Annotated in this window: 56 protein-coding genes and 1 pseudogene (2 of these 57 only partly in view); 23 read left to right on the forward strand and 34 right to left on the reverse strand. The window is 71.4% G+C overall.

Annotated features, from left to right (window positions below; genetic code table 11):
* The 3 genes from ACIRSS_RS41925 to mgrA form a co-directional block, all read right to left on the reverse strand.
* Positions 1-234: the 5' portion of a TIGR03564 family F420-dependent LLM class oxidoreductase gene (locus ACIRSS_RS41925; RefSeq protein ID WP_400905416.1), read on the reverse strand. Its footprint begins 627 nt before the window's first position; only the first 234 of its 861 coding nucleotides appear in the window; it begins with the start codon at positions 232-234; the stop codon falls past the left edge of the window.
* Between the two features lie 16 nt (positions 235-250).
* On the reverse strand, positions 251-916 hold the full coding sequence (locus ACIRSS_RS41930; RefSeq protein ID WP_400905419.1) for a TetR/AcrR family transcriptional regulator: 666 nt from the start codon (positions 914-916) through the stop codon (positions 251-253).
* A gap of 86 nt (positions 917-1,002) precedes the next feature.
* Positions 1,003-2,031, reverse strand: coding sequence for an L-glyceraldehyde 3-phosphate reductase (mgrA, locus tag ACIRSS_RS41935; protein WP_400905422.1), 1,029 nt, complete (start codon positions 2,029-2,031; stop codon positions 1,003-1,005).
* 63 nt (positions 2,032-2,094) lie between these two features.
* Here mgrA and ACIRSS_RS41940 point away from each other — a divergent pair, with 63 nt between their 5' ends.
* Both ACIRSS_RS41940 and ACIRSS_RS41945 read left to right on the forward strand, forming a co-directional pair.
* On the forward strand, positions 2,095-2,976 hold the full coding sequence (locus ACIRSS_RS41940; protein WP_400905424.1) for an AAA family ATPase: 882 nt from the start codon (positions 2,095-2,097) through the stop codon (positions 2,974-2,976).
* Entirely contained in the window at positions 2,973-4,340 is a 1,368-nt protein-coding gene (locus ACIRSS_RS41945; RefSeq protein ID WP_400905427.1) for a VWA domain-containing protein, read from the forward strand. Before ACIRSS_RS41940 ends, ACIRSS_RS41945 begins: the two co-directional genes overlap by 4 nt.
* Here ACIRSS_RS41945 and add read toward each other — a convergent pair.
* Positions 4,318-5,283, reverse strand: coding sequence for an adenosine deaminase (gene add, locus ACIRSS_RS41950; protein ID WP_400905430.1), 966 nt, complete (start codon positions 5,281-5,283; stop codon positions 4,318-4,320). The genes ACIRSS_RS41945 and add overlap by 23 nt on opposite strands.
* A 128-nt stretch (positions 5,284-5,411) precedes the next feature.
* Between add and ACIRSS_RS41955 the strand changes: the two genes are divergently transcribed.
* Positions 5,412-5,633 carry an antitoxin gene (locus ACIRSS_RS41955; protein WP_400905432.1) on the forward strand — a complete coding sequence of 74 codons (222 nt, stop codon included), beginning with the start codon at positions 5,412-5,414 and terminating at the stop codon, positions 5,631-5,633.
* A 1-nt stretch (position 5,634) separates the two neighbouring features.
* On the opposite strand, the gene recQ is transcribed toward ACIRSS_RS41955, so the two are convergent.
* A complete protein-coding gene (recQ, locus tag ACIRSS_RS41960) occupies positions 5,635-7,470 on the reverse strand; it encodes a DNA helicase RecQ (RefSeq protein WP_400905434.1) in 1,836 nt (611 codons plus the stop codon).
* A 68-nt stretch (positions 7,471-7,538) separates the two neighbouring features.
* Here recQ and ACIRSS_RS41965 point away from each other — a divergent pair, with 68 nt between their 5' ends.
* Positions 7,539-7,976, forward strand: a complete 438-nt coding sequence (locus ACIRSS_RS41965; RefSeq protein ID WP_400905437.1) for a DUF6314 family protein — start codon at positions 7,539-7,541, stop codon at positions 7,974-7,976.
* Here ACIRSS_RS41965 and ACIRSS_RS41970 read toward each other — a convergent pair.
* Both ACIRSS_RS41970 and ACIRSS_RS41975 read right to left on the reverse strand, forming a co-directional pair.
* On the reverse strand, positions 7,957-8,844 hold the full coding sequence (locus tag ACIRSS_RS41970) for an SDR family oxidoreductase (RefSeq protein ID WP_400905439.1): 888 nt from the start codon (positions 8,842-8,844) through the stop codon (positions 7,957-7,959). The two genes, ACIRSS_RS41965 and ACIRSS_RS41970, sit on opposite strands and share 20 nt — an antisense overlap.
* A gap of 29 nt (positions 8,845-8,873) precedes the next feature.
* The gene (locus ACIRSS_RS41975) at positions 8,874-9,614 is read right to left on the reverse strand and encodes an SDR family oxidoreductase (protein WP_400905441.1); all 741 of its coding nucleotides are present in this window, start codon (positions 9,612-9,614) and stop codon (positions 8,874-8,876) included.
* Positions 9,615-9,853: 239 nt separating this feature from the next.
* Here ACIRSS_RS41975 and ACIRSS_RS41980 point away from each other — a divergent pair, with 239 nt between their 5' ends.
* The 3 genes from ACIRSS_RS41980 to ACIRSS_RS41990 all read left to right on the forward strand — a co-directional run bounded on the left by ACIRSS_RS41980 (position 9,854) and on the right by ACIRSS_RS41990 (position 11,696).
* Positions 9,854-10,543 carry a hypothetical protein gene (locus ACIRSS_RS41980; protein WP_400905444.1) on the forward strand — a complete coding sequence of 230 codons (690 nt, stop codon included), beginning with the start codon at positions 9,854-9,856 and terminating at the stop codon, positions 10,541-10,543.
* 2 nt (positions 10,544-10,545) lie between these two features.
* A complete protein-coding gene (locus ACIRSS_RS41985) occupies positions 10,546-11,115 on the forward strand; it encodes a hypothetical protein (RefSeq protein ID WP_400905447.1) in 570 nt (189 codons plus the stop codon).
* A 71-nt stretch (positions 11,116-11,186) separates the two neighbouring features.
* Positions 11,187-11,696 (forward strand): DUF664 domain-containing protein, encoded by a 510-nt coding sequence (locus ACIRSS_RS41990; RefSeq protein WP_400905450.1) that lies wholly within the window; start codon positions 11,187-11,189, stop codon positions 11,694-11,696.
* On the opposite strand, the gene soxR is transcribed toward ACIRSS_RS41990, so the two are convergent.
* Positions 11,693-12,172, reverse strand: coding sequence for a redox-sensitive transcriptional activator SoxR (soxR, locus tag ACIRSS_RS41995; RefSeq protein ID WP_400905453.1), 480 nt, complete (start codon positions 12,170-12,172; stop codon positions 11,693-11,695). The genes ACIRSS_RS41990 and soxR overlap by 4 nt on opposite strands.
* Before the next feature lie 98 nt (positions 12,173-12,270).
* Between soxR and ACIRSS_RS42000 the strand changes: the two genes are divergently transcribed.
* Positions 12,271-12,864: an NADPH-dependent FMN reductase gene (locus ACIRSS_RS42000; RefSeq protein WP_400905456.1), complete on the forward strand. Its 594-nt coding sequence runs from the start codon at positions 12,271-12,273 to the stop codon at positions 12,862-12,864.
* A gap of 296 nt (positions 12,865-13,160) precedes the next feature.
* Here ACIRSS_RS42000 and ACIRSS_RS42005 read toward each other — a convergent pair whose 3' ends face one another.
* The 3 genes from ACIRSS_RS42005 to ACIRSS_RS42015 all read right to left on the reverse strand — a co-directional run bounded on the left by ACIRSS_RS42005 (position 13,161) and on the right by ACIRSS_RS42015 (position 15,753).
* The gene (locus ACIRSS_RS42005; RefSeq protein WP_400905459.1) at positions 13,161-13,649 is read right to left on the reverse strand and encodes a hypothetical protein; all 489 of its coding nucleotides are present in this window, start codon (positions 13,647-13,649) and stop codon (positions 13,161-13,163) included.
* Positions 13,646-14,998, reverse strand: a complete 1,353-nt coding sequence (locus tag ACIRSS_RS42010; protein ID WP_400905918.1) for an ATP-binding protein — start codon at positions 14,996-14,998, stop codon at positions 13,646-13,648. Before ACIRSS_RS42010 ends, ACIRSS_RS42005 begins: the two co-directional genes overlap by 4 nt.
* Positions 14,999-15,063: 65 nt before the next feature.
* Positions 15,064-15,753: a response regulator gene (locus ACIRSS_RS42015; protein WP_400905462.1), complete on the reverse strand. Its 690-nt coding sequence runs from the start codon at positions 15,751-15,753 to the stop codon at positions 15,064-15,066.
* Positions 15,754-15,863: 110 nt separating this feature from the next.
* Between ACIRSS_RS42015 and ACIRSS_RS42020 the strand changes: the two genes are divergently transcribed.
* Both ACIRSS_RS42020 and ACIRSS_RS42025 read left to right on the forward strand, forming a co-directional pair.
* The gene (locus ACIRSS_RS42020) at positions 15,864-16,760 is read left to right on the forward strand and encodes a phosphatase PAP2 family protein (RefSeq protein WP_400905465.1); all 897 of its coding nucleotides are present in this window, start codon (positions 15,864-15,866) and stop codon (positions 16,758-16,760) included.
* Positions 16,761-16,827: 67 nt separating this feature from the next.
* The gene (locus ACIRSS_RS42025; RefSeq protein ID WP_400905468.1) at positions 16,828-18,204 is read left to right on the forward strand and encodes a pyridoxal phosphate-dependent decarboxylase family protein; all 1,377 of its coding nucleotides are present in this window, start codon (positions 16,828-16,830) and stop codon (positions 18,202-18,204) included.
* Here ACIRSS_RS42025 and ACIRSS_RS42030 read toward each other — a convergent pair.
* Entirely contained in the window at positions 18,201-19,580 is a 1,380-nt protein-coding gene (locus ACIRSS_RS42030) for a thiamine pyrophosphate-dependent enzyme (protein ID WP_400905920.1), read from the reverse strand. The genes ACIRSS_RS42025 and ACIRSS_RS42030 overlap by 4 nt on opposite strands.
* A gap of 40 nt (positions 19,581-19,620) precedes the next feature.
* A pseudogene (locus ACIRSS_RS42035) lies at positions 19,621-19,872 on the reverse strand (thiamine pyrophosphate-binding protein); the annotation flags it as partial.
* A gap of 2 nt (positions 19,873-19,874) precedes the next feature.
* On the opposite strand from ACIRSS_RS42035, the gene ACIRSS_RS42040 reads away from it, so the two are divergent.
* Together ACIRSS_RS42040 and ACIRSS_RS42045 are read left to right on the forward strand one after the other, a co-directional pair.
* Complete coding sequence (locus ACIRSS_RS42040; RefSeq protein WP_400905470.1) at positions 19,875-20,549, forward strand: GntR family transcriptional regulator; 675 nt, start codon at positions 19,875-19,877, stop codon at positions 20,547-20,549.
* A 47-nt stretch (positions 20,550-20,596) separates the two neighbouring features.
* Positions 20,597-21,433, forward strand: coding sequence for an alpha/beta fold hydrolase (locus ACIRSS_RS42045; RefSeq protein ID WP_400905473.1), 837 nt, complete (start codon positions 20,597-20,599; stop codon positions 21,431-21,433).
* On the opposite strand, the gene ACIRSS_RS42050 is transcribed toward ACIRSS_RS42045, so the two are convergent.
* The 3 genes from ACIRSS_RS42050 to ACIRSS_RS42060 form a co-directional block, all read right to left on the reverse strand.
* Positions 21,407-22,411 carry a pirin family protein gene (locus tag ACIRSS_RS42050; RefSeq protein WP_400905476.1) on the reverse strand — a complete coding sequence of 335 codons (1,005 nt, stop codon included), beginning with the start codon at positions 22,409-22,411 and terminating at the stop codon, positions 21,407-21,409. The two genes, ACIRSS_RS42045 and ACIRSS_RS42050, sit on opposite strands and share 27 nt — an antisense overlap.
* A gap of 95 nt (positions 22,412-22,506) precedes the next feature.
* Positions 22,507-22,794 (reverse strand): hypothetical protein, encoded by a 288-nt coding sequence (locus tag ACIRSS_RS42055; protein ID WP_400905479.1) that lies wholly within the window; start codon positions 22,792-22,794, stop codon positions 22,507-22,509.
* A gap of 116 nt (positions 22,795-22,910) precedes the next feature.
* The gene (locus ACIRSS_RS42060; RefSeq protein ID WP_400905481.1) at positions 22,911-23,354 is read right to left on the reverse strand and encodes a single-stranded DNA-binding protein; all 444 of its coding nucleotides are present in this window, start codon (positions 23,352-23,354) and stop codon (positions 22,911-22,913) included.
* A 126-nt stretch (positions 23,355-23,480) separates the two neighbouring features.
* On the opposite strand from ACIRSS_RS42060, the gene ACIRSS_RS42065 reads away from it, so the two are divergent.
* A complete protein-coding gene (locus tag ACIRSS_RS42065; protein ID WP_400905484.1) occupies positions 23,481-24,092 on the forward strand; it encodes a PhoU domain-containing protein in 612 nt (203 codons plus the stop codon).
* 120 nt (positions 24,093-24,212) lie between these two features.
* On the opposite strand, the gene ACIRSS_RS42070 is transcribed toward ACIRSS_RS42065, so the two are convergent.
* A complete protein-coding gene (locus ACIRSS_RS42070) occupies positions 24,213-24,611 on the reverse strand; it encodes a zinc-ribbon domain-containing protein (RefSeq protein ID WP_400905487.1) in 399 nt (132 codons plus the stop codon).
* A gap of 101 nt (positions 24,612-24,712) precedes the next feature.
* Here ACIRSS_RS42070 and ACIRSS_RS42075 point away from each other — a divergent pair, with 101 nt between their 5' ends.
* A complete protein-coding gene (locus ACIRSS_RS42075; protein ID WP_400905489.1) occupies positions 24,713-25,138 on the forward strand; it encodes a nitroreductase/quinone reductase family protein in 426 nt (141 codons plus the stop codon).
* On the opposite strand, the gene ACIRSS_RS42080 is transcribed toward ACIRSS_RS42075, so the two are convergent.
* The 5 genes from ACIRSS_RS42080 to ACIRSS_RS42100 all read right to left on the reverse strand — a co-directional run bounded on the left by ACIRSS_RS42080 (position 25,135) and on the right by ACIRSS_RS42100 (position 29,698).
* The gene (locus ACIRSS_RS42080) at positions 25,135-27,249 is read right to left on the reverse strand and encodes a transglycosylase domain-containing protein (RefSeq protein ID WP_400905492.1); all 2,115 of its coding nucleotides are present in this window, start codon (positions 27,247-27,249) and stop codon (positions 25,135-25,137) included. The genes ACIRSS_RS42075 and ACIRSS_RS42080 overlap by 4 nt on opposite strands.
* 36 nt (positions 27,250-27,285) lie before the next feature.
* Positions 27,286-28,107 carry an ABC transporter permease gene (locus ACIRSS_RS42085; protein WP_400905494.1) on the reverse strand — a complete coding sequence of 274 codons (822 nt, stop codon included), beginning with the start codon at positions 28,105-28,107 and terminating at the stop codon, positions 27,286-27,288.
* A complete protein-coding gene (locus ACIRSS_RS42090) occupies positions 28,067-28,870 on the reverse strand; it encodes an ABC transporter ATP-binding protein (protein ID WP_400905497.1) in 804 nt (267 codons plus the stop codon). Before ACIRSS_RS42090 ends, ACIRSS_RS42085 begins: the two co-directional genes overlap by 41 nt.
* On the reverse strand, positions 28,867-29,307 hold the full coding sequence (locus tag ACIRSS_RS42095; RefSeq protein ID WP_400905500.1) for a MarR family winged helix-turn-helix transcriptional regulator: 441 nt from the start codon (positions 29,305-29,307) through the stop codon (positions 28,867-28,869). The genes ACIRSS_RS42090 and ACIRSS_RS42095 overlap by 4 nt, the downstream gene beginning before the upstream one ends.
* A gap of 70 nt (positions 29,308-29,377) precedes the next feature.
* Positions 29,378-29,698: an ArsR/SmtB family transcription factor gene (locus ACIRSS_RS42100; RefSeq protein ID WP_400905502.1), complete on the reverse strand. Its 321-nt coding sequence runs from the start codon at positions 29,696-29,698 to the stop codon at positions 29,378-29,380.
* An 83-nt stretch (positions 29,699-29,781) separates the two neighbouring features.
* Between ACIRSS_RS42100 and ACIRSS_RS42105 the strand changes: the two genes are divergently transcribed.
* The 5 genes from ACIRSS_RS42105 to ACIRSS_RS42125 all read left to right on the forward strand — a co-directional run bounded on the left by ACIRSS_RS42105 (position 29,782) and on the right by ACIRSS_RS42125 (position 33,482).
* Positions 29,782-30,771: an NAD(P)-dependent alcohol dehydrogenase gene (locus tag ACIRSS_RS42105; RefSeq protein ID WP_400905505.1), complete on the forward strand. Its 990-nt coding sequence runs from the start codon at positions 29,782-29,784 to the stop codon at positions 30,769-30,771.
* Between the two features lie 219 nt (positions 30,772-30,990).
* Positions 30,991-31,548 carry a hypothetical protein gene (locus tag ACIRSS_RS42110; protein WP_400905508.1) on the forward strand — a complete coding sequence of 186 codons (558 nt, stop codon included), beginning with the start codon at positions 30,991-30,993 and terminating at the stop codon, positions 31,546-31,548.
* A 71-nt stretch (positions 31,549-31,619) separates the two neighbouring features.
* Complete coding sequence (locus ACIRSS_RS42115) at positions 31,620-32,030, forward strand: VOC family protein (RefSeq protein ID WP_400905923.1); 411 nt, start codon at positions 31,620-31,622, stop codon at positions 32,028-32,030.
* A gap of 77 nt (positions 32,031-32,107) precedes the next feature.
* Positions 32,108-32,743 carry a hypothetical protein gene (locus tag ACIRSS_RS42120; RefSeq protein WP_400905511.1) on the forward strand — a complete coding sequence of 212 codons (636 nt, stop codon included), beginning with the start codon at positions 32,108-32,110 and terminating at the stop codon, positions 32,741-32,743.
* Between the two features lie 61 nt (positions 32,744-32,804).
* Entirely contained in the window at positions 32,805-33,482 is a 678-nt protein-coding gene (locus ACIRSS_RS42125; RefSeq protein ID WP_400905513.1) for a GNAT family N-acetyltransferase, read from the forward strand.
* Here the strand turns inward: ACIRSS_RS42125 and ACIRSS_RS42130 are convergent.
* On the reverse strand, positions 33,479-33,904 hold the full coding sequence (locus tag ACIRSS_RS42130; protein WP_400905516.1) for a DUF2269 family protein: 426 nt from the start codon (positions 33,902-33,904) through the stop codon (positions 33,479-33,481). The two genes, ACIRSS_RS42125 and ACIRSS_RS42130, sit on opposite strands and share 4 nt — an antisense overlap.
* A gap of 135 nt (positions 33,905-34,039) precedes the next feature.
* Between ACIRSS_RS42130 and ACIRSS_RS42135 the strand changes: the two genes are divergently transcribed.
* On the forward strand, positions 34,040-34,396 hold the full coding sequence (locus ACIRSS_RS42135) for a hypothetical protein (RefSeq protein WP_400905518.1): 357 nt from the start codon (positions 34,040-34,042) through the stop codon (positions 34,394-34,396).
* Here ACIRSS_RS42135 and ACIRSS_RS42140 read toward each other — a convergent pair.
* The 6 genes from ACIRSS_RS42140 to ACIRSS_RS42165 form a co-directional block, all read right to left on the reverse strand.
* Positions 34,393-35,817, reverse strand: coding sequence for an APC family permease (locus tag ACIRSS_RS42140; RefSeq protein ID WP_400905521.1), 1,425 nt, complete (start codon positions 35,815-35,817; stop codon positions 34,393-34,395). The genes ACIRSS_RS42135 and ACIRSS_RS42140 overlap by 4 nt on opposite strands.
* An 83-nt stretch (positions 35,818-35,900) precedes the next feature.
* Positions 35,901-37,178 carry a sensor histidine kinase gene (locus tag ACIRSS_RS42145; RefSeq protein WP_400905524.1) on the reverse strand — a complete coding sequence of 426 codons (1,278 nt, stop codon included), beginning with the start codon at positions 37,176-37,178 and terminating at the stop codon, positions 35,901-35,903.
* Between the two features lie 86 nt (positions 37,179-37,264).
* Complete coding sequence (locus tag ACIRSS_RS42150; protein WP_400905527.1) at positions 37,265-38,695, reverse strand: carboxylesterase/lipase family protein; 1,431 nt, start codon at positions 38,693-38,695, stop codon at positions 37,265-37,267.
* A gap of 184 nt (positions 38,696-38,879) precedes the next feature.
* Entirely contained in the window at positions 38,880-41,054 is a 2,175-nt protein-coding gene (locus tag ACIRSS_RS42155; protein WP_400905530.1) for a xanthine dehydrogenase family protein molybdopterin-binding subunit, read from the reverse strand.
* Complete coding sequence (locus ACIRSS_RS42160) at positions 41,051-42,013, reverse strand: FAD binding domain-containing protein (protein WP_400905534.1); 963 nt, start codon at positions 42,011-42,013, stop codon at positions 41,051-41,053. The genes ACIRSS_RS42155 and ACIRSS_RS42160 overlap by 4 nt, the downstream gene beginning before the upstream one ends.
* Positions 42,000-42,452, reverse strand: coding sequence for a (2Fe-2S)-binding protein (locus tag ACIRSS_RS42165; RefSeq protein ID WP_400905536.1), 453 nt, complete (start codon positions 42,450-42,452; stop codon positions 42,000-42,002). Before ACIRSS_RS42165 ends, ACIRSS_RS42160 begins: the two co-directional genes overlap by 14 nt.
* Before the next feature lie 199 nt (positions 42,453-42,651).
* Between ACIRSS_RS42165 and ACIRSS_RS42170 the strand changes: the two genes are divergently transcribed.
* The gene (locus tag ACIRSS_RS42170; protein WP_400905539.1) at positions 42,652-43,218 is read left to right on the forward strand and encodes a TetR/AcrR family transcriptional regulator; all 567 of its coding nucleotides are present in this window, start codon (positions 42,652-42,654) and stop codon (positions 43,216-43,218) included.
* On the opposite strand, the gene ACIRSS_RS42175 is transcribed toward ACIRSS_RS42170, so the two are convergent.
* From ACIRSS_RS42175 to ACIRSS_RS42185, 3 genes are all read right to left on the reverse strand, one after another.
* Positions 43,215-43,574: a hypothetical protein gene (locus tag ACIRSS_RS42175; protein ID WP_400905542.1), complete on the reverse strand. Its 360-nt coding sequence runs from the start codon at positions 43,572-43,574 to the stop codon at positions 43,215-43,217. The genes ACIRSS_RS42170 and ACIRSS_RS42175 overlap by 4 nt on opposite strands.
* A 72-nt stretch (positions 43,575-43,646) precedes the next feature.
* Complete coding sequence (locus tag ACIRSS_RS42180) at positions 43,647-45,134, reverse strand: CoA-acylating methylmalonate-semialdehyde dehydrogenase (protein WP_400905545.1); 1,488 nt, start codon at positions 45,132-45,134, stop codon at positions 43,647-43,649.
* 42 nt (positions 45,135-45,176) lie between these two features.
* Positions 45,177-46,061: an aldolase gene (locus tag ACIRSS_RS42185; RefSeq protein WP_400905549.1), complete on the reverse strand. Its 885-nt coding sequence runs from the start codon at positions 46,059-46,061 to the stop codon at positions 45,177-45,179.
* Between the two features lie 124 nt (positions 46,062-46,185).
* Here ACIRSS_RS42185 and ACIRSS_RS42190 point away from each other — a divergent pair, with 124 nt between their 5' ends.
* Together ACIRSS_RS42190 and ACIRSS_RS42195 are read left to right on the forward strand one after the other, a co-directional pair.
* Positions 46,186-46,989 carry a GntR family transcriptional regulator gene (locus tag ACIRSS_RS42190; protein ID WP_400905552.1) on the forward strand — a complete coding sequence of 268 codons (804 nt, stop codon included), beginning with the start codon at positions 46,186-46,188 and terminating at the stop codon, positions 46,987-46,989.
* Between the two features lie 105 nt (positions 46,990-47,094).
* A complete protein-coding gene (locus ACIRSS_RS42195; RefSeq protein ID WP_400905555.1) occupies positions 47,095-49,455 on the forward strand; it encodes a penicillin acylase family protein in 2,361 nt (786 codons plus the stop codon).
* A 765-nt stretch (positions 49,456-50,220) separates the two neighbouring features.
* Here ACIRSS_RS42195 and ACIRSS_RS42200 read toward each other — a convergent pair.
* Complete coding sequence (locus ACIRSS_RS42200) at positions 50,221-53,112, reverse strand: hypothetical protein (protein ID WP_400905558.1); 2,892 nt, start codon at positions 53,110-53,112, stop codon at positions 50,221-50,223.
* A gap of 655 nt (positions 53,113-53,767) precedes the next feature.
* A protein-coding gene (locus tag ACIRSS_RS42205) for a radical SAM protein (protein WP_400905561.1) crosses the window boundary here: on the reverse strand, positions 53,768-54,497 show its 3' portion. Its footprint extends 287 nt past the window's final position; only the last 730 of its 1,017 coding nucleotides appear in the window; the start codon falls outside the window, past its right edge — the gene reads right to left on this strand; it ends in the stop codon at positions 53,768-53,770.

Genomic DNA, 54,497 nt, shown 5'->3' on the forward strand with positions numbered 1-54,497 from the left:
GACGGTCAAAGCCTGGGCGGCCATCGTGATCGGGTGACGCGGGTACGTCGGCACGACGCACGTCCCCAGTTCGACGCCGGACACGCCCAACGCGGGCAACGCTGTGAGCGCGTCCCAGCCGCCGCGTTGCGCCAGCCACAGCGTGCCGTAGCCGAGCTTCGCCGCTTCGCGTGCCTGCGCGCGCATGCCGTCGAAGCCGACGCCGAGCTCGTCGATCAGGATGCCGGTGCGCATGGTGTCCTCCCAGGTTTCAGTACGCGCGCTCGAGCTGCTTCCGGTCGAGCGCGGCGGATTCGGTGAACAGCGCGACCACTCGCGGCGCGACGGCTCGCAGCCGCATCGTCGAAACCGCGACCGGCTCGAAGGCGTGCGCGACCGTGTCGGCGAGCAACGCCGGCGGCGGCGGGAAAGTCTCGACGAGGAAGCCGTGCAGCACGGCCCGGTAAGCGACGGCGAGCTCCCGGGGCGGCCGGTCGGCGCGCAGCAGGTCGTTCGCCGCCAGCAGTTCGAGGTACTCGACGAAGGCTTCGTCGTGGCGCGGGTCGAGCTTGGCGTGCAGCTTCGGCAGGAGCTTCCCGAGCGTGCCGGCGTCGTCGGCGTGCCCGGCGTGCAGCAGTGGCCGGCCCAGCACGTTCGCGTACTGGACCTCGGTCAGCGTCGACAGCCGCGCGGCGAGCGGGTCGGCGTCGACCGCCCGGACGAGGTCTTCGATGCTGCGCACGGACTCCCGGAGCAGCACGGCGAGGAACAGCTCCTCGCGGTTCTTCCAGTGCAGGTAGACGGTCCCCTTGCCGACGCCGGCGCGCTCGGCGACGTCCTCGATCGTCGTGCGCCGGTAGCCGGCCCGCAGCAGCAGTGCGGCGGCCGCGTCGAGGATCCGTTCGGCTCGCTCGGCGCGGTCTTCGGCAGGAGGCACTGGGCCATCATATGACCAGATTCGAAATCTGGTCAAACGTTGGCCCGGAAAACGGCGGGACGCGCGCAGCGCCCCGCCGCCGGGCCTCAGGCGTCCGAGGACCGCTTCCAGAGGTTGATGTCCGCGTCGGTCGCGTGCCCGTCGATCTCGGTCAGCTCCTCGGAGGAGAAGTCGAGGTTGCCGAGCGCGCCGACGTTGTCTTCGAGCTGCTTGACGCTGCTGGCGCCGATCAGCGCCGACGTCACGCGGCTGTCGCGCAGCACCCAGGCGAGCGCCAGCTGCGCCAGCGACTGGCCGCGCCGGGCCGCGATGTCGTTGAGCGCGCGGACGCGGTTCAGCCGGTTGTCGTCCAGCGTGTCCGGGTCGAGCGACTTCCCCTGCGCCGCCCGCGAATCCGTCGGGACGCCCTTCAGGTACTTGTCGGTCAGCAGCCCCTGCGCGAGCGGCGAGAACGCGATGCAGCCGGCGCCCACCTCTTCGAGGGTGTCGAGGAGGTGGTCCTCTTCGATCCAGCGGTTCAGCATCGAGTACGACGGCTGGTGGATCAGCAGCGGCGTGCCGAGCTCGCGCAGGAGCCGTGCGGCCTCGGCGGTCCGCTCCGAGCTGTACGACGAAATCCCGACGTAAAGCGCTTTCCCGGCGCGGACGGCGGAGTCGAGCGCCCCGACCGTCTCCTCCAGGGGCGTCTCGGGGTCGAACCGGTGCGAGTAGAAGATGTCGACGTAGTCCAGGCCCATCCGGCCGAGCGACTGGTCCAGTGAGGACAGCAGGTACTTGCGGGAGCCCCACTCGCCGTACGGGCCGGGCCACATGTCGTAGCCCGCCTTGGTGGAGATCACCAGCTCGTCGCGGTAGGGCTTGAAGTCGGTGGCCAGCAGGCGCCCGAAGTTCTCCTCGGCCGAGCCGTACGGCGGGCCGTAGTTGTTGGCCAGGTCGAAGTGCGTGATGCCGAGGTCGAACGCGCGGCGCGTGATGTCGCGCTGGGTCTGCAGGGGCTTGTCGTGGCCGAAGTTGTGCCACAGCCCGAGCGAGATCGCGGGCAGCTTGAGCCCGGAACGCCCGCAGCGGCGGTAGGGGATCGTTTCGTATCGGCCGGAAGCGGCAACGTAGGTCACGCGGCCGATGCTAGCCGGAAGGTCGGGTACGCTCCTGGTGAGCGACCGCTTAGGAGGCACGTGGTGGGCACCGGATTCTTCACCTCCGTCGACGACGTGTCGGCCAAGCTGGCCGAGGCCGGTTACCTGGCGTCGACGGCCGTGGCGACCACGGTGTTCCTCGCCGACCGGCTCGGCAAGCCGCTGCTGGTCGAGGGCCCCGCCGGCGTCGGCAAGACCGAGCTCGCCAAGGCGGTCGCGCAGGTCAGCGGCTCGCGGCTGGTGCGCCTGCAGTGCTACGAAGGCATCGACGAGGCTCGCGCGCTGTACGAGTGGAACCACGCGAAGCAGCTGCTGCGGATCACCGCCGGCCGCGACGAGACCTGGGAGCAGGCCCGCACCGACATCTTCGGCGAGGAGTTCCTGCTGCGCCGCCCGCTGCTGACGGCGATCTCGTCGGACGAGCCGACCGTGCTGCTCATCGACGAGACCGACAAGGCCGACATGGAGGTCGAGGGCCTGCTGCTGGAGGTGCTCGGCGACTTCCAGGTGACCGTGCCGGAGCTGGGCACGATCACCGCGACGCGCGCGCCGTTCGCCGTGCTGACGTCCAACGCGACGCGCGAGCTGTCCGAGGCGCTGCGCCGCCGGTGCCTGTTCCTGCACATCGACTTCCCGGACGAGGACCTCGAGCGCGACATCGTCCTGCTCAAGGTCCCGGGCATCGATGCCGCGCTCGCCGATTCCGTCGTCCGGGTGATCGCCGCGCTGCGCGCGATGGACCTGCGCAAGCTCCCCTCCGTCGCCGAAACGATCGACTGGGCGCGCACGCTGCTCGCGCTCGGCGCCTCGACCCTGGACGAGCAGGTCGTCCGCGAAAGCCTCGGCGTCGTCCTCAAGCACCAGGACGACATCGCCAAGGCCGGCGCCGGCCTGAAGCTCGAACAGGTCCTGGACGCGTCGTGACCGGCGGCGTGCCGGAGCGGCTCGCGTCGTTCGTCAAGGCACTGCGGGCCCAGGGCATCCCGGCCGGACCTGCCGAGACCGTCGACGCCGCCGCCGCGCTGGAAGTCCTCGGCATGGACGACCGCTCGCTCGTCCGCGAAGGCCTGGCCGCGGCCCTGGTCCGCCGCGGCGGGCAGCGCGCGGTGTTCGACGCCGCCTTCGACCTCTACTTCCCGGCCGGGATCGGCACGCCCGAGCGGGCCCGCGAAGACCAGCCGTCGACGCTGGAGGAGCTGCGCGAGGAACTCGCCGCCGCGTTGGCGGACGGCGACCAGCAGGCGCTGGCCCAGCTCGCCGGGCTCGCGGTCGACATGGTGGGCCAGTACGGCTCGGCGTCCGGACCCGGTGGCGGCTTCTCGGCCCACCAGACGCTGGAGCGGCTCCAGCCGCAGACGCTCATCGCGCGGGTGCTGGCCGCGGTGCGCGGTGGCGGCGCGCGCGGCGAGTTCACCGACCGGCTCGACCGCGACGAGATCCGCCGCCGCGTCGAGGGTTTTCGCGGGCAGGTCCGCACCGAGGCGCGCCGGCGCGCCGCCGAGGTCCGCGGTCGCGAGCGCGTCGCCAAGCACGCGATCGCGCCCTCACCCGACCGGGTCGACTTCCTCATCGCCAGCCGCAACCAGCTCGCCGAGCTGCGGCGCACGATCCAGCCGTTGTCCCGCAAGCTCGCGACGCGCCTCGCCGCCCGTCGCAAGCGCACCACGCGCGGGCAGATCGACCTGCGTCGCACGCTGCGGCGGTCGCTGTCGACCGGCGGGGTCCCGCTGCGCCCGGCCTACCGCCACCGGCGGCCCGGCCGGCCGGAGATCGTGCTGCTGTGCGACCTGTCCGGGTCGGTGGCGGGCTTCGCGAACTTCACGATGCTGCTGGTGCAGGCGCTGCGCGACCAGTTCAGCAAGATCCGCGTGTTCGCGTTCGTCGACAGCGCCGACGAGGTCACCCACCTGGTCACCACCGGCGTCGCGGACCCCGAGCACCTGGGCGCGCGCATGCTGTCCGAAGCGGCGCTGGTGCGCTGGGACGGCCACAGCGACTACGGCGGCTCCCTGCGCCAGTTCACGGCGAACTGGCTGGACGCGGTGGGCCCGCGGACGTCGGTGCTGATCCTCGGCGACGCCCGCACCAACGGCGGCGACCCCAACCTCGACGCCGTCCGCGAGATCAAGGCCCGCGCCCGGCACGTCTACTGGCTGAACCCCGAACGGCGGTCCCTGTGGTCGACCGGCGACTCGGCGGCGCTGGAGTACGCCGAGGTCGTCGAGATGCACGAGTGCCGCACGGTGCACCAGCTCGGCACGCTGGTCACCCGCCTGCTGCCGGTGTGAGCCAGGCGTCGATGTCTTCGAGGGCCTTCCGCTTCGTCGCTTCGGGGGCGAAGGACGCCGTGACGCTCGCCCGCGCGAAGCCGGCCATCGCGGTGTCGTCGTAACCGAAGGCGTCGCGGACGCGGGTGTACTCCGCGGCCAGGTCGGCGCCGGTGACCGACGGGACGTCGGTGTTGAGCGTGACCGTCAGCCCGGCCTCGACCAGCCGGGGGAGCGGGTGCTCGGGCAGCGACGGGACCAGCCCGAGCGTCACGTTCGACGACGGGCAGACCTCCAGCGCGAGCCCTCGTTCGCGCACCTCGGCGACGAGCGACGGGTCCTCGAGCACGCGGATGCCGTGGCCGAGCCGTTCGGTGCGGCCGACGTCGAGGGCCTCGCGGATGCTGTCCGGGCCGGCGTCCTCGCCGGTGTGGTGCAGCAGGTGGATGCCCGCTTCGCGCGCCCTCTCGAAGATCGTCGCGAAAGGACGGAGGGAGTGGTTTTCCTCGCCCGCCATGCCGATCGCGAAGACTTCGTCGTACTTCAGCGCGAGGTCGAGGGTGCGCTCCGCGCGGTCGACGGGACGGCGTCGCGAGTGGTCCAGCACGAGCCGGGTTTCGAGCCCGGACAGTCCCTTGAGGACGGATGCGAGTGGCATTTCGAGGTCGCCCAGCCGCTCCCCGTGCGAGGCGGCGGTGAACGTGACTTCGGCGTAGCGCGTACCTTGGGCGAGCTCGTCTTCGCAGTACTCGCGGGCGATGCGCTCGAAGTCCTCGGGCCGCTGGAGACAGGCCCGGATGAGCGCGTTGTAGTCGGCGAACGCGCGAAAACCGGCGAACTCCGGCGGTTCGGCGGGGACGGCGACGCCGTTCGCCTCGCCGAGTTCACGGAGCGTGCCCGGCCGGATCGTGCTCTCCAGGTGGACGTGCAGGTGGGCCTTCGGCAGGGCCGCCAGGTCGCGCATGAACCCGACCCTAGAGGCCGCCGGGCGCAGCTCGCGCGGCATTTTTGTTTGGCCCCCGTCACACGGGGAACCTCGGGGTGGTTCGTCCGCGTTGTCAGGATGACCGCACACCGACGAGGGAGACGACCATGGCTTTCCTGCGCAAGCTCACCGTGCTGGCCGGAGCTGCCGGCGCCGCCCGGGCATACGCCAAGAAGAACCCCGAAAAGGTGAACGGGGCCGTCGGCAAGGCGGCCAAGTTCGTCGACGACAAGACCAAGGGCAAGTACCACGAGCAGATCGCCGGCGCGGTCCGCAAGGTCAACTCGGTGACCGGCCCGGACGGCCGCCCGGGTCCGGCCACCCGCTAGGTCACTCCGCGGTCAGGACCTCGAGGACGCCCTCGCCGTACTTGGCGAGCTTGTTCTCGCCCACGCCGCTGACCGTGCCCAGCTCGGCCAGGGACGACGGCCGCTGCGTGGCGATCTGGCGCAGGGTCGCGTCGTGGAAGATGACGTAGGCGGGGACACCCTGCTCCTTCGCGACGCCGGCCCGCCAGGCCCGCAGGCGTTCGAACAGCGGGGCCGCCTCCGCGGGCATGTCCGCCGCGGGGGCGGCCTTCCGCGCGCTGCGGACCCGGGCGGCCGCGGCGCGCTCGGGCTCGCGGCGCAGCAGCACCTCGCGTCCGCCGCCCAGCACCTCGGCACTGGCTTCGGTGAGCACCAGCGAGCCGTAGTCGCCTTCGACCGCGAGCAAGCCCTGGGCCAGCAGCTGCCGGACCACCGCGCGCCACTCCGGCTCGCGCAGCTCGGTGCCGATGCCGAACGTCTTGAGCGTGTCGTGCTGGAACTGCGTGACCTTCGGCGTGGACTTGCCGAGCAGGATGTCGATCACCTGCCCCGCGCCGAACTTCTGGCGCCGTTCGTTGCGCAGCCGCACGATCGTGGAGAGCAGCTTTTGCGCCGGGATCGTGCCGTCCCACTTCTCCGGCGGGTTCAGGCACGTGTCGCAGTTGCCGCAGGGCTCGGCCTTCTGCCCGAAGTAGTTGAGGATCTGCACGCGCCGGCATTCCACCGTCTCGCACAGCGCGAGCATCGCGTTCAGGTGCGCGGCCTGCCGCCGCCGGTGCGCCTCGTCGCCCTCGGACGTGTCGATCATCTTGCGCTGCTGCACGACGTCCTGCAGCCCGTACGCGAGCCACGCGGTGGACGGCAGGCCGTCGCGGCCCGCGCGCCCGGTCTCCTGGTAGTAGCCCTCGACGGACTTCGGCAGGTCGAGGTGCGCGACGAACCGGACGTCCGGTTTGTCGATGCCCATCCCGAACGCGATCGTGGCGACCACGATCAGGCCGTCCTCCCGCAGGAACCTCGACTGGTGCTTCGCGCGGGTGCGCGCGTCGAGGCCCGCGTGGTAGGGCACCGCCGGGATCCCGTTCTGCACCAGGAACTCCGCGGTCTTCTCGACCGAGTTCCGGGACAGGCAGTAGACGATCCCCGCGTCCCCCTTGTGCTCGGTCTGCAGCAGTTCGAGCAGCTGCCGCTGTGGCGAGTTCTTGCCGACGATCCGGTACTGGATGTTCGGCCGGTCGAAGCTGGCGACGAAGTGGCGGGCTTCGTCGAGCTTCAGCCGGGCCGAGATCTCCTGGTGCGTGGCCTCGGTCGCCGTGGCGGTCAGCGCGATCCGCGGCACGTCCGGCCAGCGTTCGTGCAACGAGGACAGCGCCAGGTACTCCGGCCGGAAGTCGTGGCCCCACTGGGAGACGCAGTGCGCTTCGTCGATCGCGAACAACGCGATCTTGCCGCGGTCGAACAGCCGCGCGGTGGACTCCATCGACAGCCGTTCCGGTGCCAGGTAGAGCAGGTCGAGCTCGCCGGCCAGGAACGCCGACTCGACCTCCTGGCGGGCCGCGTAGTCCTGCGTGGAGTTCAGGAACCCCGCGCGGACACCGGCGTTGCGGAGTGCGTCGACCTGGTCCTGCATCAGCGCGATCAGTGGCGAAACCACCACGCCCACGCCCGGCCGCACCAGCGCGGGGATCTGGTAGCACAACGACTTCCCGCCACCGGTGGGCATCAGCACGAGCGCGTCGCCACCGGCGACCACGTGCTCGACGATCGCCGCCTGGTCGCCGCGGAAGCTGTCATAACCGAACACGCGCCGGAGGGTCTCCAGCGCGTCGGACACGGTCGCGAGGTCGGTGTCTGCCACCCGGCCGACTATAGAGCGGGGGCCCGACAGTTCCGGTCCGGCCCGCCGCGGGGTGGCACACTGGGCACGTGGAGTACTGGCCGGTTCCCGATCTCGCCGCGCATTTCGCCGGCGAATGGCGGTTCGACCGGGAAATCCGCACCGCCGAAGGCGATCCGGCCGGGGACGTCACCGGCACCGCCGTCTTCACCGAGGAAGACGGCGTCCTCGTCTACCGCGAAGCCGGCGAACTGCGGCTCGGCGGGTACACCGGCCCGGTGACGCGGGAGCTGCACTACCGGCCCACCGCGCCCGGCCGCGCCGACGTGCACTTCGACCACGGCGGGTTCTTCCACGCCGTCGACCTGCGCGCCGGGCACTGGGAAGCGGACCACCCCTGCCGCGACGACTTCTACCGCGGGAGCTACCGCGTGCTCGACGCGCGCCGCTGGCGGCAGGAGTGGGCGGTCCGCGGCCCGGCGAAGGACCACGTGATCGTCACCCGGTTCAGCCGGCCGCCGGGCTGAGCAGGTCGGCCAGGTCGATCCGGCGCAGGAACTCGCTCCGGACGCGGTCGCCGACCTCGGCCACCAGCCACCCGCCGTCGTCGGCCGGGTCGATGTGCACCCGGAAGGGCCGTTTCCCCTTCGGCAGGTCGACCACGCGCGCCAGCTCTTCCGCGACGACCGCGACGTCCGCGTCCGCCGGGGTGATCTCGGCCAGCTTCGCCGCGACGTGGTCGGTCAGGCCCGCGTATCGCTCTTCGTAGGCCTTCGCGACGGCCTCGTCGGCGGGGTGCCCGGAGTTGGGGAAGTGGTTGGTGCCCGCGGTGAACGCGCCCGGCACGACGATCGTGGTGTCGATCCCGAAGCGCGCGACCTCGGCGGCGTAGCTGACCGCGAGGCTGTCCATCGCCGCCTTCGCCGCGAAGTACGGCGCCAGGTAGGGCGGGGTGCCACCGCGGACGCTGCTGCTCGACACCCACACCAGCAGCCCGTCGCCCTGGGCGCGCAGGTGGGGGAGGGCGGCGCGGTTGACGCGCTGGGTGCCGATCGCGTTGGTGTCGTAGAGCTGCGCGAGCTGCTCCGGCGTGAACGCTTCGGCCGGCCCGAGCACCATGTGCCCGGCGTTGTGCACGACGACGTCCAGCCGGCCCTGCTCGGCCACGATCCGGGCGATGGCGGCGTCGGCCGAGTCCTGGCTGGTGACGTCGAGGTCGACCGTCCGCAGGTCGGCGCCGTGTTCGCGGGCGTACGCGGCGGCGGCTTCGACCTGGGGCGCGTTGCGGCCGCCGGGGTCGCGCACGCCCGCGTAGACGGTGTGCCCGGCGCGGGCCAGCGCCCGGGCGGAGAGGGCGCCGATCCCGCTGGAGGCGCCGGTGACGACGATGATCATGGTCTCTTCCTTCGCGTTCGGGGGGATGCTCAGACGATGCCGCCGTTGGCGCGCAGCACCTGGCCGTTGACCCAGCGGGCCGGACCGGCGAGGAACGCGACGACCTCGGCGATGTCCTCGGGCTTGCCGAGCCGCTCGAGCGGCGGCTGCTTGGCCATCCGGTCGATGGTCTCCTCGTCCTTGCCGTCGAGGAACAGCGCGGTGGCCGTCGGGCCGGGCGCGACCGTGTTCACGGTGATGTCGCGGCCGCGCAGCTCGCGCGCCAGGATCATGGTGATCGCCTCGACCGCGCCCTTGGTCGCGTTGTAGATGCCGTAGCCGGGCAGGTTCAGGCCGAGCACCGAGGTCGACGTCGTGATGACCGCGCCGCCCTCGCGCACCCGCCGCGCGGCCTGCTGGGCCACCGCGAACGTGCCGCGGATGTTGGTGCGGTGCACCCGGTCGAGGACCTCGAAGTCGGTGTCGGCGATCGGTGTCGGCGCGTTCATCACGCCGGCCAGGTGGGCGACGACGTCCACGCCGCCGAAAGCGGCCTCGGCGGTGTCGAACAGCTCCGCGACCGCGGCCGGGTCGGCCACGTCGGCGCGGACGGCGATCGCCCGGCCACCGCGCTCGGTGATGGCGTCGACCGCGGCCTGGGCTTCCTTCTCGTTGCCGGCGTAGTTGACGACGACGGCCATGCCATCGGCGGCCAGGCGCTCGGCGACCTGGCGGCCGATGCCGCGGGAGCCGCCGGTGACGATCGCGACGCGGGTCTCGGTGGTGCTCATCGGTGCCTTCTTCCTGCTCGGGTAACACTGCTTCCGTCTTGCTGTTATCGACGATAGCAGTCGGACGGTAACAACGCTAGTCGGTAGTTGTTATCGTCGTTACACCGCTGGTGGGGCCTCGGCATCCGGCGGTATCCGCGCGGCCGGTCGGCCGAATCGCGGATGAACACGGTTTTCGACTCCCGGGTAGCGGGCACACCGAGCGCATCGGGGGCGAGATCCGTGAAGGAGATTGCGCAATGCCCACATGGCTGATCGTCGTGATCGTCGTCGTGGCCGTCGCGGTGCTCGGCGCCGTGATTTGGCTTGTGACACAGGAGATGCAGCGAAAACGGCTGCAAGAGCGCTTCGGGCCGGAGTACGAGCGGGTCGTCAAGGAGAGCGACAATCCCCGTGCGGCGCAACGGGAACTCGCCGAGCGCGAGCGCCGGCACAAGGAGCTCGACATCCGCCCGCTGTCGGCGTCGGCGCGCGAGCGCTACGCCCGGGAATGGGCGCAGGTGCAGGAAAAGTTCGTCGACCAGCCGGCCGAAGCGGTCAGCGAGGCGGACCAGCTCCTCGTGGCGCTGATGGGCGAACGCGGTTACCCGACCGAAGGCTACGAGCAGCAGGTGACCGACCTTTCCGTGCGCCACGCCAAGACGCTGGAGCACTACCGAGCCGCGCACAACACGCAGCAGAAGCGGGACGGAGCGTCCACTGAGGACCTGCGCGACGCGATGGTGCGCTACCGGACCGTCTTCGAGGACCTGCTGACCGACGGCGCCGACGACGAGCACCGCGACCACGATCACGATCGGGACCGCGAGCACGACCACCACGACCGCCGGAACGGCCACGACCACGACCGCGCCGACCGTGGTGACACCGCCAAGCAAGAGCACCAGGCGTCCGCGCAGCCGCGGACCGAGTGGAACGGAGGACGCTGACCATGACCGAGCACCTGACGCGGCACGGCACCGACCGCGACGACGACTTCGCCCACGACGACCTGTCCCACGATGACGTTCCCCGCGACGACGTGTCCCGGGACGACGACGTGCGCGACGGCACCACCGAGGTCCCCGACCAGGAGCGGACCGACTTCCGCGAGCCCGGCACCGACGAGGACCGCGGCACCGGCCAGGACCAGAACCTGAGCACCGCCGACCTGGCTTCGGCGTCGGCGGGTCCGGACACCGCCGGGTCTGCCACGGACACCGCCGCGCCCGCGCGGTCCGGCGGCGACGTGGAGACGCCGCCGCTGATCGACGAGGACAAGGTCACCGGGTTCCGCGACCGCTGGCAGAACGTGCAGACCGGCTTCGTCGACGACCCGAAGCAGGCCGTGCAGCAGGCCGACGAGCTGGTCGCCGCCGTGATCAGCGCGCTGGCCACGACGTTCGCCGAGCACAAGGGCGACCTGGAAGCCCAGTGGCAGCAAGGGGAACCGGCCACCGAGGAGCTGCGGATCGCGCTGCGGCGCTACCGCTCGTTCTTCGACCAGCTGCTCCCGCGGTAGCGAGATCCGTTTGCCGGCGGGCATGATCGGGTAGCACGCCGGTGAACGGGTTCCGCAACGGGAGGCAGCCGATGAACGTGGCCGATCTGCTCATCGACGGGTTCGGCCGGGTCCGGGAGAACGTGCACGCGGCGGTGGAAGGGCTCACCGCCGAGCAGCTCCGGACCCGGCCGGCCCCCGAAGCCAACTCGATCGCCTGGCTGGTGTGGCACCTGACCCGCGTCCAGGACGACCACGTCGCGGACGTGGCCGGGACCGAGCAGGTGTGGACCGGCGAGGACTGGCTTTCGCGCTTCGGCCTCCCGTTCCCCGCGGGCGACACCGGCTACGGCCACCGCCCGGCCGACGTCGAGGCGGTCCGGGTCGACGATCCCGCCCTGCTCACCGGCTACTACGACGCCGTGCACGAGCAGACCCTCCGGTTCGTGGAGAACCTCGACGACAAGGCCCTCGACCGGATCGTCGACGAGGCCTGGGACCCGCCGGTGTCCCTCGGCGTCCGGCTGGTCAGCGTCCTCGACGACGACATCCAGCACGCCGGGCAGGCGATGTTCGTCCGTGGCGTACTGGAGCGCCGCTAGCCCTCGTAACCGTCGCCGCGGTGGTCGGCCAGGCGCTGCGGGCCCGGCCCGTCGGCGCCGAGCCGGTCGCCGGGGTTGGCGAGCCGGCACTTCGCCAGCGACATGCAGCCGCAGCCGATGCAGTCGCTGAGCTGGTCGCGCAGCTGTTCCATCTGACGGATCCGCGCGGTCAGGTCTTCCTGCCAGCACTTCGAGATCCGCGCCCAGTCGGCCCGGGTCGGCGTGCGGTCGTCGGGCAGGAGCGCGAGCACCTCCCGGATCGCCGACAGCGGCATGCCGACCCGCTGGGACATCCGGATGAAGGTCACCCGCCGCAGCGCGTCGCGGCAGTAGCGGCGCTGGTTGCCGGCCGTGCGGCGGCTGCGGATGAGGCCCTCGTCTTCGTAGAACCGCAGGGCCGACGCAGGCACCCCGCTGCGCCGCGAGAGTTCACCCACGCTCAGGTCGGGCAACGGCCGGGCTGTGGCGTTCACCATGCTTACCAGCCAACCACAGGCGCGTGCTTGACTTCAAGCGGGCTTGAAGTCTGATCCTGGCCCGGACGGCAACAACGCCGCTGTGCCAAGGAGGAAGTGTGTCCGAAGCTCCCGTGCGGGTCGCGGTGATCGTGGGAAGTGTCCGGGAAGGACGGTTCGGCCCGGTGGTCGCGGACTGGCTGGCCGGCGTGGCGAGCGAGCACGGCGGGTTCGCGGTGGACGTGGTCGACCTGGCCGAGCCCGACCTGCCGATGGTGCTGCCGGCCTTCGGCGCGACGCCACCGCCGGCGGTCGTCGCCGAGGTGGCGAAGGTGACGCCGCGGCTCGAAGCGGCCGACGCGTTCGTCGTCGTCACCCCGGAGTACAACCACAGCTACCCGGCTTCGCTGAAGAACGCGATCGACTGGCACCGCACGGAGTGGGCGGCCAAGCCGGTCGCGTTCGTCTCGTACGGCGGCATGTCGGGCGGCCTGCGCGCGGTGGAGCACCTGCGGCCTGTCTTCGCCGAGCTGCACGCGGTCACGATCCGCGAGACGGTCAGCTTCCACGGCGCCCACGCGCGCTTCGGACCGGACGGCACCCCGACCGACGACGGCGCGGCGGTCGCGGCGAAGACGATGCTCGACCAGCTGGGCTGGTGGGCCCGGTCGCTGACGGAGGCCCGCGCGGTTCGCCCGTACCCCGGAGCTTGACTTCGGAGCTGCTGGCTCGCCTCGACTTGGCGGACGCCCTCCCGGTGCGGCCGAGCTGCGCGAAGCGACGTACGAGCTGTTGCACTGCGGGCCGGGCGACCGGGTGCTGGACATCGGCTGCGGCGGGGGACGGGGTACGCCCGTGGGCGCGGATCGCGACCCGCGGATGCCGGCCGCGGCCCGGGCGCGAGGTGCGGCTTCGCCGGGCTTCCCGGCACCTGCTTCCGCGGCCCGGGCGCGCGGGCCGTCTCCGCAGGCGGAGTTCGTCGGGGCCGTGCGTCCACAGTAGACGGTGCTCAGGACGCCTGGCACGCCTGGTACGGCAGCCGGACGTCGGGCCCGGAGACGGCGATCGTGCCGTCGACCGAGTACCGGCCGTCGGCCGCCAGCGCCGCGAACGCCGTGCAGACCAGCTGGTTGACCCCGACGCCGGCGATCGGCTTCAGCGGGAACGAGACGGTGATCGTCGCCGGCGGGCCGGGCTCCAGCGTGACCGATCCGGCCCGGCGCGGCAGGGCCGTCACGTACCCGTCGGATCGCTCGGCTTCGGTCGGTCCGTCCAGCAGCATCGTCAGCGCCGCTTCGACACCGACCGCCCCGCCGATCGGGCGCGTCACCGGGACCGGCCGCCCGTTGATGACGAAGTAGAGGATCACTTCGGCGTCGCGCCCCGGGCTGCCCGGGTTGCGCAGCGTCGGCGCCGGCCCGGCCGTGACGACGCCGGTCGGCTTGACGCCGCACGCGCTGACCAGCAGCACCACGGCCAGGACGAGGAGCTTCTTCACCGCGCCCCCTCGAACCGGGCTTCGCCGGGCAGGCGCAGCTCGAACCGGGCGCCGGTGCCGGTGTTGGCCGCGACGATGTCACCGCCGTGCAGCCGCGCGTTCTCGCGGGCGATGGACAGCCCGAGCCCGCTGCCCTCGGACCGCGCCCGGGACGTGTCCGCCTTCGCGAAGCGGTCGAAGATCCGGGGGAGCACCTCGTCGGGGATGCCGGGCCCGTGGTCGGTGACGGTCAGCACGACGGTTCCCTGATCGGCCCGCAGCACCACCTCGACCGGCGGGGCGCCGTGCCGCAGCGCGTTGCCGACGAGGTTCGCCACGACGATGTCCAGCCGCCTCCGGTCGAGCGCCGCCGTGATCCCGGCCGGCAGGTCGGCGACGACGTCCGGCCCGGGTTCCCAGCCGCGCGCGGTGAGGCTGTCGGTGACCGCGGCGGCGACGTCCAGCTCCTCCCGGCGCAGCTCGGCCCGGCCGGCGTCGAACCGGGAGATCTCGATCAGGTCCTGCACGAGCCGCGTCAGCCGTTTCGTCTCCGCCGAGACCAGCCGCGCGGCCACCGCGGTGTCCGCCGGCAGCTGGCCGGCGTCCTCGTCGAGGACGTCGGTGACCGCGTTCATCGCCGCCAGCGGCGTCCGCAGCTCGTGCGAGACGTCGGCGACGAACCGCCGCGCGTCGGCCTCCATCGCGCGCAGCGTGCCGACCGTGCGCTCGAGCTCCGCCGCGGTGTTGTTGAACGTCGTGACCAGCTGCGCGAGCTCGTCGGAGCCCTTGACGCGAAGCCGCACGTCGAGCCGGCCGCGGCCGAGCTGGTCCGCCGCGGTGTTCAGCGCGCGCACCGGCCGCAGCACCTGCCGCGCCGCCAAGAGTGCCACCGCCACCGCGAGCGGGAGGGCCAGCGCGGCCGTCTGCCACGCCGTCCGGGACAGGTCCTCGATCGCGGTCTGCTGCTGGCCCAGCGGCGTCCCCGCGTAGACCTCGAGGCCGCTCGCCCGGCCCGCCCCGGTCTGCACCGGGATCCCGACGAAGAACATCGGGAACCCCTGGACGTCGACCCGCTGGAACTGGATGTTCGTGCTGTTCGCCACGGCCTCCCGCAGCGCCCCCGGCACGTCCTGCGGCGCCATGCCCGACGACGAGTACAGGCCGTGGTAGACGACCAGCGCGCCGCTGGGCTTGAGCGCGGCCGCGAAGGCGTCGAGCGTGGCCTGGGTCGGCGGCAGGGACACGGTCGGCAGGTACGCGACGATCTGGTCGCGCAGCTTCAGCATCGTCTGGTCCTGGATGCCCTCGAGGATGGTGTTGCGCGCGGAGACGTAGCTCGCGCCGGCCGCGGCGGTGGCGCCGAGGATCATGATGACCGCGAACGCGGCGACCAGCCGGGGCCGCAGCCCGGCGAGCCACGAGCGGATCCGCCGGATCACGACCGGCCGAACCGGTAGCCGAACCCCCGGACCGTCTGCACGTACTCCGGCTTCGCCGGCACGTCCTCGATCTTCGCCCGCAGCCGCTGCACGCACGCGTCGACGAGCCGCGAGTCGCCGAGGTAGTCGTGGTCCCAGACGGCGGAGAGGATCTGCTGGCGGCTGTACACCTGCCCGGGCGTGCGCGAGAGCTCCAGCAGCAGCTTCAGCTCGGTCGGGGTCAGCGACACGGCGGCGCCGCGCTTGGTCACCTCGAGCCCGGCCCGGTCGATCACCAGGTCGCCGTGGCGTTCCTGGGGTTCCGGCGGCTCGCCCGGCCGCTCGCTGACGGCCCGCCGCAGCACCGCCCGGATCCGCGCGTCCAGCACCCGGGGTTCGACCGGTTTGGCGACGTAGTCGTCCGCGCCCGCTTCGAGCCCCGCCACGATGTCGAAGTCGTCGCTGCGCGCGGTGAGCATGATGATCGGGATCGGCCCGGACGCCCGCATCCGGCGGCAGGTCTCGAAGCCGTCCATGCCGGGCAGCATGAGGTCGAGCACGACGATGTCGGGCCGGTGCCGCACGAGCACCTCGATGCCGAGCTCACCCGATTCGGCGGTGTGCACCACGTGCCCCTGCCGGCGCAGGGCCAGTTGCAGTCCTTCCCGCACCGCCGCGTCGTCTTCTACCACCAGTACCTCGGCCACGGCGCCATTATTCGGAAAAGCGCACGTCGTGGCGACCCGGGCGGATCTTGTAGCGAAACCATGACATCGCGCTGACGGGATCCCGAAATGCGGTGCCCAGACTCGGGGACATGGCAGTGACTATCTCCGAGACGCGACGCGCTCCCGTCCGCCACGCGCTCGTGACCAGCGCCGTGTCCCGCACCGCCGTGCTCGCGGCGAGCGCGGCCGGGTTCGCCTTCGCCTTCGTCGCGGCCTACGTGCTGTTCGTCCGCACCGAAGCCGGCCGCAGCGTCGAGAACGGCGTCGTCCGCAGCGCGCAGGCGGCGGGGACCACAGTGGACTGGGCGGGCCCGCTGCGGCAGGCCGACCAGGTCGTCCTGCTCGGCGGGGTGGCGGTGCTGGTGGTGGTGATCGCCCTGGTGCGGCGCCGGTTGGCGCTCGGCGTGACGGCCTTGTTCCTGCTCACCGCGCCGCTGGTGGTGGCGCAGCTGCTCAAGCTGTACGTCCTGGACCGGCCGAGCACGGGCGACCGGTTCGGCGTCGCGAGCCACAACAGCTTCCCGAGCGGGCACGTCAGCGCGGCGATGGCCGTGCTGGTGGCCATCGCGATCGTCCTGCCCCGCCGCTACCGCCCGCAGGCCCTGGTGATCGGCGGCGTCGGCGTCGCCTGGGTCTCGGCCGCGGCGGTGGCGCTGGGCTGGCACCGGTTGAGCGACACCGTCGGCGGCTGCCTCCTGGTCGCCGCGGTCACCTGCGCCGGGGCGGCGGTGGTCTCCGCCCGCCGCCCCGACGGTGACCGGGTGCCGCCCCTGCCGGTGCTGTGCGGGTTGCTCGCGCCGGTGGCCGTGGTGCTGGCGGGTTACCTGGTGCTCGGGACGGCGACGTCCGGGGCCGCCCAGTTCGTCGCCGCGATGGTGCTCGCCGCGCTGTCGGCGATGGCGGTGGTGGTCCTGCTGGTGGGCCCGCTGCGGCGGGTGGCGTTCGACCCGGCCGAGGCCCGCGTCCGGCGGCTCCTGCGCCGCTGAGGCCGGCGGGCCAGTTTCGGCGGATTGGCCCGCGACAACGCCGTTCGCGGTGCTTAGCGTCGGGGACGTGCATCCGAGGCTCGCCGAAGACCTGAACTCCCTGCCCGACCTGCTCGACGCCGCGCGGAAACTCACCGGGGAGGCGCTGGCCGGGCTGCCCGAGCGGCCCGCCGCCGTACCGCCCGGGGAGGTCACCCGGGCGCCGTTGCCGCTCGAAGGCGCGGGTGCCCGGGGTGCGCTGGAGGAGTTCTCGCGGCGCTGGGAAGCCGGCTTCGCGGGCAGCGCCGGACCGCGCTACCTCGGGTTCGTCACCGGCGGGGCGACCCCGGCGGCGCTCGCCGGGGACTGGCTCACCGCCACCTACGACCAGAACCCCGCCAGCGGCCTGGACTCCTCGGCGCAGGACCTGGAGCGCGAGACGGTCGGCTGGCTGGCCGAGCTCTTCGGGCTCGGCGCGGAGTTCTCCGGCGCGTTCGTCACCGGCGCCACCATGTCCACCGTCACCGGGCTCGCCATCGCCCGCGAATGGCTCGGGGAACGCGCCGGGATTCCGGTGTCCGACGACGGCGCCGCCGCGCTCGGACCGGTCACCGTGCTGTCCGGCTCGGCGCACTCGAGCGTCCTGAAGGCGTTGTCGTTCCTCGGGATGGGCCGCTCGGCACTGCGGAAGGTGCCGCTGCTGCCCGGCCGCGAAGCCGTCGACGTCGACCGGCTGGCCGAGGCGCTCGAAACGCTCGACGGGCCGGCCGTCGTCGTCGCGAACGCGGGCACCGTGAACACCGTCGACTTCGACGACCTGCGCGCGATCGCCGCCCTCAAGCGGCGGTACGACTTCTGGCTGCACGTCGACGCCGCGTTCGGCGGGTTCGCCGCCCTCGCCCCCGAGCACGCGGCGCTGACCGCGGGCCTCGACCAGGCCGACTCGGTGGTCGTCGACCTGCACAAGTGGCTCAACGTGCCCTACGACTCCGCCGTCCAGTTCACCCGCCGCCGCGACCTGCAGCTGCGCGTGTTCGGCAACAACGCGGCCTACCTCGGCGAGATCGGCGACACCCCGGACTTCCTGCACCTCACGCCGGAGAACTCCCGCCGGCTGCGCGCCCTCCCGGCCTGGTTCTCGCTCGTGGCCTACGGCCGGGACGGGCACCGCGAGATCGTCGAGCGCTGCGTGGCGCTCGCGCGGGACCTCGGCGCGCGCCTCGACGGCTCACCGCACTGGCGGCTGCTCGCGCCCGTGCGGCTCAACGTCGTCTGCTTCGCCCCGGCCGCCGAGCGTGACATCGACGCCCTCGTCCGCGCCATCGCCGAGGACGGCACCACGTTCCTGACCCCGACGGTGTTCGACGGCCGGCCGGCCCTGCGCGCCGCCTTCAGCAACTGGCGGACGACCGCGGCCGACGTCGCCCGCGTCTTCGCCGCGCTCGACCGCGTGACCGCCGGTTAGCTCCGGTCCGACTTCGGCATCAGGTACTTCCACGGCGAGGCGCCGGCGCCCAGTTCGCACGGCACGTGCACCAGCGCCGGCCGGCCCGCGGCGAACGCCTTGTCCAGCGCGCCGCGCAGGTCGTCCGGGGTGCGCGCGGTCAGGCCGAGCGCGCCGAACGTCTCGGCGAGCCGGGCGAAGTCCGGGTTCCGCAGCCGCCCGCCCAGTGCGCGGCCCTCGAACAGCCGCTCCTGGTCGAGGTGGACGTTGCCGTAGTAGCCGTTGTCGAACACGACCGCCACCACGTTCAGTCCGTATTGGACGGCGGTGGCCAGCTCCTGCGCGGCGAACATGAACCCGCCGTCCCCCGCCACCGACACCACCGGCCGGTCCGGGAAGGCCGCCTGCACGCCGAGCGCCGTCGGGTAGCCGAAGCCCAGCGTGCCCTGGTGGCCGCACGTGACGAAGGTGCGCGGCGAGTAGACCTCGAACCCGAAGTAGGACGCGAAGCCGACCTGGCAGATCTCCTCGACGAAGAAGCCGTCGCGCGGCAGCACGTCCCGGATCGCCCGCAGGTAGTCCAGCTCCGGCCCCACGTCGGCGAACCGCTCGGCCACCGCCGCCTTCAGCGCGGTGAACTCCCCCGTCCGGTCCGTCCTTTGTGGACCGGCGGCCGCGGTCAGCGCGGCCGTGGCGTCGGCGGCGTCGGCGACGATCGCGACGTCCGCGTCGAGCCGGGTCGCCTGCCGCGGGTCGATGTCGAGCAGGATCGTCTTCAGGCCGGCCGGCTTGTCCGGCCAGCGGAACCAGGACAGCTCCATCCGCGAGCCGATGCCGACCACGACGTCGGTCTCCGCCCACCGCTCGAAGCCGGAGACGCAGGTGAAGCCGAGCGGGTGGTCGTCGCCGACGATGCCCCGCCCGCCGCGGAACGGCACCACCGGCGCCTGCAGCCGTTCGGCCAGTGCCCGGACCTCGGCCGCCGCGTCCCGGGCGCCGCCGCCCACCATGATCATCGGGTGCTTCGCCCTGGCGAGGAGTTCGGCGGCTTGCTCGACGGCGACTGGGTCGACGGCCGGCCTGGGCAGCGGCAGCGGGCCGACGGGTTCCGCCGGGGCGTGCAGGCCCAGCACGTCCCAGGGCACCGCCAGCGAGACCGGCCTGGGCCGCCCGCCCGCGGCTTCGCGGAACGCGGTCGCCAGCGCGTCCGGGATCCCGGACGGGTGTTCGACCAGCTCCGACCACTTGGTCATCGTCCGCAGGGTGGCGAGCTGGTCGGGCATTTCGTGCAGGTGCCCGAGCCCGCGGCCGAGGTACGCGCGCGGGATTTCGCTGGTCAGGCACACGACCGGGGCGCTGGCGCCGTGCGCCGAGAGCAGCGCCGCCGACGAGTTCAGGACCCCCCGGGCCGGGCACGACGGTGTAGACGCCGGTGCGCCCGGTCGCCTGCGCGTAGCCGAACGCCATGTAGGCCACGGTCTGCTCGTGCCGGGCGCCGATCACCCGGATTTCGTCGCCGGCGCGGGCCAGGCTGTCGAACAGGTCGTAGGTCTGCACGCCGGGCAGCCCGAAGACGGTGTCGACACCGTGGGCCCGCAGGCCGTCGACGATCAGGTCGGCCGCGGTGGGGGCGGGCGGGGAACTCGGCATCGGCGCGGCCTCCTGGGCGTCATCCGTCGACGGGACCATATATGGTTTCCTACATGATCAGCGCGTCCTCGGGAAGACCGGTCACGAAGTCCCAGCTGGCCTACGAGACGATCAAGGCCAGGATCCTCGACGGCCGCTACGGGCCCGGGTACCGGCTGGTGCTCGACCAGATCGGCCGCGAGCTGGCGGTCAGCGCGGTGCCGGTCCGCGAGGCCCTGCGCCGGCTGGAGGCCGAGGAGCTGATCGAGTTCGAGCGGAACGTCGGGGCCCGGGTGGTCGCCATCGACCCGACGGAGTACCGGTACGCGATGCAGACGGTGGCGATCGTCGAGGGCGCGGCGACCGGCCTCGCCGCGCCGCTGCTCACGCCGGCCGACCTGGCGCGCGCCCGGGCGCTGAACGAGCGGATGCGCCGGAGCCTGGCCGAGTTCGATCCCCTGACGTTCACCGCGCTGAACGCCGAGTTCCACGAGGTGCTGTTCAGCGCCTGCCCCAACCCGAACCTGGTGGATCTGGTGCAGCGGTGCTGGACCCGGCTCGCGGCGGTCCGGGACAGCACGTTCGCGTCGGTCCCGGGGCGGGCGCCGGCGTCGGTCGAGGAGCACGAGCGGTTGCTGGCGCTGATCGAGAGCGGCGGCGGGCCGGCGGAGGTCGAGCAGTGCGCGCGGGAGCACCGGCTGGCGACGCTGGAGGCTTATCTCGCCCGGGAACGGTGACCGGCCGGAGGGTTGCTCGAGCCGCCTTCGGAGTGTCAGGGTCGGGGATGCCGATCTTCTCCGCGCCGGACGGGACCGCGCTCTCCTTCCGCCTTCTCGGGTCCGGTGGCGAGCCCGTGGTCTGCCTGCCCGGCGGCCCCATGCGCGCCGGGGCCTACCTCGGGGACCTCGGCGGGCTCGGCTCCCGGCTCGCAGTGCTCGACTTGCGGGGGACCGGGGACTCCGGCACTCCCGCCGATCCCGGCACCTACCGGTGCGATCGGCAGGTCGAGGACGTCGAGGCGCTGCGCAAGCACCTCGGCCTCGACCAGCTCGACCTGCTCGGGCACTCGGCCGGGGCCAGCCTCGCCGTCCTCTACGCCGCCCGGTATCCCGGCCGGCTGCGGCGGCTCGTGCTCGTCGCGCCGAGTCCGCGCGCGGTCGGGTTGCAGCTGTCCGTCGACGACCGGCGGCGGATCATGGCCCGGCGGGCCGGGGCCCCGTGGTTCGACACCGCCGCCGCGGCCTACGACGCCATCGCCGCGCGGCGGGCGACCAGTGGTGACTGGGCCGCCGTCGCGCCGATGTACTACGGCCGGTGGGACGACGCCGCCCGGCGTCACCAAGCGACCGAGCCGGGGCAGCGCAACGGCGCCGCCGCGCGCGTCTACAACGCCGAGGGCGCCTTCGAACCCGAAGTCACGCGGGCCGCGCTCGGGGCCGTGGACGCTCCCGTGCTGGTGCTCGCCGGGGAGCTGGACTGGATCGCGAGCCCGGCCGTCGCCGGTGAGTTCGCCGCGCTCTTCCCGGACGCCCGGGTCGTCGTCCTGCCCGGGGCCGCGCACTACCCCTGGCTGGACGACGCCAGCGGGTTCGGCTCAGCTGTCGCGGGTTTCCTGGGGTGACGCCGGGTTCCGGCGCGGCTTGATGCGGACCGCCGGCAGCTGGGGTGCCGGCAGCCGCTGGGGCGTGCCCGTGTAGCCGGTGACGCTGCCGAACTGGTCGGACTCCGCCTCCCAGGCCTCGCGGAAGGCTGCGATCTCCTCGTGCGTGCGGCCGACGAAGTTCCACCACATCAGGATCTCTTCGTCGAACGGGGTGCCGCCGAGCAGGAGGAACCGGGCCGGCGCCGGGCCGCGGTTGCTCAAGGTCAGCGAGCGCACGCCGACGCCGATGTACCCCAGTTCCGCCGCGCGGACGCGGGTGCCCGCGACGACGACGTCGCCGGTGTCGACCAGGACGCCGTGTTCGAAGCGGGGGTCGACGCCGAGGGACATGTGGGCGTCCGGGCCCAGGACGATCTCCGCGCCCAGCAGCGGGGTGTACGTCGGGATCGGCGACGTGCGCCCGGCCAGCGACCCGAGGAACACCCGGATCTCCGCGCCCTCGATCCGGTTCACCGACGGCACGTAGTGGTCGAACGCGCGGGCCGTGTGCCGGTGCCGCTCGGGCAGCGCCACCCAGAGCTGGACGCCGTGCAGCGTCTTCGCCGCCGGGGTCGAGACCTCCGAGTGGCAGATGCCGTGCCCGCCGGTCATCAGGTTCAGCTCGCCGGGGCGGACCATTTCGTGCGTGCCCAGGCTGTCGCGGTGCTCGATCTCGCCGGCGAACAGCCAGCTCACCGTCTGCAGGCCGGTGTGCGGGTGCGGGGCGACGTCCATCGCGCCGGTGACCTCGGTCGGGCCGTAGTGGTCGGCGAAGCACCAGGCGCCGATCAGCGACCGGGACCGCTGGGGGAGCGTCCGCCGGACCCGCATCGCGCGCGGGCCGCCCAAGGGCACCTCGCGCGGGGTGAGGATCTCGACGGCGGGGTGCTCGGGATCGGCGGCCGTGGGCCGGTCACCACAGGCGAGCTCGGCGGGGGCGGCCTCGGTGTTGCTCATGCCCGCCACGGTAGTCGCGTCGCTCGCCGCGGCTCGGGCCGCCGACACCGGCTCGCCCGTTGCTCTGTGGAGTTGTCAAGCTTCGCGTCGCCATTTCAGGCGGCGTGGTGCTGTTGGCGGGCCGCCACCACTTCCTGGCCCGCGGGGGTCAAGACGGCCGGGACCAGCTCGCCCGGCAGGCCCGGCCGGGCCGCGCGGACCAGGCCCTGGTGGGCCAGCGCGTGGGCCGCGAACTGGTCGCCGCACGAGACGCCGTCGATGAACAAGTCCGGCTCGCTGCTGCACGACACCCGGCCGCGGCCCGCCGCCACCGCTCGCAGCATCGCCAGCATCCGGCGGTTCACCAGGGGGTGCACGGCCGGTGTTCCGGTTTGCTCGTTCATCTCGGTCCCTCCCGCTCGTGGTTCGACCTCGTCCTGCTCATGCGTCGAACCAGCTGCCGGGATTTCGACAGAAGTTTCCCTCCATGGTCACCGCCGGCGGTCGAGCCCGGGTCGACTCAGAACGGAGGGTCCACCCCCACGGCCACCGGGACCGGCTCCGGGGTCCACGAACTCGTCGCCTCGCCGCTCGCGGCCCGGCTCATCCTCGTCACCTTCGCCGTCGCGTAGCGCAGGGCCGGGCCGACCTCGTCGACGTCCAGCTCCGTCACCGTGCGCTTCTCGCCCTCCTTCGTGTCGAAGGACCGCTGTCTCAGCCGGCCGTGGACGATCACCCGGGCTCCGCGCCCCAGCGACTCCGCGACGTTCTCCGCGTACTGCCGCCACACGTTGCAGCGCAGGAACATCGCGTCGCCGTCGCGCCAGGTGCCGGATTCGCGGTCGTACGTGCGCGGGGTCGACGCGACCGTGAAGTTCGCGACCGCGGCGCCGGACGGGGTGAACCGCAGCTCGGGGTCGGTCGTCAGGTTGCCGACCACGGTCACCAGCGTTTCGCCTGCCATCGGGCTCCTCCTTCTCCTCCGGGTGCGGGGTGCACCGCTCTTGCCGATGAGGAGAGCACGGGGGTCCGACAGTTCCGGGCCGGGCGACGAGATGCCGGTACCCGTCCGGGCTGGTTTCCTGCCGCCATGCCGACGGCGTTTCAGAAGGAGCTGGGCACGCTCGCCCGGCGGCTGGCCGACCTGTGCGAGCTGGTCGCGATCGCGTTCGAAGAGGCCACGTGTTCGGTCCTGGAAAGTGACCGCACGCTGGGCGGACGGGTGCGGGAGGACGCCGCCGCGGTCGCCGCGCTGGGGGCCGCGTGCGAGGACCAGGCGTGTGCGCTGCTGGCCCTGCACGCGCCGCGGGAGGAGGACGTGCAGGCGGTCGTCGCCGCCGTCTGCAGCGCCGCGGATCTCACTCGGATGGGTGGTCTTGCGCGGGAGGTCGCGGAGCCGCGGTGGCGGGTGCCGGTGGAGGTGCGGCCGGCGCTCGGACGGCTCGGCGGGCACGCGGTGGCCGCCGCGCGGGCGCTTCGAGGCCAACTCGCCGGCGAGGACGGCGCCGGGGTGGCCGATGCGGTCGCGTTCGTCGAGGCCGCGGAGCAGGAGGTTCGCGACGGGGTGGGCGGGATCGGCTGGCCGCATGGGGCGGCCGCCGCGGCCGATGTGGTGTTGTTCGCCGCGGCCTGCGGGCGGTTCGCCGGGACGGCGGGCTCGGTCGCGCGCCGGGTTGCGAGATTTGCGCCGGTTGCCACCTGAAAGCCCGGAGGGACGCGGGGATGGCTGCCGGTCGGTGAAGCGCCCCCAGCGCCGGGGCGTTGCCCGCCCCTCGGCGGGACCAGTTGCCCGCCAAGGGAAACAGCTACGAGTACTCCAGGGTCACTGGCCCTGCTGGGGGAACTGACCCTGCTGCGGGTACTGCTGCTGAGACGGGTGCTGCGGCTGCGGGAACCCCTGCGGCTGCGAAGGGTGCGGCGACTGCGGAAAACCCTGCGGCAACCCCTGCTGCTGCGGGTAACCCGGCTGACCACCCTGCTGCCCCTGCTCCTCCTGCGCCTGCAGGCGGACGGCGTCCTCCTTGGGGATCCGGTTCTCGATCCCGCAGAACGTGCACTGCGCCGAGTACTTCACGCTGATCGGGAACAGCGGGATGAAGAACAGGGTGAACTTCGTGACCGCCTTGCGCACCGCGTGCGAAGCGGGGTTGCCGCACCGGCCGCACAGGAAGGTCGTCATCGCCAGCACGTAGACGCGCGTTCGCCAGCCCCAGATCAGCATCGGTACTTCTTTCTCCCAAGTCTTCGGTTCGCCGGGCAGCGTCGCACACCCGTACGCCGCCGCGTGGCGGTTTCGGGGAACTCGGGGACTAGATTGTGATCATGCCGAGCGACTTCGCCTTGAAGACCATGAACGCCGTGCACCGCGGCCTGATCAAGCTCACCGGGGGGCGCGTCGGCTGGCACGCCGCCATGCCGGTCCTCGAGCTCACCACCACCGGCCGCAAGAGCGGGCAGCCGCGGTCGGTGCTGCTGACCTCGCCGCACCAGGACGGCGACACGCTGGTCGTCGTCGCTTCGCGCGGCGGGGACGACACGCACCCCGCGTGGTTCCTCAACCTGCGCGACAACCCGGACGTCGAGGTGTCGCTCAAGGGCGCGCCGAAGCGGCCGATGCGCGCCCGGGTCGCCGACGCCGGCGAGCGCGCGCAGCTGTGGCCGAAGATCTCCGGCCAGTTCAAGAACTACGCGCAGTACCAGACCAAGACCGAGCGCGAGATCCCGCTCGTCTTCCTCGAACCGCGCTAGTTCCGCGCGGTCAGGTACGCCGGGTCCGGCCCGGGGATCGGCTGGTCCGGCACGCCCGCGAGCAGCTGGCTCATCGCGTGGAAGTACGGCGGCGCGGCGACCGTGCCGCCGAACGCGCCGTGGCCGCAGTTGCCCAGGTGCACCGGTGTGCCCGGGCAGATCTCACGCGGGTGCGGCCCGTCCGCGAAGACCATGGAGGACACCGCGTAGCCGTCGACGCCGCCGACGAACGCCACGGACTCGCTCTGCTGCGTCGTGCCCGTCTTGCCGATGTCGGGACGCGTCCAGCCGGCCGCGTGGGCGGCCTGCGCCGACGTGCCGCTCGTCGTGTCCTTGCTCAGGCCCGCTTCCAAGGTGTTCGCCACGCCGGCCGGGATGACCTGCTCGCACGCCGGCTGCTGGACCGCGACGGCGTTGCCGTTCCGGTCGGTCACCGACAGGATCGGGTTCGGCGGGCACCAGACGCCGCCGCTCATCAGCGTCGCCGACACGTTCGCCATCTCCAGCGGGCTCACCGGGCTGTTGCCCAGGGTGAACGACAGCAGGTTCTGGAAGTACTTCGACTGCGGCTCGCTGTACTGCGGGTTGCTCGACGCCGGGTTCGGCGCGGCCCCGGCGTCGTTGGTCGCGAGGGTGTTCCGCAGCCCCAGCTTGTAGGCCATGTCGAGCACCGCGGGCATCCCGACCTGGCTCTCCAGCCCGACGAACGCGACGTTCGGCGACGTCGCCAGGCCGTCGGCGAGGCTGATCGGGTCCGCGTAGTGACCGTCGTTGTGGACGGTGTAGCACGCCGAACGCGAGTCCGGCACCGGGAAGCACTGGCTGTCCGGGTTGGGCAGCGGCGTCTCCAGGCCCGCCTTGCCGGTGACGAGCGCCGCGGCCGAGGTGAAGATCTTGAACGACGAGCCGGCGCCGAACTCGTTGCTCGCGTCCGCGACGATGTCCGTGGACGTCTCGCCCTGCGCGGGATCGGTGCCGTAGTTGCGGTTCGCGACCATGGCGAGCACCTGGTGGCCCGTCGAACCCGGCTGCACGACGGCGAAGGTGTTCGCCACGCCGTCCTGGGTGGTCGGCACGTTCGCGTCGACGGCGTCCTTCGTCACCTGCGAGACGTGGGGGTCGAGCGTCGTCTTGATCGTGTAGCCGCCGGTCGCCAGCTGGTCCGCGGTGAACCCGGCGTGCACGAGGTAGCTTTCCGCGTAGGCGCAGAAGAACCCGGCGTCCGGCGCCGCGCCCATGCAGGTCGAGGACGGGGTCACCGGCCCGTTCGGCAGCACCCCGAGCGGCGCCGCCTTCGCGGTCGCGGCGTAGGACGCGGGGATGGAGCCGTTGGTGACCATGTCGTCGATCACGAGGTTGCGCCGCTGCAGTGCTTTGTCCGGATGCGTGTACGGGTTGTAAATGCTCGGGTTGTTCACCATTCCGGCGAGCAGCGCACCTTGCGGAACGGTCAGTTTGTCCGCTGTCGTCCCGAAGTAGGCTTTCGCTGCGGCGCCGACGCCGTACACCGTGCCGCTGAATTCCACGACGTTCAGGTAAGCGGCGAGCAGATCGTCCTTGCTCATCGTGTCGTTGAGCTGAACGGCCATTTTCGCTTCGCGCAGCTTGCGCGCGATCGAGTCCTCGCGGTCGACCTGCTGGGCCAGGGGATCGGTGCGGTCGACGACGTTGATGAGGTAGTTCTTGACGTACTGCTGCGGGATCGTCGACGCGCCCTGCAGCGCGCCGCCGGTGCTGTCGTTCACCGCCGCGCGGAGCATCCCCTGCAGGTCGACGCCGCCTTCGGTGTAGAACCGGCGGTCCTCGACCGCGACGATCGCGGCCTTCATCGTCGTCGCGATCCCGGCCGCGGTGACCGGGAGCCGGTACTGCGCGTAGAGCGTCGCGATCGGGGTGCCGTCGCGGTCGGTCACCGTCGTGGTCAGCGGCGGGTCGGCCGCGGCGAGCTGCGCGGAAATGGCGTCCACGGAATCGCTCACCTGATTCGACAGCAAGCCGGCGCCGAGCGCGACGGGCGCCATCGTGCCCGCCACGAGAATTCCGGCGAGAACGCACAATCCGACCAAAGAGAACACGCCAGGACGACCATTCACGGAACCGAGATTAGCCATCCGGGAATGAAGCCTCCGTTCGGTGAGACATGTGCCTCACCGGGCCAACCGGCCGAGCAGGGCCGAAGCGACCGCCACCCCGGCGGCCGTCGCCGCGGCCAGCACGCCGAAGTCGAGCCCGAGGTGGGCGGGCGTGCCGATCAGCAGCCCGCGCAGCGCGTCGACCTGGTAGCTCAGCGGGTTGACGTGGCTGAGCACCTTCAGCCACGACGGCATCAGGTCCACCGGGTACAGCGCGTTCGACCCGAAGAACAACGGCATCGTGATCGCCTGGCCGATACCCATCAGCCGCTCGCGCGACAGCACGATCCCGGCGATCACGATGGACAGGCAGCAGAAGAACGCCGACCCGAGCACGAGCACGACCGCCATCGCGAGCAGCTTGAGCGGGTTCACGGTCAGCCCGACACCCAGGATCGCCGCCAGGATCAGCACCATCAGGGCCTGCACGAGCGCGCGGACCCCGGCGGCGAACGCCTTACCCGCCACGAGCGCGGCGCGCGGGGTCGGCGTCACCAGGAGCTTGGCGAGCACGCCCGCGTCGCGTTCCCAGATGATCTGGATGCCGTAGAAGATCGAGATGAACAGCGCGGACTGCGCGAGGATGCCGGGCGCGAGGTAGTCGAGGTACGGCGTCGAGCCCGTCGGGATCGCCTTCAGCCGCGTGAACGTCTCCCCGAAGATCAGCAGCCACAGCGCGGGCTGGATCGCCCGCGTGAGCAGCTCGGTCTGGTCCCGGCGCAGCTTCTGCAGCTCCACCAGGCACATCGCGCCGACGCGCGCGGCGAGGATGCGCGCTTGGCGCAGCGGGCCGGGGTCAGCCGAGACGGCGGGCGGTGCGGCGAGCGGCACGGACACTGCGGATCCCTCCTTCGTCGGTTTCGAGGCGGTCGCCGGTGACCGCGCGGAACACGTCGTCCAATGTGTACCCCGGGCCGAGGTCGGTCTCCAGCTCGGCGGGGGTGCCCAGCGCCCGGATCCGGCCGGTGTGCATGAGCGCGACGCGGTCGCAGTACTGCTCGGCCTCGTCCATGTAGTGCGTCGTGACGAGCACGGTCATGCCGGTGTCGGTGCGGATCTGCGTGATCCGCTCCCACACGGCGGACCGGGCGACGGGGTCGAGCCCGATCGTCGGCTCGTCGAGGATCAGCAGCCGCGGCGAGCTGACCAGGGCCTGGGCGAGCTCGAGCCGGCGGATCATGCCGCCCGAATAGCCCTTGGCGACGCGGTCGGCGTCGCCGGCCAGCCCGACGAGGTCCAGGGCGCGGCGCACCTCGCCGTCGCGCCGGGCGCGCGGCACGTCGAAGAGCCGCGCGAACAACGCGACGTTCTCGCGGCCGGTCAACGCGCCGTCCGCGGACAGCTGCTGCGGGACGTAGCCGATCAGCCGCCGCACGGCCATCCGGCGGCGCGCGACGTCGACGCCGAACACGGTGATGTGGTCCGGCGCGGTGGGCAGCAGGGTGGTGATCATCCGCAGCGTCGTGGTCTTGCCGGCGCCGTTCGGGCCGAGCAGGCCGAACACCTCGCCGGGCGCGATCTCCAGGTCGACGCCGTCCACCGCGCGGGTCGTCCCGAACGAGTGGCTGAGCCCGGTGCACCGCACCGCGGGTTCGGTCATGGCTGCTCCTTCAGGATGCCCATGAGCTTTTCCAGGGCCGGCAACGCCTGCTCGATCGCCGCGGTGTCCTCTTCGGACAGTCCGGCGAGGGCCTCGGCGACCAGCCCGGAGCGGGCGCGCCGCCAGGTGGCCATCCGCTCGCGCGTCGCGCCGGTGATCTCCAGCCGGGTGGCGCGCCGGTCGGCCGGGTCGGGTTCGCGGCGCAGCAGGCCGGCGTCGACGAGCTGGTTGACCAGCGTGCTGACGGAGTTGGGCGCCAGGTGCAGCTCTCGGGCGGCCGCGGCGACGCCGATACCGGGCCGGTCGGCCACCACGCGCAGGACTTCGACCTGCGCGCCGGGCAGGGGAGAGCCGGGCACGTCGGCGCGCACCCGGCGGCGCACCACGCGGCGGATCCCCTGGACGACGCCCAGGAGCCGGTCGGCGAGTTCGGTCATGCCGCCAAAGTAGCTCTGACTCAGAACTATTAGCAACGCTAAATGTCTGGTTGGCGCGGAAGATCCCGGATCAGCGGCCGGCTTCGGCGAGGGCCAGGTCGAGCAGGCCGGGGAAGCGGGCGTCGAACTCCTCCCGGCGCAACGCGTTGAGCCGCTGCGTGCCGCTGTCCCACTGCTTCAGCAGTCCGGCCCCGCGCAGGATCTTGAAGTGCCGGGACGCGGCGGGTTTGCTGACCGGCGGCATGATCGCGCCGCACGACTGGCCGGGTTCGCGCGCGAGAGTGGCGACCATGGCCAGCCGGTGGGGGTCGCGCAGGGCTTCCAGGGCCTCGGCGAACGTGACGTCCTCGAGGGCCGGGTGCTCCAGGGGGGTCGCGGTGCGGCTGGCCATGGTCCGAGTATCCCTGGTTGCCGAAGGGCTGGCGGGTGTGCCATGGTCGATGTTAGCCATTTGGTTAACATGAGGAGGTTCTGGTGCTTGTCCACCGTCCCGAGTCCGGCCGTCTGGTCCGGCGGGAAGAGCCCGTGCCCGAGCCGCAGCGCGGGGAGGTGCTCGTCCGGGTCCGGGCGACGTCGCTGAACTACCGGGACCTGCTCATCCTCGACGGCGTCCACTTCACCAACGCGCCTGACGCCCTCATCCCGCTCTCCGACGCCGCGGGCGAGGTCGCCGCGGTCGGCGAGGGTGTCACGCGCTTCGCGGCCGGTGACCGGGTGCTCAACGCCTTCCACTCGAACTGGATCGCCGGCCGGCTGCCGGACGCGCTGGTCGGCTACGGCAACGGCCAGGACGGCTGGCTCACCGAATACCGCGCCGTCTCCGAGCACGCGCTCGTCGCGCTGCCGGATTCGCTCACCTTCGAACAGGGCGCGACGCTGCCGTGCGCCGCCGTCACCGCGTGGACGTCGCTCGCCGGGGTGCGGCCGGGCGACGTCGTGCTCACCCTCGGCACCGGCGGGGTGTCGCTGTTCGCCCTGCAGCTGGCCAAGTCCTTCGGCGCGCGGGTGGTCGCGACGACGTCCAGCCCGGAGAAAGCGGCGAAGCTGACGGCGCTCGGCGCGGACACCGTGATCGACTACCGGGCGACCCCCGAGTGGGGCAAGGCGGTCCTCGACGCCACCGGCGGCCGGGGCGCGAACCGGATCGTCGAGGTCGGCGGGCCGGGCACGTTCGCGCAGTCGCTCGTCGCGGCCGGGACGCACCACGCCGACATCGCGCTCGTCGGGTTCGTCGGCGCCGAAGGGCCGCCGGTCGAGTTCATGGACCTGTTCCGCAGCGGCGCGACCGTGCGGAAGATCTGGGTCGGCAGCCGGGAGGACACCGAGGACCTCGTCCGGCAGCTCGCGGTGCGGCCGGTCGAACCGGTGGTCGACAGCGTGTTCGCGTTCGACGACGCACCGGCCGCGGTCGAGCGGTTCCGGAGCCGCGAGAACTTCGGGAAGGTCGTGATCACCTCCGCGTGAGGCGAAAGGGATACCGCTGATCGGCTGAACCTGACCCGGAGTGACCGTTCGGCGGCGAAGTGCTGCCGTTCGCCGCGTAGCCGCGAAGTTCCGGTCCGGAACCGCCGGCGACGGGCGCATGCTGTCCTTTCCGACCCCGCGTCCCCGCGCCTGACGTCCACTGTGGACATTGCCAGCGCGCCCGGCCCGGCGGTTTTTTCGCTACCGGAGACAGGACACATGACTCTGCTGGACAGCAAGCTCGTCCGGTGCTGGACGTCCCGCCCGCACCTGCAGTCCCTCTACACCCTCGCCGCGGCCGCCCCGCGGATGCGCGCCGCGCTCGGCCTCGCGCCCACCGGCGGTGGCACGGTCGGCTTCAAGGTGGACGGGGACGCACTGGCCCGCACCGAAGCGGAGCTGATCGCCGCGACGTCGGCCCGGCTGCCGGTGCACCCGCTGGTGACGCAGGACCTGCACGGCCGCTCGACGGTCCGGTGCTGGCGCCGCAACCGCGACCTGCGCGTGCTGACCGCCGACCTGGTCGACGTCGCCGATCGGCTGGCCCGGGCGGGCTACGGCGGCTGCCTGCGGTCGGCGACGGTCGAGTTCGCCGAGCCGACCGGGCGCCGCGACCGCAAGCTCGCGCTGGTGTACCTGTTCGACCGCGGCACGTTCCACACCGCGGCGGCGTGCGGCGCAGCGCCGCTCGACCGCGCGCTGGAGCTGCGCGCCCGCGACGCGCTGCACGGCGCGCTGCCGTTGGAACCGCACGCCGACCGCCGGTTCGTCGTCTGAAATTCTCGCGTTTGTCGAGGTCACGGGGTTCTGCGAGGATGCTGCTCTCGTTCGAGGAGGAGGAGATCGCAGTGGCTTCCGTGCTCAACCCGTACCTGAGCTTCCGCGCCGAGGCGCGGCAGGCCATGGAGTTCTACAAAGGCGTCTTCGGCGGCACCCTGAAGGTGAACACGTTCGGGGAATTCGGGTCACCCGAAGGGGCGGACGCGGACAAGATCATGCACGCCCAACTGGAGACCGAGAACGGTTACACGCTCATGGCGTCCGACACCCCCGCCGGGATGGAGTACAACCCCGGCACCAACATCACGGTCAGCCTCAGCGGCGACGACGCCGACACGTTGCGCGGCTACTGGGACAAGCTGAGCGAGGGCGGCACCGTGACGGTTCCGTTCGAAAAGCAGATGTGGGGCGACGAATTCGGTGCCTGCGTCGACAAGTTCGGCATCCCGTGGATGGTGAACGTCGTCCAGCCGGCGTGACGGGGCGTTGCAGCCCGCGCCCTCGTCGGTGACGATGAGGTGCCGGCGTGCACCAGCGCCGGGGTGAAGGAGGCCCGATGGCGGGTTCCCCCTGGACGTGCGCGCAGTGCGGCGCGGTCAACGACCCCGCCGCCGGCCGGTGCGGCACCTGCGCGAGCCTGGCACCGGGCCGGGCTCGCGCGCGGGCGCTGTGGGTGCTGCTGACGCTCATGCTCGTCGCCGGCGTCGCGGTGGGCGGGGTCCTGCTGTTCACCGGGCGCTCGAAGCCGGCGCCGGACGCGGCCGGGCCGTTCCCCTCGTACGCCACCCCCGTCCTGCCCACCACCAAGACCGTGGTCACGACCGCGAACGCCTTGACCCCACCGCCGCCGCCGCCGCCGACGACGACCTCCGCGACCCCGGCCGGGAAGCCGTGCCCGGGCGACGCGGCCCGCTACCTCCCGGGCGGCCAGGGCACCGCGCTGCTGGTCGCGCAGACACCGAAGTCGCTGGTCACGATCTGCCAGGTGCCGGACGGCCGCATCTTCTACGACGGCCAGGCCCGCGGGCAGGCGGCTTCGGGCGACACGCACATCATGCTGCCGGCGCAGGCTTCGGGCGACGGTTTCGTCGCGAAGAACGGCGACTACACCTACCAGGTCGGCGGCGGCAGGCTGGTCGTGTCGGCCGGGTCCGGCGTGCTCTCGGACGAGGCGCTGACGACGGTCGGCTGAGCGCTTGCTCAGGATGTGGGAGCACCGCCCGAAGGCCGGTGGTTTTGCGCATGCTGGACGCATGGCTTCTCCGCTGGACAACCCGACGTGGACGTCGCTGAACGGTCCGCACGCCCGCTTCGCCGAACGGCGCGGGCGCGTGCTGCGCTACCCCGAGGACGTCGCTCCCTTCCTCGGCCTGCCCGACGACCCGGGCGAGCAGGACTGGCGCGACGTCGCCGAGCTCGGCGGCCCGGGCGCGGTCGTCGTGCTCGCCGCCACCGCCGCCCGGCCGCCGGAAGGCTGGGAGGTGCTCGACGCGCTGCCCGGGGTCCAGCTGGTCGACGAGGGCGTCGCGGCCGCGCCGGAGCCGGAAGCCGTGCGGCTGGGGCTCGCGGACGTGCCGGAGATGCTCGACCTCGTCGAGCGGACGAAGCCCGGGCCGTTCCGCAAGCGGACCGTCGAGCTCGGCACCTACCTGGGGATCCGGCGCGAGGGCGCGCTGGTCGCGATGGCGGGGGAGCGGCTGCACCCGCCCGGCTACACCGAGATCAGCGCGGTCTGCACCGACCCCGCCTACCGCGGCCAGGGCCTCGCGACGCGGCTCGTGCTCGCCGTGGCGGCGGGCATCCGCGAGCGCGGCGAGACGCCGATGATGCACGCCGCCGCGAGCAACACCTCGGCGATCCGGCTGTACCTCTCGCTCGGGTTCGCCCTGCGGAAGCGGCCGGACTTCGTCGCGGTGCGCGTCCCTGGTTAAGCGCCGGTCGAGGAGCCCGGCCGCACGATCATCAGCACCGTCACCGCCGCCCACAGCAGGTTGAACACGCCGGTGACCATCGCGAGCCGGCCGAGTTTGTCCGAAGTGGACTCCTCCGCCAGGAGCCGCTTCTGCCGCGGCAGCACCAGGAGCGCGAGCACCGCGGCGGCGACGGCGGTCAGCCCGATCGACGTGAGCAGCCACGGGTCGCCCATCACGTGCATCGTGCCGGCGACACCGAACCCGAAGACGGGCACGGCGATGGCGGCGTAGGCGTACACGCGGCAGATCCGGTGCAGCATCGTTGCGACCTTGACGTCGCCCTTCCGGACGGCGGCGGGGAACATGCTGGCCGCGACGGCGACCGGGCCGACGGCGAGCACCGCCGCCAGGACGTGGACCGAGAGCAGGATTTTCGACACGCGCCGAAACTAGTGGTCCGCGGGCGAGCCGAGGAGTGGCTGGAATGCCACAAACCGCCGGGATCCGGCCATCCGTGTCCGGATGTCGAATCCGCCGGCTCCGGTTCGACGAACAGGTGGAGAAAGGGGATCGCGATGACCGCCACGACGTGCACCACCACCCGGGTCCGCAGCCTGCCGGTCCTGCTCGCCACCGAAGACGACGCCGAGGACATGGGCCTGCTGGCGCCGGACGACCGCCTGACCTGCCACGTGCACGGCCGGTGGATCCACCAGTGCGTCGCCTCGCCCGCGCACGTCAGCCCGGTCACCCGGCACCGCTGGTGCCGCGGCTGCCGCACCGAACTGTGCGTCGCCGTCGACGAGCTGTCGCAGCGGGTCGCGATGACCTGCCCGCGCTGCGGTCACGGCGGCAGCGCCGCCACCACCCGGCTGACCGCGGCCTGCCGCGCCAGCCTGGCCGCCGAGCGCGACGCCCGCCGCGCGGCTTAGGAAGACACGGTCTCGAGCCCGAGGTCGTCCAGTCCCGCGTAGACGTCCGGACGGCGGCTGCGCAGCCAGGCCGCGAGCCCGAGCCCACCCGCCACCGCGACGGCCAGCAGCCACGGCAGCAGCGCGATCGCCGGCGCGTCGGACCCGGCGAGGGTGGGGAAGTTGAGGAAGGCCAGCGTCGTCACGGCGATCAGGCCGAGCCCGCCGAGGCCGGGGGCGACCGCGGTGCGCCAGAGCCGGGGGTCGCGTCGCTTGCGGAAGAACGCGACGACGGCGACGCCGGCCAGTGCCTGCAGGGCGATCACGCCGAGCGTCCCGATGCCGGTCATGCTGGCCGTGAGGTCGGCGAGCGGGTCCAGCCCGGCCAGCGCGTACCCCGCCGCGATCAGCGTCGCCACCCCGATCTGCGTCCCGCTGGCGACGTACGGCGCGCCGTTGCCCGCGTTCGTCCGGCCGAGGGCCGCGGGCAGCACCCGGGCCCGGCCGAGCGCGAACAGGTAGCGCGTCGCGGAGTTGTGCAGCGCCAGCAGAGCCGCGAAGAGGCTGACGACCAGCAGCAGCATCATCACGTCGGTGAGGAACGAGCCGAGGTAGGTCCGGCTGATCGAGAAGACGAGGTCCCCGGTGGCCAGGTGGTCCTGCGCGGTCTTCCCCGCTTCGGCGACGCTCGTCGCGCTGACGACCGCCCACGTCGTGAAGGCGGCGAAGGCGCCGATGAGGACGATCGCGGTGTAGGTGGCGCGGGAGATCGTCCGGTGCGGGTCGCGCGCCTCCTCGCTGAACAACCCGGTGGCCTCGAAGCCGACGAAAGCGTTGAAGGCGAACAAGAACGCGATCCCGACCGAGCCGGTGAACACGACGCCGGGAGCGAACGCGTGGACGTCCAGCCCGGTCCGGACGGCGACCGCGACGTCCAGCACGAGCAGGATCGACACCTCCAGGACCAGCGAAACGCCGAGCACCTTCGCGCTGACGTCGACCCCGCGCCGCCCGAGCGCGAACACCGCCGCCGCGGACAGCAGGCTCCACAGCTGCCACGGCGTGTGCCACCCGAAGACCTGCTCGACGACGTTCGCGGTGAAGAACCCGCTCGTCCCGACCGCGCCGGCGACGAAGCAGTTGTAGCCGAGCAGGGCGATCAGCGCGGCGACCAGGCCCATCGGGCGGCCCAGGCCCTTGGTGACGTAGACGTAGAACCCGCCCGCGCCGGTGACGACCTTGCTCATCTGCGCGTAGCCGACACCGAAGAGCACCAGGATCAGGGCGGCGAGCAGGAACGCGCCGGGCATGCCCCCGCCGTTGCCGAGCGCGATGCCCAGCGCGGCGATGACGACGATGCCGGTCAGGGGCGCGACGGCGGCCAGCACGAGGAAGACGACACCCGGCGTGCCCAGCGCGTCCCGGCGCAGTGCGTCGGACATGGGGTTCTCCTCCCGCGTGGTTGTCCGGGCATGGTGCGCCACCGGGGAGGCCGCGGTCTTGGACTCGAGCGCACGGCCGTTGCCTAGCCCGGCACCCACATCGTCACGCGGGTGCCGCGGCCCGGCTGGGAGTCCACCGTGCCGTGGCCGCCGACCTCGGCCAGGCGGGCCACGATCGACTGGGTGATGCCGAAGCCCGGCGGCCGTTCGCGGACGTCGAACCCCCGGCCCTGGTCGCGGGCCACCACCGCGATCCCGCCGTCGCGTTCCTCCACGCGCAGCACGACCTGCTTCGACCCGGAGTGCTTGACGGTGTTGCGCAACGCTTCCCGGACCGCTTCGCACATCGCGGTGCGGCGGTCGTGGGACAGCTTGTGGTCGTCGGCGAAGTCCGCGGCGACGAGCTGGGTGCGCAGGCCGTCGCGCGCCATCTCGGTCGCGACGTCGGCGAGCTCGACGGCGAACCCGCGCGTCGTCCCGGTCGGGATCGGCTCGGTGATCCGGCGGCGGATCTCGGCGGCCTCCGCCTTGGCCACCGACCGCACCTCCGACAGCCGGCTCACGGCGTGCGCGTCGTCGCCCGGCGCCGAGATGGCGAGCGCTTCCAGCGTCTGCAGCACGTGGTCGTGCATGAGCCGCCGGGTCCGGCGGCGCTCGGCCTCGCGCCCGCGCCGGATCCCGATGTCGACCGCGAACCGGGTGCCGGCACCGAGCAGGATGAGGATGCCCGCGGCGATGACGATCGCCACCGCCAGCGCGACCATGCAGCCGATCGAGCGGGTCACGGAGAGCTGGTTGTTCAGCGGCAGGCCACCGGCCAGCGTGAGGAGCGCCCGGAGCGGGGCGGCCGCCACCAGCAGCCACAACGCCGAGGGCAGCCCGGACGTGCCCGCCCACATCGCGACCGCGCCGACCAGCCACGTCCACGACACGTCGACCGCGAACGGCTGCACGGACGCCGGGGCCGTCGCGGCGACGGCGAAGTTGAGCGCCACTCCCACGGCCAGGTCCAGCGCGAGGGCACGGCCGGTTACGCGGGCCCGCAGGCCGCCCGAGCGCAGTACCCAGGCCACCGCGGCGGTGTTGGCCGCGATGGCGAAGACGGTGGCGGCCAGCACCGGCCCGAGCCCGAGCTTGCCGTTGGCCGCGGCGAACCCGATGAACACCTTGACGAACGCCGCGATCCGGTAGGCCAGTGGCACGACGACCCAGTAGCGCGCGGCGCGGGCGAGCGTCGCGTCGCCGACGGCGGCGAGGTCGCTGTTCTCGTCCGGGGGCTCGGCGGGCTCGGGGGGTGTGCCGCTGCGCAACAGCGTGCGAACGAGCGCGCGCGGAGGTGCGGCGGAGCCCGCCTCGGGCATCGGTGGTCCCCATTTCGTCCGGCCGTCCGGGCGGTCTGAGCCTGGCAGCGCGGCGGGGGCGTCGTCAACCGCTTGCGGGGTAGGGGTCAGTAGGTGTGGAACAGCGTGTCTTCGCCCGTGTACTCCGGCCAGCCGGGCGAACCGGTGGCGGCGAAGCGGTACCACGCGCCGTTGAGGTCGTGGGCCAGTTCCCGCGGCGCGTGCTCGCCGAGCAGACCTCGTGGCCCGGACAGCGGCCCGAGCGCGTCGAACACGAAGGGCAGTTCGAGCCCGTGGCACGCGCCCAGCGCGCCGTCGTGCAGCGGCGAGCCCCATTCGAACTCGTACCGGAAGGTCCGGCCGGCGTGGTTCTCCGCGAGGTCGCGCACGCCGTCGCGGAAGACCAGGTCGGTCAGGGCCGCCACGAGGACCTCGCCCGCGGGGCTGTCCGAGCCGAGGCCGTACCGCTCGAGCACACCGGCCGGGTCGGGGTGCGACACCGCCAGCGACGCCACGGCCTGGTCGTCGGTGACCGCGTCGAGCGCGCCGGTCGGCACCAGGTAGAGCCGCATTTCTTCGCTGCAGCTGCCGACGACCAGGTCGACGTCGCGGCCCGCGCCCGCCTTGATCGCCTTGGCCGGGTGCTGCGGCAGGACGTCGTCCCCGATCACCGGCAGGAACGGGCTGAGCCCGTACCCGCGGTCGTAGCCGAGCGCGTCGCGCAGGTCGGGCGCGCCACCCGGGCGCAGGACGGCGTCCTGGGCGTCGAGCAGCTGCTCGGTCGACACCTTCCGGAACGCCTCGGCGGTCGGTTCCACCTTCAGCTCGTCGGCGATCACCCGGGCGAGCCGGCGCGCCTGGACGCCGTCGCGCACCATGTCCGGGTGTCCACTTTGGACGATGGCACGGCGGAAAAGCCCTTGCGAGAGCGGGGAAGCGAGCAGGCAGGCGACGCTCACGGCGCCGGAGGCCGCGCCGAAAAAGGTGACGTTCCCGGGGTCGCCGCCGAACCCGGTGATGTTCTCCCGGACCCACCGCAGGGCCGCGAGCTGGTCGCGCAGCCCGAGGTTCGTCGTGCCGCCCTCCAGCGGCAGGAAGCCGTCGACGCCGAGCCGGTACTGGACGGTCACGAGCACCGCGCCGGCGTGGTTGAACGACGTGCCGTCGTAGACCGGCGCCGACCCGGTGCCACCGAGGAACGCGCCGCCGTGCACGAACACCAGCACGGGCAGGCCGGCCGCGCCGAGCCGCGGCGTCCAGACGTCGACCGTCAGGTATTCGGGACCCGGCCGCCAGCCGGCGCCGGTGAGGGGCGTCAGGTCGAGCCCGGGGACGTCGTGCCGGCGCTGCGGCGCGGTCGGCCCCGGTCTCAGCGCGTCGCGCACGTCCTCCCACGGCGGGGCCGGGACGGGTTCGGCGAAGCGCAGGTCGCCCTCGGGTGCGGCGGCGTAGGGGATGCCGCGGAACAGCGCGAAGCCGGCGGCGGTGACCTGACCGCGGACCGCGCCGGACGTGGTGGGGACGACGGGGTCGGTCATGCCGGGTGGTCCCTTCGAGGAAGATCGGGGAGAGTGCCCGACAGCCTAGGACCGGGGACGGGCCGCCGTCATGGGCGACCGTCGCGGGAGTTGTCGCGGATGGGTAACGGCGCCGGGTCCGTTGCGCCAGGTGGCCGAACGCGGGGGCGGGGGGCCCGCGCCGGGCCCCCCCCCCCCCCCCGGCTCAGTCTTCGAGCAGATCTTCGATGGTGATCGGGATGTGCCGGACCCGGATGCCGGTCGCGTTGTGCACGGCGTTGGCGACCGCCGCGGCCATGCCGACCGTGCCGATCTCGCCGAGCCCGCGCGCGCCGACCGCGTTGTGCAGCGTGTCCGGGTACTCGACGAAGTGGACGCCGACCTCCGGGATGTCGGCGTTGACCGGGAGCAGGTAGCTCGCGAAGTCGCCGTTGGCGAGCCGGCCGTTCGCCTCGATCTCCAGGCCCTCGTGCAGCGCGGCCGAGACACCCCAGATCATGCCGCCCATGATCTGGCTGCGGGCCGCCTTGTCGTTGATGATCCGGCCGGCGTCGAACACGCCGAGCATCCGCGACACGCGGGCCTCGCGCGTCCACTTGTGCACCCGGACCTCGACGAACTGGGCGCCCCACGAGGCGAAGGAGTGCTTGGTCAGCTCCTCGCCGGGTGCCGACGTGCCGGTCACCTCGAGCGATTCGCGTCCCACGGTCCGCAGCAGCTCGCCGAAGGTCATCGACTCGCCGTCGGCGAAGACGCGGCCGTCGGCGTAGGTGACCTCCCGCCCGGCGAACGGAGCGCCGGGGTCGGCGGCGAGCGCGGTCAGCTCGTCGATCGCCTTGGTGGCGGCGAGCATGATCGCCGTGCCGGCGCTCGCCGTCGCCGTCGAGCCGCCGGACATGCCACCCGGCGGGAGGGCCGAGTCGCCGAGGCGCGGGGTGATCCGGTCCGCCGGGATGTCCAGCGATTCGGCGCCCACCAGGGAGAGCACGGTCAGCAGGCCGGTGCCGGGGTCCGCGCCGCTCGTCGCGACGACGGCGGTGTCGTCCGCCCGCAGCGTGATCCCGACGGTGGCCGGGAACCGCAGGGCGGGGAACACCGCGGTGGCCACGCCCATGCCGACGAGCCAGTCGCCGTCGGTGCGCGAGCCCGCCGGGCGGTGCGCCCAGCCGAAGCGGTCCGCGCCGACGCGGAAGCACTCGTCGAGGTGCTTGCTCGACCACTGCAGGTCGTGGCCGGGCGGGGCGGTCGAGTTGTTGCGGACGCGCAGCTCGATCGGGTCCATGCCCAGCTTCTCGGCGAGCTCGTCGATCGCGCTCTCCAGCGCGAACGACCCGGGTGCCTCGCCGGGAGCCCGCATGAACGTCGTCGGCGGGACGTTCAGCGGCACGATCTTCTGGCTGATGGACAGGTTCTTCGTGGCGTACCACTCGCGCGAGGTGCCGTGCGACGTCGGTTCGACGAACGACCGGGCGGTGTCGGTGTGGCACCACGAGTCGTGCCGCAGGGCGACCAGGGTGCCGTCCGGCTCGGCGCCGAGCGTGAGCTTCTGGACCGTCGCGGCCCGGCCGGCCGTCGCGGTGAAGACCTGTTCGCGGGTGAGCGCGGCCTTCACCGGCCGGCCGAGGGCCCGGGCCGCCGCCGCGGCGAGGAACGCCGGCGTGGACGTCCGCCCCTTGCCGCCGAACGCGCCGCCGACGAACGGGTTGATCGCGTGGACGGCCTCCGGGGCCAGCTCGAGGGCCATGGAGACCTCCGCCGCCTGCATGTTCGACGCCTGGTTCCCGCTGTAGACGGTCAGCTCGCCGTCGTCCCACACCGCGACCGCGGAGTGCGGCTCCATCGCGGCGTGGTTCTGCGTCGCGGTCGTGTAGGTCGCCTCGACGACCACCGGGCTCGCGGCCAAGGCGGCATCGAAGGATTCGACGCCGTCTTCGAGCACCTCGATCTCCGGCGGTGCGCCATCCATGGCCGGGGGCGCGGGTTCGGCCGAGTCGAGGTGTTCGGCGAGCGAGGTCCGGGCGGGCCGCTCGCGGTAGGTGACCGCGACGAGGCTCGCGGCGTCGCGGGCCTGCTCGAACGTCTCCGCGACGACGAAGCCGATCGGCTGGCCGTAGTAGGTGACTTCCTTGTCCTGCAACGGGACCCACGTCTCGCCGAAGGGCGGCATGCTCGGGGTCCGCAGTGTCAGCGGGTCGAACGGCGTGTAGACCTCGAGCACGCCGGGTGCGCTCTTCGCCGCGGCGGTGTCCACGGCCTCGATCTCGCCGTGGGCGATCGTGCTGAGCACGACGTAGCCGTAGACCAGGCCGGGGAAGGTGTGGTCGGCGCCGTACTTGGCCTCGCCGGTGACCTTCAGCGGCGCGTCCAGCCGGGTGATCATCGGGAGCTCCCCTCGGTCAGTTCGAGCAGCGCGCGGACGATCGTCCGCTTGAGCAGCGACACCTTGAAACCGTTGTCCCGCAACGGCCGGGCACCGTCGGCGGCGACGGCCGCGGCGGCCCCGAACGACGCCTGCGTCGCCGGGGCGCCGCGCAGGGCGTCCTCGACGGCGGGCAGGTGCCACGGAACCGTGCCGACGCCGCCGGCCGCGACCCGCGCGTCGGCGATGACGCCGTCGCGGACGTCCAGCGCGACGGCCGCGGAGCACAGCGCGAACTCGTACGACTGCCGGTCGCGCACCTTGACGTAGGTCGAGTTCGCCGCCCAGTCCAGCCGCGGGACGACCACCTCGGTGATCAGCTCGCCGGGGCGCAGGTCGTTCTCCAGGGCGGGGGTTTCGCCGGGCAGCTGGTAGAAGTCGCGCAGGGCGACTTCGCGGGTGCCTTCGGCGTCGGCCAGCTTCAGGCGGGCGTCGAGCGCGACCAGGGCGACGGCGACGTCACTGGCGTGCGTCGCCACGCACGAGTCGCTGGTGCCGAGGATGGCGTGCATCCGGTTGGCGCCCTCGATCGCGGAGCAGCCGCTGCCGGGCTCGCGCCTGTTGCACGGCGTCGCGACGTCGCGGAAGTACGAGCAGCGGGTGCGCTGCAGCAGGTTCCCGCCGATGCTGGCCATGTTCCGGAGCTGCTGGGACGCGCTCAGCAGCAGCGCGCGCGAGATCGCCGGGTACACCTGCGGGTGCGCGGCGATGGCGCTCATCCGCTCCAGCGCGCCGAAGCGCAGGCCGTCGCTCGTGTCGATGCCGCGCAGCGGGACCTGGTTGATGTCCAGGACGTGCCGCGGCGTGAGGACGTCGAGCTTCATCAGGTCGACGAGGGTCGTGCCGCCGGCCAGGAAGGTGCCGGGCGTCGCGAGGGCGGCTTCGACGGTGGTGGGGGCGGTCAGCTCAAACGGACGCATCGGCCCGCCTCGCCTGGTCGACGGCCTTGACGATGTTCGGGTAGGCCGCGCACCGGCAGAGGTTGCCGGACATGAACTCCCGCACGTCCTCGACGTCCTGCTCGACGGCGGCGACCGCCGACATGATCTGCCCGGCGGTGCAGAACCCGCACTGCAGGGCGTCCTGGTCCACGAAAGCCTGCTGCACCGGGTGCAGCTTGTCCTCTGTGGACAGTCCTTCGACGGTGGTCACCGGCTGCCGCACGGTGGCGGCGAGCGTGAGGCACGAGAGCACGGGCCGGCCGCCGACGTGCACGGTGCAGGCGCCGCACTGGCCGCGGTCGCAGCCCTTCTTCGGTCCGGTGACGTTCAGGCGTTCGCGCAGCGCGTCGAGGAGCGTGACGCCGGGATCGACGTCCAGGTATTCGGTACTGCCGTTCACTTCGAGTGAGATTTCCACTGGTCTCTTTCCGCAGCTCGTCCGGTTCGGTGCCTGACGGTGGTGGTGGCGGCGAACAAGGGGAGCGGATAGTCATCCGCTTCACCCGTTCGCGAGGCTAGCGGATTACAATCCGCTTCGCAACGAAGCGGTCACGCTGGAGTTGCTCCAGGTCTGGGTTAGATTCGGCGGACGACAACTTCGGTGGACGGGAGGGACGATGACGACGGGTTCGGTCAGCCCCCGGCGCGCGGACACCCGGCGCAACCACGAGCGCATCCTCGTCGCAGCCGGGGAGTCGCTGGCCCGGACGGGCGAGGTCTCGTTCAACGCGATCGCGAAGCAGGCCGAGGTCGGTGTCGGCACGGTGTACCGGCACTTCCCGACGCCCGAGGCACTGATCCTCGCGGTCTACCAGCGCGAGGTGCGGCACATCGTCGACATCGTGCCGGTGCTGCTGGAGAAGCACGGGCCGGACGAGGCGTTCCGGGTGTGGGTGACCGACCACCTGGCGCACTACATGATGACGAAGAAGGGGCTGGCCGACGCCCTGCGCCGCGCGACGGCGTCCCGCGGCGAGCTGCCGGCGAGCGCGTACGAGGCCATGATCGGCGCGATGGCGGCGCTGCTGAAGGCGAACGCGGCGGCCGGCACGGTGCGCCCGGACCTCGACCCGGTGGTGGTGCTGCGCGGGCTGGCGGGCCTGCTGCTGCTCGACCCGGGTGGCGACTGGCGCGGCGAAGCGGCGAGCTTGGCCGATCTGCTCTGGCACGGGATGGCCCGCTAGGCGGTTTCGTCCAGCCGGACGGTCACCGTGACGCGGCCCTTCTCGTCGCGCCGGGCGACGGCGTGGCCGGTGCGTTCGGCCTCGTCGAGTTCGAGGGTCAGCGGGCCGCCGTCACCGGTGAAGTTGCGCCACCACGACTTGGCGTCGGGCAGCCGCACGCCGATGGTGACGACGTCCCCGGCCCGCCGGTAGCCGACGGGGGTGCTGAAGGTGCGGCCCGATCGCCGGCCGGTGTAGGTGACCTGGGTGAGGTGCCGGCGGACCAGGCGTCCCCACCGCGGCGACGTCCGGAGCGAGCCGACGCAGCCGTTGACGCGGTCGACGGTGTTCTTCGGGAGCGGGCCTCGATACCCCATGGCGGTCTCCTTCGCCGGTGCTGCCGCCACCGTACCGGAAAACGGAGAGAGGTGTTCCGGTTCCGGGTGGGGTCAGCTCGACGTGGGGAAGGTGAACGCCGAGGTGCTCGTGTGCGGCCAGCGCGTCGTGACCACCTTCGCGCGGGTGTAGAACCGCACCCCGTCCGGGCCGTGGATCGGGCTGTCGCCGATGAGCGAGTCCTTCCAGCCGCCGAAGGAGTAGTACGACATCGGGACCGGGATCGGCACATTGACGCCGATCATGCCGACCTTGACCTCGCGCTGGAACTTGCGCGCCGCCTCGCCGCTGCCGGTGAAGATCGCCGTTCCGTTGCCGTACGGGTTGGCGTTGATGATCGCGATCGCCTCGTCCACCGTCTGCGCGCGGACGACCGCCAGCACCGGGCCGAAGATCTCCTCCCGGTACGCGGCCATCTCGGTCGTCACGTTGTCCAGCAGGGACGGTCCGACGAAGAAGCCCTCCTCGTACCCGTCGACCCGCAGGCCGCGGCCGTCGACCACGACCGAAGCGCCCTGTTCGGCACCGCCGGCGACGGCGTTCACCACGCGCTCGCGGGCGGCCTCGGTGACGACCGGGCCCATGTCGCTGGCCGGGTCCGAGCCGGGGCCGACCTTCACCTCGCGGGCCTTGCGCTCGAGGATCTCGACGAGCCGGTCGCCCGCCGCGCCGACGGCCACGCCGACCGAGATCGCCATGCACCGCTGGCCGGCCGAGCCGAACGCGGCCGCCGTGAGGTGGTTCGCCGCGTACTCCAGGTCGGCGTCGGGCAGGACCACCGCGTGGTTCTTCGCCCCGCCGAGTGCCTGGACGCGCTTGCCGGCCGCCGTCCCGCGTTCGTGCACGTACCGGGCGATCGGGGTCGAGCCCACGAACGACACCGCCGCGATGTCCGGGTGGTCCAGGAGCGCGTCGACCGCGGTCTTGTCGCCGTGCACGACGTTGAACACGCCCTCCGGCAGACCGGCCTCCGCGTAGAGCCGCGCCACGAAGTTCGACACGGACGGGTCGCGCTCGCTCGGCTTGAGGACGAACGTGTTGCCGGTCGCGATGGCGATCGGGTGCATCCACAACGGCACCATGATCGGGAAGTTGAACGGCGTGATCCCGGCGACCACGCCGAGGGGCTGCCGGAAGTTGTGCACGTCCACGTCACGCGAGACCTGGTCGGAGAAGCTGCCCTTGAGCGCGTCGGCGATACCGCAGGCGTACTCGACGACCTCGCGGCCGCGCACGATCTCGCCGCGGGCGTCGTCGACGACCTTGCCGTGCTCGCTGGAGATGATCCGCGCGAGCTCGTCCTCGTGCCGCACCAGCAGCTCGCGGAAGGCGAACATCACCTTGGTGCGCTGGGACAGCGAGGAGTCGCCCCACGACTCGAAAGCCTTGCTCGCGGCCGCGACCGCGGTGTCCACATCGGACGTCTCCGCCAGCAGGACCTCGGCCTGCTGCTTCCCGGTGGCCGGGTCGAAGACCGGCGCCGTTCGGGTGGAGCCCGCGGCCGTGGCGGTGCCGTTGATCCAGTGTTCGATGGTGTTCACGGTGCTCCTACAGGTAGTGGCGCTGAGCCTGCTCGGCCGATTTCACAGCAGGCCCACCGCGGTGTCGACGGCCTTGGCGACGTCCCCGTCGTGCGGGTAGAGCAGCGACCGCCCGACGACCAGGCCCTGCACGGTCGGCTGGGTCAAGGCGCGCTGCCAGGCGGCGAACGCGGCGTCCGGGTTCTTGACCTCGCCGCCGAGCAGCACCGCCGGCAGCGTCGAGGACGCGAGCACGCGCTCCATGTCGTCCACCACGGGCAGCTTGAGCCAGGTGTAGGCCGACGACCGGCCGAGCCCGGCGGCGATCGTGATCGACTTGATGACGGCGTCGGGGGAGAGGTCGTTCTTGATCCGCCCATCGGTCCGGACCGACAGGAACGGCTCGACCAGCGCGATCAGCTTGCGGTCGGCGAGGTCGTTGATCGCTTTCGCGGTGTTTTCCAGGACGCTCGGCGTCGCCGGGTCGTCGAGGCAGATCCGGGTGAGGGTCTTGCCGCCGTCGAACCGCATCCGCTCGATCGCCTCGGCGTCGTAGCAGGCGAACCGGTCGTCGATCTCGAAGCTCGACCCGGCCAGGCCGGTCCGGTTCATCGACCCGATCACGGTCTTGCCATCCAGGACGCCGAGCAGCAGCAGGTCGTCGATGATGTCCGCGGTCGCCAGCACGCCGGTGACGCCCGGGCGGTCCAGCGCGAGGCACAGTCGCTCCAGCAGTTCGCCCCGGTTCGCCATCGCCGTCGGGTTGCCGCCGACCGCGTTGGCACCGCGCGCGGGGTGGTCCGCGGCGATGATCATCGTCCGGCCCTTGTCGTTGAACGGCGACTCAGCCTGGACCCGGTTCGCGGCCGCCTCCGCGATCGCTTCCGGGTCGTGCACCCGTTTGGCGACGAGGCGCCGCAGCACGTCGGTCGCGAACCGCGTGGTCATCGGTGTCCTCCCGGGAGAGCTTCGGCTGGTCCGAGATCAACACTGCCAGCGGCCGGAAACTTTGTCAAGACATATGGACATCAAGTCATCCCTACCGGAGCCGGTTTGGCGCTAGGATTCGGCAATGAGCACTCCGCCACCCTCGGAGCCCCGCATCGACGCGAGGTACTTCCCGGCCGCCTGGGACCCCGGCCGGGAGATAGTGGTGGACCCGAGCAGCCCCGAGCCGCTGTACCACCAGGTCTCCCAGCAGCTGCAGCGCGCGATCGAGGACGGCAGGCTCCCGGCGGGCGCCCGGCTGGGCAACGAGGTGGACCTGGCGGCGAACCTGCGGCTGTCGCGGCCGACCCTCCGGCAGGCGATCCAGACGCTGGTCAACCAGGGCCTGCTCGTGCGCCGCCGCGGCGTCGGCACCCAGGTCGTCCGGACGAAGGTGGCGCGCCCGCTGCGGCTGAGCAGCCTGTTCGACGACCTCGCCGGGCTCGGCGGCAAGCCGGAGTCGGTGGTGCTGGCCAACAGCGTGGAGGAGGCCGGCGCCGACGTGGCCGAGCTGCTGGAGGCCCCGGGCCTGACCCGCGTGCGGCGGCTGACCCGCATCCGTTCGTCGGACGGCGAGCCGCTGGCGCTGATGAACAACTACCTGCCCGACGGCGTCATCGACCCGACGGATGCCGAGCTGCGCGAAAAAGGCCTCTACCAGCTGCTGCGTTCGGCGGGGGTGCGCCTGCACGCGGCGGAGCAGAACATCGGCGCCCGGCTGGCGACCGAGGAGGACGCGGAGCTGCTGGGCGAGGAGCCGGGAGCGGCGCTGCTGACGATGCAGCGCACGACGTACGACGATTCGGGCCGCGTGGTCGAGTACGGCTGGCACGTCTACCGCGCGTCGCGGTACTCATTCAACTTGGCTCTGACGAACGGTTCCCCATAGCGCTCGGAATGGGCACGCACCCCCTAAGGGGCTCGTGGCACGGCGCCGGCGGCCGGTAGACATACCGGACCAATCCGGTCCCGACTCCCGAACGAGGAGACCACCATGGCCCCACGCCGGCCGGTTGTCCGCGGCCTGATCCTCGCCCTGGTCGTGCTCTGCCTGGCGCCGGTCCCGGCCGCGGTGGCGGTGACCGGACCGAAGTACGCGGCCGCCGGCCTGCACCGGCCGGTCGACCTGCTCGTCGACAAGTGGGGCGTGCCGCACATCTACGCGGCCGACACCAGCGACCTCTTCTTCGCCCAGGGCTTCAACATCGCCAAGGACCGGCTGTTCCAGATCGACACCTGGCGCCGCCGCGGGCTCGGCACGCTCAGCGAGGTGCTCGGTCCGTCCTATGTGGAGCAGGACCGGGCCGCCCGGCTGTTCCTCTACCGCGGCGACATGGACGCCGAGTGGGCGTCCTACGGTCCGGAGGGCCGGCTGGCCGCCACGCGGTTCGCCGAAGGCATCAACTCCTACCTCGATTGGCTGGGGCGCAACCCTTCCGCCGTCCCGCCGGAGTTCGGCAAGCTCGGCTACCAGCCCGCGCGCTGGCGCCCGCAGGACGTCGTGCGGATCCGCACGCACGCCATCGGCGAGAACCTGATGTGGGAGGTCGCCCGCGCGAAGCTGGTCTGCCTGGCCGGCCCCGGCGCGAGCCGCTACTTCCGCGCCCTCTACCCCGCGCACGAGGCGGCGGTGCCCGCCGGGCTCGACCCGTGTTCGGTGCCGGACGACGTGCTCAAGGTGTACAACCTCGCGACCGCCGCGGTGAACTTCACCGGCAGCGGTTTCCAGACCAAGGACATCGCCGACGCCACGTCCGGCAGCAACGCCTGGACCATCGGGCCGAGCCGGACGGCGTCGGGCCGCCCGATCCTGGCCAACGACCCGCACCGCGGCGCGGACGCCCTGCCCTCGGGCCGGTACGTTGCGCAGCTGTCGGCGCCGGGGCTGAACCTCGCCGGCGCGGGTGAGCCGTGGAACCCGGGGATCGCCATCGGGCACAACGAGAACATCGCGTTCGGCCTGACCAACCTGCCGATCGACCAGACCGACCTCTACGTCTACGAGCTCGACCCGAACGACCCCACCCGCTACCGCTACGGCAACGGCTGGGAAAAGATGACCACGGTGACCGAGCCCATCCCGGTGCGCGGCGGCGCGCCGGTCGCAGGGGAGTTGTCCTTCACCCGGCACGGCCCGGTCGTCAAGGTCGACGCGGCGGCGCACCGGGCGTTCGCGGTCCGCACGGCGTGGACGCAGCCGGGCAGCTCGGCCTACCTGGGCAGCCTGAACTACCAGCGCGCGACGAACTTCGGCGAGTTCACCGCGGGCATGCGCAACTGGGGCACGCCGGGCTCCAACCTGGCTTACGCCGACGTGCGCGGCAACATCGGTTACGTCCCGGCGGGCCTGACGCCGCGCCGCACCGGCGCCGGCTACGACGGCCTGCTGCCCGTCCCCGGCGACGGGCGCTACGACTGGAACGGCTTCTACGCCAACAGCGAGCTGCCGGGGCAGTACAACCCGTCGTCCGGCTTCTTCGCTTCGGCCAACGACTACAACATCCCACCGGGCTGGCCGGTGGTGTCCAACTACGAGTGGCAGCTGCCGTACCGCAAGCAGCGCATCGACGAGCTGATCCAGTCCCGCCCGGGCGCGACGGTCGCCGATTCCCTCGCGCTGCAGAAGGACGAGAAGTCGCTGGTGGCCACGCAGATCCTCGACTTCGTGCGGGGTCTGTCCTCATCGGACCCGGACACCGCGCAGGCGCTCGCGCTGCTCCGGGGCTACGACGGCGTGGCATCGGTGGATTCCCCGGGTGCGGCGCTGTTCGAGACGTGGATCATGAAGTACCTGCACTGGGCGTGGGCGCACGCGGTGCTCCCGAAGGCCGCGGCGGACGCGCTGGTGCAGACCATCAACCCGGACTTCAGCCTGGTCATCGCGTCGTTCAAGGACCCGGCAGCCTGGCTGGGCCCGGACGGCGCAACGGTGCGCGACAAGCTGATCCTGGACACGCTGCCCCTGGCGTTCCGCGACGTGGCGGCCAAGCTGGGAACGGACACCTCGACGTGGCACTGGGGTTCGCTGCACTACCAGGAGTTCGTCCACCCGCTGGGCGGCCCGAACGTGGGCCCCACCCCGGTCGGCGGCTCGTACCACACGATCCACCCGTCGTTCTTCCACCCGCTGACGTACCAGCAGATCATCGGGGCAACGTTCAAGATGGCGCTGGACGTAGGCAATTGGAACGGTTCGGCGGCGATCAACGCGCCTGGGCAGTCGGGGGATCCGCGGAGTCCGCACTACAGCGATTTGAACGCGCTTTGGGCTTCGGGCGGGTCGTTCCCGTTGTTGTACAGTCGTAGCGAGGTTGAGCGGAACCTCGACGTCCGGATCCGCTTGGAACCGGCGTAGGCGACGGCAGACCGGGGTCTGACGGCTCGCCGGCTAGTGCTGTGGACTGCTTTCATTGCCCCACAACTGGTCCCAGGCACCGCGGGCGCGATCCATCCACGACGGCTCGCGCTGGCCGGGGTAGGTGGCTCCACCGAGCGCGCGCCCCGGTAGCCGGCCAGGTGTCGCAACACCTGTGCGATGCCGTCGTTGCCGATATCGATGCACCCTGATGACCCGCTCAACGAGCCTCCATGCAGGTAAAAGCCGCTGCGGCGGGCCGTGTTCCCGCATCCGCGAGGAGCGGGGGTGATGTGAGTGGGGTGCAGCGGCGACCGGCCCGCACCCCAGTCGCCGCCGTGCAGGGGAGCACCGAACGGGTCGGTGAAGGAGCCACCGCCGATCATCCGCAGCTGTTCGGCACGGTCGAACAGACCGAACTCGGCCGCCGTGAACTGAAACGTGCCCTCCGGGATGGCGCCGAAGTCCGTGATTCCGACGTACCTGGGGTTGTTCTTGTAAGACTCGCTGGTCGCGCCACGGCACATGCGGGCGTCACCCGAGCGCACACTGACAGGACGTCCGGACACCGCCTCCACTTCCATCAGGAGGGCACTTCCCGCGTGCAGGCGGAACACACGTCCGTCGAACTCGGCCGTGATCGACCGATGCGGACTCCGCACTCCGGCCGGCTGCTGGAACCGGGTGCCGATTCTCGGCGCGCCGTGGCGTTGCCGCTGGACGTGCAACACGGTTGCGTTGTTGCGCAGGCGTGGATGGGGCCGGTCATCTTCCCTTCGAACGTGCCTGACCGCGGAGAAGGTTGATCTTCTGGCGCTCCCTGGACGAATGTGCTCGCATGGTGAGATTGCCGGGATTGCGGCGGTCGTAGTCCCGTAGCAGAGAATGCAATCCGGGAACCTTCTCCTTAGGCATCAACGTCCACACCCTCGGCTTTATAGGCTCGTCCATCTGCTTCGGTAGGGTTTCTTTGATGAATTCGAGAATGCTATCGAGATTTGCCAACAGGGCCTCTGATGCATTTAAAGAGTCAATACTTTCGGAGATTCGTCGCAACCCGGCGTCGAATGTATCATCGCCGTTGTCGACCCGAAACACGTCGAGTGGGTTCGCGGCAAGGTCTTGTCTTGGTCTAGTCTGAGACGATCTGGATTTTATTGGGCGAACCGCTATGAGGGTGGCGATTGCAATCGCTGGCGGTAAGGCGGTCGCAACGGGATCGCCCGTTGTGCTATTCGACCAATACTGAGGTGCAATGGCAAGGTATGCAAGAGTGATGACGGCGATCGCGGAGAACATGAGTCGTATTGGGGTCGATCGGGCGCGTCGCACTGCGCGCTTTATTTGCTCCGATAAGGGATGCATTGCCGGGTTGCGCATGACCCGCAGCTGTGGCAGCAAAAGCAGGCGCGCCGTGGTGTTCGGCGGGGCTGTCGCCGCGTGGGCGAGCATTGCGGGTGGCCAAGTGGTGAGCCATAACAAGATCGCGCTTCCTGTGGCGTCCTTGATCTGAGCTGTAATGATCTCGTGGATGAAGGAAATAGCGGCGGCGAGGCTGCCGATTGCAGCAAATAGTCCGACCATTCCGGCAACGGCGATGCCGCAGACGCGAAAGATCCTAGTGACGGCTTCGGGATGTGGTATCACAGAAAGCATGAGAAAGCTTGCTGCTACGGTTGCTATGACCGAATCGAAAACCAGCGTGTCAGGATGGAGATTTTGGATTGCTGAACGGGTCGTCAGTGCGATGATGCCTAGCGCCATCAGTTGGCCGATGCGCAGTATCCATCGCATCCGTCCGGGAAGCGAGTCAGCCGAAATGCTTCGGGTGGCTCCAAAAAGAACGTGGTGGATCCGATGAGGCTTGGCAGCCTCGCGCAACAGCCACAGTTGGCCGGGGCCGCTCATCCTTTGGTAGGCTTTTGGAGAGGCTGCGAGCTGTATTACCAGCCGGTCAGTGAGACCAGTCTCGTCTTCGAGTCCGATAATATAGTCAGTGACTGCTGCGGCGACTTCCCGTGATGTCAACGGGAGTAGGTCGATGGCGTCGGCTCGGTCACGATTGGCGCCTGCTGCGATCGCGGTGAGGACCAAGATATCGACTTCGGCCATGAGCGTGTTAGCTCGCGGACCAGTCCCGTCGATGAAGCCGTCACAGAGCAAAGTAAGTAACGCGAGTGAAGCCGGCCTCCAGTTGAAGCTGCCGGGTATCGGCAGGTCGCTGTTGCCAGTCAGAGACTCGGTGTTCTTGACGAGGTGCTCCAGTGAATCGATATCCTTGGCCAGCCGTGCCCGGATAACCTCCATGACCTTCTCTTGCAGAACACCGGCATCGGCACGTAGTGCCGCGACGACCACCGGGTGCCAGCGTGGGTCGTCCAGGAGTGGTTCGACTTCGAATTCTACCGCGATTCCGCACAGGTACCTTCCGGCCAGATGGTGGTGGATTACCGTATGGGCGAATCGGAAACCTATTGCACTCATTCGGCCAAGACCGGCATGGGTCAGCGCCTCGGCGATCCGGATGTCCGGGTTCACCTCACGCGGTTCATCGATCGTGAGAAAGGCCAGCTCGCTCGCGTCAGCGATGACGGAGTCCTCTCTGAGCAGTGTCACGATGATGTTGTCGAGCACCTGGTGCCGCGTACTGCCCAGCTCATCACTCGTCAACGAGTTACCCAGCAGGCAGAGTAGCAAAGGGTTGGTCGCGATGTCGCTGATGCGGGGGTCCTGCCGCAGCCGCTGGAGGACACCAGAGTGCGGGTGCCCGGTGGCGTTGAGCAAATGCCATTGCTGCTGCAGTGTAAGCGGTGCCATCGCGAAGGATGGCTTATCGGGCACCGAGGTGCGAGTGGCCACGATCGCGCAATCGTTACGGCTCACGATGAAGTTTTGGACCGCTTGGACGTACTGCTGGACTTGTGCCGGGCTGAGCTCTTCTCGGAGATCGAACACAAACAGCCACGGTGGCCGAGCCGATGTTTGCTCGAGGTACGGGGCTAGCTGGTCCGCCAGGTCTCGCACCGAGGCCTTGAGGTGCTCCTTAATCGTGCCTTCGCTTACTCGTCTGTCGTGCGGCAGATCTTCGACATGCACTTCGACATAAAAAGCCAGCCGACGTGGCCGTCTCGTAGCTCTCTGACTCACGTCTACGACGATGGACCGCAGTCCGACGGTCTTGCCGGATCCGGCCGGCCCCGTCAGGATGACGAGCTTGCCCGGCGGCCTGCGCCCCAGCCGCTGCAGTGTGCTCCGCCTTCTGCTGATGACATCGAGCTGGACTGGCTTGTCGATGCGTCCTGTCCGATCCGGTGGGTACGCTATCCCCTGCATGACGGACGCTATCGCATCCCACAGCCCCTGATGCGGTCCCCGGGTGCGTATCACTATGACCACGCCCGTGCCGCCAATGAGAAGTCCGCACGTAGCAATGCCTCCAAGTACGGCGGAACCGGCGGACAGTACAGGCACGTGTTGACTCACTGACGAGGCGACAGCACCTGCGATGGTAAGAAAGCCAAGCAACCCAAGGCTGTAGCCAACAAATAGCCTCGGGGACGGATGGCCGCTTAAGGTCAGAAGCAGACCAAGGATTCCCGTAAAACCGGATACCACACTGATCAAGCCAGGTAAAGTCTCCAGCACATCCAGTGGCACGACATCACCTCCGTCGGACTCGTGGGAGTCGTCGACAATACTAAGGCTTGTTGCAGACGTCGTGGGAGCGATTCGTTGGTCGCGTGGTGGCGCTCTCGTTCATGGCTGCCACGGTTGAACGCACGCCGGACGCGAATGACCGTTTCGTGGACCCCGCACATCGAACGCGGGTGAAGTTGGGAGTTAAGTTGCTGGGGCTCTCTGGGCAAGGTTGACACCTCGCCGGTGATGCCTCCGCCTCACCCATGCGACCATCGCCAACTTCGTCTCGAACCTGGTCGGCCCGGACCAGTCGAGTTCTGGCAAGCGCGCAGCCGCGCATCGTGTTCCGGTCTGCGGGCAGCGAGACGATCATGTCGATGGTTCGCTCCGGGACAGGGCTCGCCGTTCTGCCCTGACTGGCGATTCACCACGGCGCCTGCCGCTCCTGTGGCGCGATCCACCGGCCTGAAGGTGGCCGGATCTGCTCGTCCACGAGCTCGTCCCCACGCCCACTCGCGCGATCCACCTTTACCGGACGCCCGGACACGGCGGTCGGTCACTGCTCGCTGCCCCCGCCGTCGAGGTCGCCGTCGTAGTAGCCCGCCGAGCTAGCTCGGCGGGCTCCGCCGGTCCGGTCCCGACCCAGCTATCTGTGACGATTCCCGCATACCCGCTAGACCTTCAGGCGGTTGTAGATGCACAGTGGAGTGAGTCCGTCGTCGGTCGTCCGCAGCGGGCAGCCATGGCATTCCGCCTTCGTCTCGACTAGTTCCGAAGCCCCTTGGCGGGCAAGCAGGATACCGTCACGCCAGAGGTATCCACTGCGATCCTCTTCTTCCACCAACATGCCACACGAGAAGACGGCGCCGGAGGGGAAGAACTGGAGGTTGGTCCGTGACCGGGTCGCACAGGAATAGGCGTCTTCGCCGGGCAAATCGTACGCGTAGCCGAGTTCGCAGTCCACGACGAAGTCGGCGCGCGGCGGCCGGTAGGACCGAACCGGTTCCAAGACCCGATCTCGCCATTCGCGGGCCGGGACCACCTCGTCGGCGGCGTGGTGTTTGGCGCGTCCCACCAGGGAGAACCAGTGCATGTTGAGCCGCGTGGCCCCGAGGGACTCCGCGAACTCGATCATCCGTTTCACATCGCCGACCGTCGACTTCAGCACCGTGAAATTGATTTCGAACGGTCGCCCCAGCTGACGCAGCAGCTCGATCGACGCCATGACATCGGCGAATGCGCGTGGCCCTCGCATCTTGTCGAACACGGCCGCTTCGGTCGCGTCCAGGCTGACGGCCACCCGTCCCAGACCGGAATCGTGGCCGAGCCCGGCCAAGACGTCGCGAAACCGGCGACTGCCGTTGGTCACCGTTCTGGCGCTCAGACCGGCAGCCCCGATCAGG

Source organism: Amycolatopsis sp. NPDC101161 (genome assembly GCF_044768185.1).
Lineage (GTDB): Bacteria > Actinomycetota > Actinomycetes > Mycobacteriales > Pseudonocardiaceae > Amycolatopsis.

Excerpts from the sequence above, each read along its gene's own strand:
- add (WP_400905430.1), bottom strand. The coding sequence starts at position 5,283 with ATGCGCGACCTGGCGGCCCTGCCGAAGGCCCACCTGCACGTCCACCTG.
- ACIRSS_RS41955 (WP_400905432.1), top strand. The coding sequence starts at position 5,412 with ATGGCTTTCCTGCGCAAGCTCACCGTGCTGGCCGGAGCTGCCGGCGCC.
- ACIRSS_RS41970 (WP_400905439.1), bottom strand. The coding sequence starts at position 8,844 with ATGATCATCGTCGTCACCGGCGCCTCCAGCGGGATCGGCGCCCTCTCC.
- ACIRSS_RS41975 (WP_400905441.1), bottom strand. The coding sequence starts at position 9,614 with ATGAGCACCACCGAGACCCGCGTCGCGATCGTCACCGGCGGCTCCCGC.
- ACIRSS_RS41980 (WP_400905444.1), top strand. The coding sequence starts at position 9,854 with ATGCCCACATGGCTGATCGTCGTGATCGTCGTCGTGGCCGTCGCGGTG.
- ACIRSS_RS41985 (WP_400905447.1), top strand. The coding sequence starts at position 10,546 with ATGACCGAGCACCTGACGCGGCACGGCACCGACCGCGACGACGACTTC.
- ACIRSS_RS41990 (WP_400905450.1), top strand. The coding sequence starts at position 11,187 with ATGAACGTGGCCGATCTGCTCATCGACGGGTTCGGCCGGGTCCGGGAG.
- soxR (WP_400905453.1), bottom strand. The coding sequence starts at position 12,172 with ATGGTGAACGCCACAGCCCGGCCGTTGCCCGACCTGAGCGTGGGTGAA.
- ACIRSS_RS42010 (WP_400905918.1), bottom strand. The coding sequence starts at position 14,998 with ATGATCCTCGGCGCCACCGCCGCGGCCGGCGCGAGCTACGTCTCCGCG.
- ACIRSS_RS42020 (WP_400905465.1), top strand. The coding sequence starts at position 15,864 with ATGGCAGTGACTATCTCCGAGACGCGACGCGCTCCCGTCCGCCACGCG.
- ACIRSS_RS42040 (WP_400905470.1), top strand. The coding sequence starts at position 19,875 with ATGGTTTCCTACATGATCAGCGCGTCCTCGGGAAGACCGGTCACGAAG.
- ACIRSS_RS42045 (WP_400905473.1), top strand. The coding sequence starts at position 20,597 with ATGCCGATCTTCTCCGCGCCGGACGGGACCGCGCTCTCCTTCCGCCTT.
- ACIRSS_RS42050 (WP_400905476.1), bottom strand. The coding sequence starts at position 22,411 with ATGAGCAACACCGAGGCCGCCCCCGCCGAGCTCGCCTGTGGTGACCGG.
- ACIRSS_RS42055 (WP_400905479.1), bottom strand. The coding sequence starts at position 22,794 with ATGAACGAGCAAACCGGAACACCGGCCGTGCACCCCCTGGTGAACCGC.
- ACIRSS_RS42060 (WP_400905481.1), bottom strand. The coding sequence starts at position 23,354 with ATGGCAGGCGAAACGCTGGTGACCGTGGTCGGCAACCTGACGACCGAC.
- ACIRSS_RS42065 (WP_400905484.1), top strand. The coding sequence starts at position 23,481 with ATGCCGACGGCGTTTCAGAAGGAGCTGGGCACGCTCGCCCGGCGGCTG.
- ACIRSS_RS42070 (WP_400905487.1), bottom strand. The coding sequence starts at position 24,611 with ATGCTGATCTGGGGCTGGCGAACGCGCGTCTACGTGCTGGCGATGACG.
- ACIRSS_RS42075 (WP_400905489.1), top strand. The coding sequence starts at position 24,713 with ATGCCGAGCGACTTCGCCTTGAAGACCATGAACGCCGTGCACCGCGGC.
- ACIRSS_RS42080 (WP_400905492.1), bottom strand. The coding sequence starts at position 27,249 with ATGGCTAATCTCGGTTCCGTGAATGGTCGTCCTGGCGTGTTCTCTTTG.
- ACIRSS_RS42090 (WP_400905497.1), bottom strand. The coding sequence starts at position 28,870 with ATGACCGAACCCGCGGTGCGGTGCACCGGGCTCAGCCACTCGTTCGGG.
- ACIRSS_RS42095 (WP_400905500.1), bottom strand. The coding sequence starts at position 29,307 with ATGACCGAACTCGCCGACCGGCTCCTGGGCGTCGTCCAGGGGATCCGC.
- ACIRSS_RS42100 (WP_400905502.1), bottom strand. The coding sequence starts at position 29,698 with ATGGCCAGCCGCACCGCGACCCCCCTGGAGCACCCGGCCCTCGAGGAC.
- ACIRSS_RS42110 (WP_400905508.1), top strand. The coding sequence starts at position 30,991 with ATGACTCTGCTGGACAGCAAGCTCGTCCGGTGCTGGACGTCCCGCCCG.
- ACIRSS_RS42120 (WP_400905511.1), top strand. The coding sequence starts at position 32,108 with ATGGCGGGTTCCCCCTGGACGTGCGCGCAGTGCGGCGCGGTCAACGAC.
- ACIRSS_RS42125 (WP_400905513.1), top strand. The coding sequence starts at position 32,805 with ATGGCTTCTCCGCTGGACAACCCGACGTGGACGTCGCTGAACGGTCCG.
- ACIRSS_RS42135 (WP_400905518.1), top strand. The coding sequence starts at position 34,040 with ATGACCGCCACGACGTGCACCACCACCCGGGTCCGCAGCCTGCCGGTC.
- ACIRSS_RS42140 (WP_400905521.1), bottom strand. The coding sequence starts at position 35,817 with ATGTCCGACGCACTGCGCCGGGACGCGCTGGGCACGCCGGGTGTCGTC.
- ACIRSS_RS42145 (WP_400905524.1), bottom strand. The coding sequence starts at position 37,178 with ATGCCCGAGGCGGGCTCCGCCGCACCTCCGCGCGCGCTCGTTCGCACG.
- ACIRSS_RS42150 (WP_400905527.1), bottom strand. The coding sequence starts at position 38,695 with ATGACCGACCCCGTCGTCCCCACCACGTCCGGCGCGGTCCGCGGTCAG.
- ACIRSS_RS42155 (WP_400905530.1), bottom strand. The coding sequence starts at position 41,054 with ATGATCACCCGGCTGGACGCGCCGCTGAAGGTCACCGGCGAGGCCAAG.
- ACIRSS_RS42160 (WP_400905534.1), bottom strand. The coding sequence starts at position 42,013 with ATGCGTCCGTTTGAGCTGACCGCCCCCACCACCGTCGAAGCCGCCCTC.
- ACIRSS_RS42170 (WP_400905539.1), top strand. The coding sequence starts at position 42,652 with ATGACGACGGGTTCGGTCAGCCCCCGGCGCGCGGACACCCGGCGCAAC.
- ACIRSS_RS42175 (WP_400905542.1), bottom strand. The coding sequence starts at position 43,574 with ATGGGGTATCGAGGCCCGCTCCCGAAGAACACCGTCGACCGCGTCAAC.
- ACIRSS_RS42185 (WP_400905549.1), bottom strand. The coding sequence starts at position 46,061 with ATGACCACGCGGTTCGCGACCGACGTGCTGCGGCGCCTCGTCGCCAAA.
- ACIRSS_RS42190 (WP_400905552.1), top strand. The coding sequence starts at position 46,186 with ATGAGCACTCCGCCACCCTCGGAGCCCCGCATCGACGCGAGGTACTTC.
- ACIRSS_RS42195 (WP_400905555.1), top strand. The coding sequence starts at position 47,095 with ATGGCCCCACGCCGGCCGGTTGTCCGCGGCCTGATCCTCGCCCTGGTC.